The organism is Sorangium sp. So ce887, assembly GCF_051521455.1.
In the GTDB taxonomy this organism is placed as follows: domain Bacteria; phylum Myxococcota_A; class Polyangia; order Polyangiales; family Polyangiaceae; genus Sorangium.
Map to the genome: position 1 here is coordinate 2,905,001 of NZ_CP150354.1, position 57,671 is coordinate 2,962,671.

General features: G+C 70.4%; 37 protein-coding genes and 1 rRNA gene (2 of these 38 running past the window's edge). 20 read left to right on the plus strand and 18 right to left on the minus strand.

Features of this window, described 5'->3' with window-relative positions:
* From WMF36_RS11045 to WMF36_RS11060, 4 genes are all read left to right on the plus strand, one after another.
* Window positions 1-581, plus strand: a 23S ribosomal RNA gene (locus tag WMF36_RS11045) (it extends 2,427 nt beyond the left edge of the window).
* A gap of 1,023 nt (window positions 582-1,604) precedes the next feature.
* Window positions 1,605-3,392 carry a hypothetical protein gene (locus WMF36_RS11050; RefSeq protein WP_437579566.1) on the plus strand — a complete coding sequence of 596 codons (1,788 nt, stop codon included), beginning with the start codon at window positions 1,605-1,607 and terminating at the stop codon, window positions 3,390-3,392.
* A gap of 227 nt (window positions 3,393-3,619) precedes the next feature.
* Entirely contained in the window at window positions 3,620-4,456 is an 837-nt protein-coding gene (locus WMF36_RS11055; RefSeq protein ID WP_437579567.1) for a DUF1206 domain-containing protein, read from the plus strand.
* 119 nt (window positions 4,457-4,575) lie between these two features.
* Window positions 4,576-4,950, plus strand: coding sequence for a zf-TFIIB domain-containing protein (locus WMF36_RS11060; RefSeq protein WP_437579568.1), 375 nt, complete (start codon window positions 4,576-4,578; stop codon window positions 4,948-4,950).
* 51 nt (window positions 4,951-5,001) lie between these two features.
* On the opposite strand, the gene WMF36_RS11065 is transcribed toward WMF36_RS11060, so the two are convergent.
* The 7 genes from WMF36_RS11065 to WMF36_RS11095 form a co-directional block, all read right to left on the minus strand.
* Window positions 5,002-5,856, minus strand: coding sequence for a class II glutamine amidotransferase (locus WMF36_RS11065; RefSeq protein WP_437579569.1), 855 nt, complete (start codon window positions 5,854-5,856; stop codon window positions 5,002-5,004).
* On the minus strand, window positions 5,849-7,234 hold the full coding sequence (locus WMF36_RS11070; protein WP_437579570.1) for a hypothetical protein: 1,386 nt from the start codon (window positions 7,232-7,234) through the stop codon (window positions 5,849-5,851). Before WMF36_RS11070 ends, WMF36_RS11065 begins: the two co-directional genes overlap by 8 nt.
* A gap of 7 nt (window positions 7,235-7,241) precedes the next feature.
* Window positions 7,242-8,747, minus strand: a complete 1,506-nt coding sequence (locus tag WMF36_RS11075) for a hypothetical protein (RefSeq protein ID WP_437579571.1) — start codon at window positions 8,745-8,747, stop codon at window positions 7,242-7,244.
* A 297-nt stretch (window positions 8,748-9,044) separates the two neighbouring features.
* Window positions 9,045-9,491: a hypothetical protein gene (locus WMF36_RS11080; RefSeq protein WP_437579572.1), complete on the minus strand. Its 447-nt coding sequence runs from the start codon at window positions 9,489-9,491 to the stop codon at window positions 9,045-9,047.
* A 175-nt stretch (window positions 9,492-9,666) separates the two neighbouring features.
* Window positions 9,667-10,986 (minus strand): ATP-dependent 6-phosphofructokinase, encoded by a 1,320-nt coding sequence (locus WMF36_RS11085; protein ID WP_437579573.1) that lies wholly within the window; start codon window positions 10,984-10,986, stop codon window positions 9,667-9,669.
* 156 nt (window positions 10,987-11,142) lie between these two features.
* On the minus strand, window positions 11,143-11,637 hold the full coding sequence (locus tag WMF36_RS11090; RefSeq protein WP_437579574.1) for an N-acetyltransferase family protein: 495 nt from the start codon (window positions 11,635-11,637) through the stop codon (window positions 11,143-11,145).
* Between the two features lie 272 nt (window positions 11,638-11,909).
* A complete protein-coding gene (locus tag WMF36_RS11095) occupies window positions 11,910-12,746 on the minus strand; it encodes a hypothetical protein (RefSeq protein WP_437579575.1) in 837 nt (278 codons plus the stop codon).
* Between the two features lie 149 nt (window positions 12,747-12,895).
* On the opposite strand from WMF36_RS11095, the gene WMF36_RS11100 reads away from it, so the two are divergent.
* The 10 genes from WMF36_RS11100 (at window position 12,896) to WMF36_RS11145 (ending at window position 26,492) form a co-directional block, all read left to right on the plus strand.
* On the plus strand, window positions 12,896-14,137 hold the full coding sequence (locus WMF36_RS11100; RefSeq protein WP_437579576.1) for a methyltransferase: 1,242 nt from the start codon (window positions 12,896-12,898) through the stop codon (window positions 14,135-14,137).
* 324 nt (window positions 14,138-14,461) lie between these two features.
* Entirely contained in the window at window positions 14,462-15,412 is a 951-nt protein-coding gene (locus tag WMF36_RS11105; RefSeq protein WP_437579577.1) for an ABC transporter substrate-binding protein, read from the plus strand.
* Between the two features lie 164 nt (window positions 15,413-15,576).
* Window positions 15,577-16,692, plus strand: coding sequence for a 3,4-dihydroxy-2-butanone-4-phosphate synthase (gene ribB, locus WMF36_RS11110; protein ID WP_437579578.1), 1,116 nt, complete (start codon window positions 15,577-15,579; stop codon window positions 16,690-16,692).
* Window positions 16,693-16,712: 20 nt separating this feature from the next.
* Window positions 16,713-17,579 (plus strand): fumarylacetoacetate hydrolase family protein, encoded by an 867-nt coding sequence (locus WMF36_RS11115; RefSeq protein ID WP_437579579.1) that lies wholly within the window; start codon window positions 16,713-16,715, stop codon window positions 17,577-17,579.
* 153 nt (window positions 17,580-17,732) lie between these two features.
* Window positions 17,733-19,238, plus strand: a complete 1,506-nt coding sequence (locus WMF36_RS11120) for an aldehyde dehydrogenase (NADP(+)) (RefSeq protein ID WP_437579580.1) — start codon at window positions 17,733-17,735, stop codon at window positions 19,236-19,238.
* Complete coding sequence (locus WMF36_RS11125; RefSeq protein WP_437579581.1) at window positions 19,235-21,184, plus strand: YjhG/YagF family D-xylonate dehydratase; 1,950 nt, start codon at window positions 19,235-19,237, stop codon at window positions 21,182-21,184. The genes WMF36_RS11120 and WMF36_RS11125 overlap by 4 nt, the downstream gene beginning before the upstream one ends.
* Before the next feature lie 441 nt (window positions 21,185-21,625).
* Complete coding sequence (locus WMF36_RS11130) at window positions 21,626-22,852, plus strand: sugar ABC transporter substrate-binding protein (protein WP_437579582.1); 1,227 nt, start codon at window positions 21,626-21,628, stop codon at window positions 22,850-22,852.
* Between the two features lie 45 nt (window positions 22,853-22,897).
* Entirely contained in the window at window positions 22,898-24,466 is a 1,569-nt protein-coding gene (locus WMF36_RS11135) for a sugar ABC transporter ATP-binding protein (protein WP_437579583.1), read from the plus strand.
* On the plus strand, window positions 24,463-25,518 hold the full coding sequence (locus WMF36_RS11140; protein WP_437579584.1) for an ABC transporter permease: 1,056 nt from the start codon (window positions 24,463-24,465) through the stop codon (window positions 25,516-25,518). Before WMF36_RS11135 ends, WMF36_RS11140 begins: the two co-directional genes overlap by 4 nt.
* A gap of 5 nt (window positions 25,519-25,523) precedes the next feature.
* A complete protein-coding gene (locus WMF36_RS11145; RefSeq protein WP_437581891.1) occupies window positions 25,524-26,492 on the plus strand; it encodes an ABC transporter permease in 969 nt (322 codons plus the stop codon).
* 7 nt (window positions 26,493-26,499) lie between these two features.
* On the opposite strand, the gene WMF36_RS11150 is transcribed toward WMF36_RS11145, so the two are convergent.
* From WMF36_RS11150 to WMF36_RS11160, 3 genes are read right to left on the minus strand one after another with little or no spacing between them, the layout of a single operon-like run.
* Window positions 26,500-27,420: an SMP-30/gluconolactonase/LRE family protein gene (locus WMF36_RS11150; RefSeq protein WP_437579585.1), complete on the minus strand. Its 921-nt coding sequence runs from the start codon at window positions 27,418-27,420 to the stop codon at window positions 26,500-26,502.
* 49 nt (window positions 27,421-27,469) lie between these two features.
* Window positions 27,470-30,388: a TonB-dependent receptor domain-containing protein gene (locus tag WMF36_RS11155; RefSeq protein WP_437579586.1), complete on the minus strand. Its 2,919-nt coding sequence runs from the start codon at window positions 30,386-30,388 to the stop codon at window positions 27,470-27,472.
* Window positions 30,389-30,392: 4 nt separating this feature from the next.
* Window positions 30,393-32,192 carry a protein kinase domain-containing protein gene (locus WMF36_RS11160; RefSeq protein WP_437579587.1) on the minus strand — a complete coding sequence of 600 codons (1,800 nt, stop codon included), beginning with the start codon at window positions 32,190-32,192 and terminating at the stop codon, window positions 30,393-30,395.
* A 312-nt stretch (window positions 32,193-32,504) separates the two neighbouring features.
* Here WMF36_RS11160 and WMF36_RS11165 point away from each other — a divergent pair, with 312 nt between their 5' ends.
* From WMF36_RS11165 to WMF36_RS11175, 3 genes are all read left to right on the plus strand, one after another.
* Window positions 32,505-32,936, plus strand: a complete 432-nt coding sequence (locus tag WMF36_RS11165; RefSeq protein ID WP_437579588.1) for a YeeE/YedE family protein — start codon at window positions 32,505-32,507, stop codon at window positions 32,934-32,936.
* Complete coding sequence (locus WMF36_RS11170; protein ID WP_437579589.1) at window positions 32,933-33,412, plus strand: DUF6691 family protein; 480 nt, start codon at window positions 32,933-32,935, stop codon at window positions 33,410-33,412. Before WMF36_RS11165 ends, WMF36_RS11170 begins: the two co-directional genes overlap by 4 nt.
* Before the next feature lie 216 nt (window positions 33,413-33,628).
* Complete coding sequence (locus WMF36_RS11175) at window positions 33,629-34,516, plus strand: LysR family transcriptional regulator (protein WP_437581892.1); 888 nt, start codon at window positions 33,629-33,631, stop codon at window positions 34,514-34,516.
* Here the strand turns inward: WMF36_RS11175 and WMF36_RS11180 are convergent, their stop codons facing one another.
* On the minus strand, window positions 34,517-34,879 hold the full coding sequence (locus WMF36_RS11180; protein WP_437579590.1) for a hypothetical protein: 363 nt from the start codon (window positions 34,877-34,879) through the stop codon (window positions 34,517-34,519).
* 999 nt (window positions 34,880-35,878) lie between these two features.
* Window positions 35,879-39,205 (minus strand): beta-propeller domain-containing protein, encoded by a 3,327-nt coding sequence (locus WMF36_RS11185; protein WP_437579591.1) that lies wholly within the window; start codon window positions 39,203-39,205, stop codon window positions 35,879-35,881.
* A 670-nt stretch (window positions 39,206-39,875) separates the two neighbouring features.
* Between WMF36_RS11185 and WMF36_RS11190 the strand changes: the two genes are divergently transcribed.
* Entirely contained in the window at window positions 39,876-41,477 is a 1,602-nt protein-coding gene (locus WMF36_RS11190) for a glycoside hydrolase family 43 protein (protein ID WP_437579592.1), read from the plus strand.
* A gap of 79 nt (window positions 41,478-41,556) precedes the next feature.
* On the opposite strand, the gene WMF36_RS11195 is transcribed toward WMF36_RS11190, so the two are convergent.
* From WMF36_RS11195 to WMF36_RS11210, 4 genes are all read right to left on the minus strand, one after another.
* Entirely contained in the window at window positions 41,557-42,807 is a 1,251-nt protein-coding gene (locus WMF36_RS11195; protein WP_437579593.1) for an ATP-binding protein, read from the minus strand.
* Window positions 42,808-42,916: 109 nt separating this feature from the next.
* Window positions 42,917-44,419, minus strand: coding sequence for a protein kinase domain-containing protein (locus WMF36_RS11200; RefSeq protein WP_437579594.1), 1,503 nt, complete (start codon window positions 44,417-44,419; stop codon window positions 42,917-42,919).
* Window positions 44,420-44,641: 222 nt separating this feature from the next.
* On the minus strand, window positions 44,642-45,922 hold the full coding sequence (locus WMF36_RS11205) for a flavin-containing monooxygenase (RefSeq protein WP_437579595.1): 1,281 nt from the start codon (window positions 45,920-45,922) through the stop codon (window positions 44,642-44,644).
* A 16-nt stretch (window positions 45,923-45,938) separates the two neighbouring features.
* Complete coding sequence (locus tag WMF36_RS11210) at window positions 45,939-46,781, minus strand: metal-dependent hydrolase (RefSeq protein ID WP_437579596.1); 843 nt, start codon at window positions 46,779-46,781, stop codon at window positions 45,939-45,941.
* A 1,047-nt stretch (window positions 46,782-47,828) separates the two neighbouring features.
* On the opposite strand from WMF36_RS11210, the gene WMF36_RS11215 reads away from it, so the two are divergent.
* Window positions 47,829-48,200, plus strand: a complete 372-nt coding sequence (locus tag WMF36_RS11215) for a response regulator (protein WP_437579597.1) — start codon at window positions 47,829-47,831, stop codon at window positions 48,198-48,200.
* On the opposite strand, the gene WMF36_RS11220 is transcribed toward WMF36_RS11215, so the two are convergent.
* Window positions 48,169-53,634 carry an AAA family ATPase gene (locus WMF36_RS11220; RefSeq protein WP_437579598.1) on the minus strand — a complete coding sequence of 1,822 codons (5,466 nt, stop codon included), beginning with the start codon at window positions 53,632-53,634 and terminating at the stop codon, window positions 48,169-48,171. The genes WMF36_RS11215 and WMF36_RS11220 overlap by 32 nt on opposite strands.
* A 1,087-nt stretch (window positions 53,635-54,721) precedes the next feature.
* Between WMF36_RS11220 and WMF36_RS11225 the strand changes: the two genes are divergently transcribed.
* Window positions 54,722-55,300: a transposase gene (locus WMF36_RS11225; protein WP_437579599.1), complete on the plus strand. Its 579-nt coding sequence runs from the start codon at window positions 54,722-54,724 to the stop codon at window positions 55,298-55,300.
* 1,099 nt (window positions 55,301-56,399) lie between these two features.
* Here the strand turns inward: WMF36_RS11225 and WMF36_RS11230 are convergent.
* Window positions 56,400-57,671, minus strand: partial view of an nSTAND1 domain-containing NTPase gene (locus tag WMF36_RS11230; RefSeq protein ID WP_437579600.1) — the final stretch only. The gene runs 4,530 nt beyond the window's last position; 1,272 of the gene's 5,802 nt are visible here — the last part of the coding sequence; its start codon lies beyond the right edge, outside the window; its stop codon occupies window positions 56,400-56,402.

The window sequence follows — 57,671 nt, forward strand, 5'->3', positions numbered from 1 at the left end:
AGTGCAAACGCACAAGGGAGCTTAACTGTGAGACCGACAGGTCGAACAGGTGCGAAAGCAGGCGTTAGTGATCCGGTGGTTCTGTATGGAAGGGCCATCGCTCATCGGATAAAAGGTACTCTGGGGATAACAGGCTGATCGCGCCTGAGAGTTCATATCGGCGGCGCGGTTTGGCACCTCGATGTCGGCCCATCGCATCCTGGGGCTGGAGCAGGTCCCAAGGGTTCGGCTGTTCGCCGATTAAAGCGGTACGCGAGCTGGGTTTAAAACGTCGTGAGACAGTTTGGTCCCTATCTGCCGTGGGCGTAGGACACTTGAGAGGAGCTGCCCATAGTACGAGAGGACCTGGGTGGACGTACCTCTGGTGTTCCGGTTGTCCTGCCAAGGGCATAGCCGGGTAGCCATGTACGGAACGGATAACCGCTGAAAGCATCTAAGCGGGAAGCCGGCCTCAAGACTAGGTGTCCCGGACCGCAAGGTCCCTAAAGACCCCTCGTAGACCACGAGGTTGATAGGCCGGGTGTGGAAGCCGAGCAATCGGCGGAGCTAACCGGTACTAATAGGTCGTGCGGCTTGACCATACTCCATGGAACGTGACGAGCATCGCGCCCGGAGCTCGGGTGATGAGCGGCGCGTCGCAGCGAGCGAGAGACGCTTCAGAATGAAACGAGAACAGAGAGCCTGCATGGCGGACGTCATGCGGGCTTTTTTGCTTTTGTTCGCGCCTCGCGGAGCTGGGCCTCGCGGAGCTGGGCCTCGCGGGACCGCCCGGCCCGAGGAGACCCTGTTCTTCGCGCGGCGCGGGGGCCCCGCCGGACTCGCCTGAGACCTCGCTCGCCAGGCTGCGCCTGACGAGCGAGGTCAAATGGGCTCAGACATCGGCCCTCCCCGCGCCGCGCGAAGAACAGGGTCTCCTCGGGCCTACGGCTGGGCCGTTTCGGTACCCGCGAAGCGTCGGCCCTCGCCCGCGCCGCGGGGTGCCCTCGCCCGCGCCGCGGAGGACAGGGTCTCCTCGGGACTGCGGCTGGGCCGTTTCGATACCCGCCAGCCGAGGGGGCCCGCGCAGCGTGGCGCGCGAGCACGAGGCCACCCTCGCTGAGGCGGCGACGGCTGAGCTCCTCGACGCGTCCGGTCGCGTAACCACGGTCGGCAAGCGCCGAAACCAGCACGGTCGACCCTGCCGAGACACCGTGTTCCCAGGAGGCCTCCGCCCACCGGGAGCCTTTCGCTGCGCAGCTTTACGACGTCGGTTCCAGATGTACGGCGCGCCGAGGCCGTGGCTATGCTCGCCGGATGCGGCCTCTGAGGGCGAGCCAGCACAGAGAGGTGCCGAGGGCGCGGCGGGGGGCCGCACCTGGCGAGAGCGCGCCCCGGAGCCGGAGAGCGGCCCCTGGATGGACAGCGCCCCCGAGCCGGAGATCGCGGCTTCGTGACGCGCCCGCGCCGGCGCTGGAGCGCCCTCGGAGAGCGGCCCAGTGCCTCGGCGGCTGCGTCGGGAGACCGCTTCCGGCTGGCTCGGGCATCGGATACTGCGCCTGCAACCGCGAGGCCGCACAGGACCGAGACTTCACGAATTCGAGAGCACCAGCAGGATGACAACGCACATGGAGACCCCGTTGCCCGGGGAGGAGCGAGCCGAGCTGTCCGCTGACGCCCCGGTAGGGCAGGGCGCAGCCGAGGTCGCGGCGGAGCGCCAACCCTCTCTGCCGCGTGAGGCGGTGCGCAGGCTGGCCTCGGCCTGCTTCTGGATCACCATGGCGCTCTGCCTCGCGCTGATGGCGTGCAAGACGGCGGCGGCCTTCGGCGTGGCCACGCTCTGGGACGACGCATATATGTTCCAGCGCTACGCGCGCAACGTCGTCGCCGGGCACGGTGTCTCTTGGAACCCGCACGGGCCGCCGACCTACGGGCTCACCTCGCTCGCCTTCCTCGCCGCCGCCGTGCCGCTCCACCTCATCACCGGCGGCAACACGAGCCTCGCCGCGATGCTTCAGAGCCTCGTCTGCGGCCCAGTGCTGCTCGTCCTGCTCGTCCTGCTCGTCCTGCGCGCGGCCGGCGACGGCAAGGTCGCGCGCCTGTCGTGCGCCGCCCTCGTCGCGTTCTGCGTCGCCCGTTCCACGCTGACCGACCACTTCGTGAGCGGCATGGATACGTCGTTCGGCCTCTGCTTCCTCACCGCGTACCTGCTCCTCGCGCTGCGGCTGCTCGGCGCGGCCCGGGTCGCCGGCGGGGCGGCGCTCGGCGCCTTCGGCGGGCTCGCCTTCTCGGTGCGGCCGGAGCTCACCGCCTACGCCGTCCTCGTCCCGCTCGCGCTCGTCGTGCTCGAGCGCGACCGCACCCGCCGGCGCTTCGGGCTCGCTGCCCTCGCCGCGACGGCGGGCGTCCTCGCCCTTCATCTCGGGGTCGCCAAGCTGTACTTCGGCTCGCCCCTCCCGCTCCCGTTCTATGCCAAGTCGACGAACCTCTACGGAACAGGGATCCTCCGCGCCTACCGCGGCCGGCCGACCATCGATCTCGTCGACTGGCTCGATTTCTTCTGGCCCCTCTTCGCCGTCCTCGCGCTCGACGTGCTCGTGGGCCTCGGCGCGCGCCAGGCAGCCCCCGGCGCGCCGGCAGGTGAGGGGCAGAGGACCGGTCCCCGGGCGTGGTGGTCGGCGTCCTCGGCGTTCGACAAAGGGGTCCTCGCCGCGACGCTCCTGTGCCTCGCCTACTCGTGGTTGTTCGTCGTCCCGATCATGGGGTTCTCGCAGCGGTTCTATTACGCGCCGCTGCCAGGCCTCATCTACCTCGCTTGCCGGAGCGCTGCCCGGCTCGCGCGGACGCTCTCCGACTCCCTCGGGCAGCCCGCGCCGGCCTTCATGCCCGTGGCCGCCGTCGCCGCGCTGGCGAGCCTCTGGCTTCACCTCTCGGCGCCGCTCACCACGGCAGGCAAGGACCTCGCTGGCGCCGTCGCGGCGAACCGGCTCGGACACTTCAACGTCGCCAAGCATGGCAGCACCTCGGGGCCGCAGAAATACTGGTTCGCGATCGATCGCGTCTCGACGCTCCCCGACGACCTCGTCATCGCCACGACCGAGGTCGGGATGCTCGGCGCGATGAACCTCAAGAAGACGATCGTCGACCTGGCCGGCCTCAACGACCGGCGCTTCGCGCTCGAGCCGTTCTCCGCGGACAGGCTCTTCAAGGCCTACAAACCCGATCTCATCTACATGCCACACCCTCATTACGTGAAGATGATCGATGACCTGGAGGCCCACCCGGAGATGTCCCGTTATGTCGTCTACTCGCAGAAGAAGCTCGGGACAGCGCAGTTCGGCATCGCCGTCCGGCGCGAGAGCCCCTACTTCGAGCGATTGCAGCAGATCGTGAAGGAGAAGCTGGGCTCGAAATGACGCCCCGCGGCGCGAGGTCGACGGCAACCTGTTCCTGGGGCCGTCGGACGCGCTCGCCTCCGACTCGGCACGTTACCGACGCTCGACGAGGGGCGTGAGGCACTCTGGGCCCGAGGCGTGGCGGCGCGCCCCACACCGCATGACGCGCCCCGCGCCGGGAGCACGATGCGCCCCGCTCGCCCGGTGGCATACCCGCTGCACCAGGCTCGCTCAGGAGAGCTGAAGCCATGGAAATTCCGGTGCGGCCGAATATGTTCACTCAACCTGAAAATAACGGCTGGGTGCGCACCCTCGCCAGGTTCGGGTTCGCGGCCAAGGGGCTCGTCTATGTGCTGATCGGTGCGCTCTCGCTCCAGGCGGCCTTCAGCGGCGGCGGGAGAGCCGCCGGTGAGCACGAGGCGGTCGGGGTCCTCGGCGAACAGCCGTTCGGGCAAGCGCTGCTGATCGTCGTGGGGATTGGGCTCCTCGGGTATGCGCTGTGGCGAGAGGTCCTCGCCCTCAAGGACCCGGGCCACGTCGGCCACGACGCGAAGGGTACGGCCGAGCGCGTGGGCTGGGCCGTGAGCGGCGTCATCTCGGCGGGCCTCGCGATCACGGCCTTCCAGCTCGCGCTCGGCCGCGGCAGCGGTGGGGGCGACGGGTCGCGCACCTGGGTTGGCAAGGTGATGGAGCAGCCGTTCGGGGGCGTGGTGGTCGGCATCGCGGGGCTCGCGGTGATCGCCGTCGCCGTGCAGCAGCTCCGCAAGGCGATGAGGTCTCGTTTCGCGCGGGACCTCAGCACGCAGCGCATGAGCCCTCCCGAGCGCACGTGGGTGTTCCGCATGGCCCGGGTCGGGCTCGTCTCCCGCGGCGTCGTCCTGGGCATCATCGGCGCGGCGCTGATCCAGGCCGCGCTCGCCCACGATCCGGGGCAGTCGAAGGGCGTCGGCGAGGCCCTCTCGGCCGTGGCCGCGTCGCCCTTCGGGTCGGTGCTGCTCGTGCTCGTGGCCGCCGGCCTGTGCGCGTACGGCGTATACATGCTCTTTTGCACGAAGTACTCGAAGCTGGCACACCCCGCCGCATAGCGCCGCGGGAGCGCTGCGGCTCGCGCCGGACTGCTGCACGTGACGCCGGCTCTTCACGCGATCCGGCCCGTCTGATAGCATCGATCCAGACCGCGGCGCCCGCCGCACTGGAGCGCGACTTGAACTGTCCGAAATGCACGGCCTCGATGGATGTCATCACCTTCGGCGGGGTCGATGTCGACCGATGCTCCGCGTGCGGAGGGATCTGGTTCGACAGCCGTGAGAAGGAGTCGCTCAAGGCCATGGAGGGCTCGCAGCAGATCGACACCGGCGATCCCGCGGTGGGGCGGAAGAACAACGAGATCCGGCGGGTGCCGTGCGCCCGCTGCTCGACGCCGATGGTGCGCATGGTCGACCCGCAGCAGCCGCACATCTGGTACGAGAGCTGCAGCGTCTGCGGCGGCGTCTACTTCGATGCCGGCGAGTTCCGCGATTACAAGGAACACACGCTGGGCGACCTCTTCCGGGGCCTGTTCGCGCGCCCGCGCGGCTGACCGCGATCCGCCGTCCGGCGCCGCGGACCGAAGCCACCTCAGCCGTGCAGCTCAGCCGTGAGGAGCCTGCCCGGCGCTCCCGGGGAGCTTGCTCGACACGGGGACCTCGGGGCCGGAGGCCTCGGGGAACGACGCCAGGAGCTCGCCGGCGCGGAACACCCAGAGGGTGCCGGGCGTCGCCTTGCGCCAGAGCTCGTCGCGCGTGAGCGGCTCGGTGGCCACGACCGCCATGCGCGCGTCGGGGCCCAGGCCCTGGACGTCGTTGAAATTCACCTTGAGGTCGGCGTCGACGAGCGTGGCCTCGCCGAACGGGGCGTGGCGGAGGATGCAGGACAGGTTGTCGCCGCAGCGGGCGAACAGGTGCTCTCCGTCCGCGAACAGGAAGTTGAACACGCCGTCGCTGCCGAGCTCGTTTCCGAGCTCGTAGAGCGTTCTCCCCAGCTCCCGCGCGTCGCTCGGGTACTGCGAGCCGTAGGCGGTCCGGAGCGCCTCGAGGAGGACGCAGAAGGCATGCTCGCTGTCGGTGTCCCCGACTGGCGTCTCGACGTGGAGCTTTCGATCCCTGACCGTGGGCAGGGTGCCGTTGTGCGCGAACACGATGTGCCGCCGGTGGAGCACCCGCATGAAAGGGTGCGTGTTCTTCAGGGCCGCTTTCCCGCGCGTCATCTTGCGCACGTGCGCGATGGCGAGCGCCGTGTGGATCGGGTTCTCGCGGATGAACCGCGCGAGCGGGCTGGAGAACGCTGGGTGAGGCTCGAGGAACGTCCGCGCGAAGAGCCCATCGTACAGCGATACGCCCCAGCCGTCCGCGTGCGGCCCCGTCTGCCCGCCGCGGAGCGCGAGCCCGGTGAACGAGAACACGATGTCCGTCGCCACGTTCGACACCATGCCGAGGAGCTCACACATGACGCATATCCTCCCGTGGCGCGCGCGCATCGTCAACGATCAAGAGCCCGGTGACCCCGCCGCCCGCAGAGACGTTGCTCACCGCCGAGGCCGATAGCCGCACCATGGCGCCCTCCATGCGACCGGCGAACACGAAGGGGCAAAGGTCGAAGTGGACCTCCTCCTCCACGACGCCGCCGCCTTGGAACGTCGGCATGCGCGCCGTGGGCGCCCGGCTGCGCTCCTGCACGATCGCGCGCTGATCCGCGGCGCCGCGGACAGCCTCCCTCCACGCGTCGGGAGGCGTCTGCCACCCGAGCAGCACGCCTTTGCCGCCGTACTCGTCGTTCGGCTTCAGCACGAAGCTCTCCTGCTCGCCGAGGACGAGCTCGACGAGATCCACCTCGCGGCCTCGCCACTCGGTCCGGCCCGCCCTCACCCGGCGCGTCCAGGGGATGTGCTCCGCGATGGCCGCGCGCTGCTCGGGCGAGAACAGGCCCGAGAACACGGGGGTGCTCAGGACCGCGAACGCCGCCTTCTTGTTGAGTGGCATGGTCCGGAACGAGTTCGCGACGTACGCCGCGCGATCGCGGTAGGCGCGGATCAGCGGGTGATCGAGGCCGCGCCGCTCGATGAGCTCGTGCGTGATGACGCGCCGGCAGACGAGATCGATCCGCTCCCCGCCGGCGGAGAGGCGGTCGCCGTCGATCTCGAGCTGGTCCGGCTCGAGGATCAGCGTCCGGTGCCCCTCGGCCGAGAACAGCTCGGAGAGCACCTTGAACTCGGCCGAGGTGTCGACAGCGGCCCAGTCGACGATGGCTATCGTCGGCCTCGCCTCGCGCCCGCCCCACGCGGCGTACCCCTCGCGCAGGGCGCGCAGGAGCCCCCGGTGCGGCGCCGGCGTGCGCACGCCCGGCCCGCCCCGGAGCGGCGCCAGGTGGGGGAGCGCCATCAGCGTCTGATCGACGAGGAGCTGGTCGGTGATGCCAGCGGGGGAGTCGGCGTTGTACTCGATGAAGGAAAAGCCGCCCTCGGTGACCAGCATGTCGAGCCGCCCGACCGTGAGGAACGGCCCCTCGCCGGGATCGAGGGCGGCGAGGGCGCGCTCGTCCGCGGAGAGCCCCAGCTCCTCGGCGAGCGCGGCGTCCACGAGCGCGCGCCGCGCGACGCGCTCGAGCGCGGCGGCGATCCGCTCGGCGGCGCGCGCGACCGCGGCGTAGTCCTGCGCCGCGATGAGGTAGGGCCGCAGGTGGCGGCACAGCGCGCGCGCGCCGTGCACCAGCCCGAGCCTCCGCTGGCCGTCGAGGAACGACGCGAACCGCGCCGCGTCCATCGCCCCGGGCGCGGCCAGCCGAGCGTCGATCTGCTCCGCGAGCGATCTCGTGGCGTCCCAGATCATGGCGACCTCATGTCGCGCCGGCGCCCGGGATCGCCCAGGCGTGCACGGGGTTGCCGGAGTCGACCTCGGCCATGTACCGCTCGAGCATCCGCCGGAGCGCCTCCTCGCGCGACGCGGCCCGCGGCTCCAGCGCCTCCAGCGCGCGGAGCTGCCACGCGGCCCCGGTGACGCCCTTCTCGACGCGCGCCTCGAAGATCTGCAGGAAGCGCCGGGCCTCCGCCGCGTCGACCCCCGCGGTCACGAGGCCCTCCTCGACCCGCGGCAGGAGCGAGAGGAGGAGATCGCGCGCGCGGATGCCCCTCGGCGCGGCCCCCGGCCCCTCCGGCCAGACCAGCTCGGCGTCGAGGCCGTACTGCGCCGCATGGTAGAAGTTCCGCGCGGCGAGGCCGAAGGGGAACGACGGGAGGAGCTCTCCGACGGAGGGCGCGAGGGCGAGGATGCCCCCGAGCAGGAAGCTCGCGTTCGCGAGCATGTCGTCGAGGGTGGGCCCGGACGGCAGGGCGCGCAGCTCGATCCGCAGGTGGCCGCCGCCGGCCGGGTCGTACACCGGTCGATTCCAGTTCCAGACGGTGCCGTGGTGCAGGCGGAGCTCGTGGAGCTCTGGCACGCCCCCGGCCCGCGCGCACGCGATGACGTCCTCGTCGCTGCACACGGGGAGGATGGGCTCGTGCAGCGCGACGCTCTCCATGAAGAGCTCCGCCGCGCCGTCGCGCACCCAGCCGGTGCCGAAGCCGATGCGGGCCGGCTTCTTCCAGTCGGTGTCGCGCTCCGGCGGGCGGTCGTCGCCGGCCTGCTTGAACACCGCCACCCGCGTCTCGCGCCACAGCCGGTGCCCGAGGAAGGTGGGAGAGTTGCCCGAGGCCGCGAGCACGGGCGCGGTCATCATCATGGCCGCGTTGAACAGCCGCGCGAACGCGTCGGGCGTCACCCGGAGGTGGACCTGAAAGGCGGTGTTCGCCGCCTCCATCGCGGGATCGTCCGACATCAGCTCGAGCGGCTCGGCCCCGTCGATCTGGATGTGGAACGGCGCCTTGCGCAGCCGGCAGAGCCCCGCGGCGAGGGCGCGATACCGGGGCAGGTTCGTGATCGTCGCAGGGCTGAAGTCCTGCCGCCGGAAGGTCGGCAGGATGCTGACCGGCACCACGCGCGCGCCCCGCGCGGCCGCGCGCTGGCGGATCGCCTCGACGGTCGCGCGCATCTGCTCGCGCAGGGCGGACAGCGGCCGGCCGGCGAGCGGCACCGCCTGCGTGCTGAGCTCGATGTCGAACGCGCCCATCTCCGGCGTGATCATCGGGCTCGCCGCGGCGCGCGCGATCTCCGGCCCGATGGGCACGGGGCGCGCCTCGCGGTCGACGAGGAACATCTCGAGCTCGGCGCCGATCGTCACGTCGCCCAGGCCGAACCCCGGCCGGCTGAGCACCATCTCCAGCGCGGTGAGGTGCTGCTGGAGGCGCGCTTTGAACCGCCCGTAATCGACGGTCTTGAACTGATCTTGCTGGATCTCGATGCCCAAGGGACCTCCCGCTGCGATCTCGGCGAGAGCTGATTCACTGTTCTTCACGGCGAGAGCCGCGGGTTGGAGGGTCGTCCGCCGCCGGGATCGTGATATTTCCGGCTCTGCGCAATGCAAACGCAGGGCCAGGACCGGCGGCCTCGGCACGAAGGACGCCGGAGATGGCTGCCCGGCGGCGTTGAGCTCGATCGGTGTGGCGCAGGTGCGGCCTGTGGCGAAACGCACCGTGGTCAGCTGCTCGGCGGCGCCGTTCACCGGCCGGCCGCGCAACGGCAGGTCACTGCGCGCAACGGCAGGTCACTGCTCGACGTGCGGGACGCGCTCGACGACGCACTGCCCCGCCTTGCAGCGGGCGACCGAGTCCTCCTTGGGCGCCATGCACTTGGCGACCGGGCAGCTCTCGGCGGCGCAGCTCGCGGCGCGCCACTGCTGGAGCGCCGCGAGCGCGTCGCGGTGGAACGCCTGGTCGCACGGCGGGCACAGCTGGTCGCAGCACTGCCCGGCCCGCGCACAGGACGCGACACAGTCGGCGTCCGCCTCGCACCGAGGCTCGTTCGCCGCGCCGCTGCCGTCGGCCGGCGCGCCGCTGCCGTCGCCCGGCGGGGCGCCGGTCGTGGCGGGGTCCTGCGTCCGGGGCATCGCGTCGATCGCCGGCGGGGCCTGCGCCGGGGCTTCCTTGTGACAGCCGGCGAGACCGGCGAGACCGACGAGCACGAGGGACTGCGAGAGCGACAAGGTCTTCATGCCGGCCATGATGGCACGGGAGGAGATCGTCCTGGGGTCCGTGGGGCAGGGGACCGCTGCCCGCGCAGCCGGGCAGGGCTCCCGGACGGGCGTTCCTCGGCGCCGCTGCTCCCATCGACGCGGTCGATGCGAGCCACTCGATCGCTCCGGGGGCGCGCCGGGGGCGCGCCGGCGGTCACGAGAACGAGAGCGGCTGCCCCGTGGCCTCCACGACGGCCATCCACAGGTCGTCCGTCGGCTCCACCTGCTTGCGCATGCGGACGGCCAGGGACATCGGCACGTGCACGAAGCGGCCGTGCCAGCGGCCGATGAGCATCTCGGTGTTGCCCGCCATGGCGGCATGGACCGCGTTCCTGGCCATGTTCCAGCAAAACACGCTGTCCGAGGGGGACGCGGGGACGCTGCGGATATGATAGCTCGGGTCCAGGTACTTCAGCGTCGCCTCGACGCCGCGCGCCCGGAAATGCGCGTTGATGCGATCGCGCAGCACGAGGCCGATGTCCTTCAGCCTGATGTTGCCGCTGAGATCGGTCGCCATCGGCTCGGCGCTCGAGGCGCAGTGCTCCTGCAGCGCCCCCTCGGCCACGACGACCACGGCGTTGCCGTGGCTCTCGAGCCGGCGCTCGAGGTGCGCGAGCAGCCCGCACGGGCCATCGAGCTCGGCGTGGACCTCGGGGATGAGCACCACGTCCACGTCCGCCGACGCGAGCGCCGCCGAGCACGCGATGAAGCCCGAGTGCCGGCCCATCAGCTTGACCAGGCCGATGCCGTTCTTCGCCCCCGAGGCCTCCACGTGCGCGCTGCGGATGACGTCCACGGCGGCGGCAAAGGCGCTCTCGAAGCCGAAGCTGCGGTCGATGAACTGGATGTCGTTGTCGATGGTCTTCGGCACGCCGATGACCCCGATGGGCAGGCGGCGCTCCTCGATGGCCCGGACGATCGACATGGCGCCGCGGAGGGTGCCGTCTCCGCCGACGACGAAGAGCACGTTGATGCCGAGGGCCACGAGCGTGTCGACCATCTGGTGCGGATCCTGGTTGCCGCGGGAGGTGCCGAGGACGGTGCCGCCCATGCGGTGGATCTCCTCGACATTGCGCGGTTCCAGGCGCATCGGGGCGTGCCCGAAGCGGGCCGCGAGCCCCTCGTAGCCGTAGCGGAAGCCGAAGATCTCCTGCACGCCGTAGCTGTGCGCCATCGTGAGCACGAGCCCGCGGATGACGTTGTTCACGCCGGGGCACAGCCCGCCGCACGTCACGATGCCGGCGCGCATCTCCCTCGGATCCCAGAAGACGCGGTTGCGCGGCCCGGCCAGCTCGAACGCCGGCGGCCGCGGGCCGGAGGCGCCCGCGAGCACGGCGGACAGGCGATCGTCGAACAGCACCTTGTCGGCCTCACCGACGTACACCGTGGCCTTCTCGCCGAGCTTCTCGGCGACGGGCGAGGGGTACCGGCAGGGGCCGAGATCCTTGATGGCCAGATCGGCAGAGGTCACCACGTGGAAGGCCTCCTGGGGAGGGGAACACCGCCCCCTCGGCGAGCGCCGCCGCGGGGACGCCGTCATGGTCGCCCGGCGGCTGTTTCGGCAGCGTTTCCGGGGCGATGCGCTATCGTAACGCCGCGCGGCCCCCCGCGCGGGGGCGTCCCGCTCTAGCTAGAGCGATCGCATCATGAGCTCTTCGTCGATGTACCGGTCGCCGTCCTTCATCGCGCGGGGGAGGAGGCCTGTCACCTTGAAGCCCGCGCGCAGGTAGAGCTCGCGCGCGGCCTCGCTCGTCGCGGAGACGCCGAGGTGGACCTGCTCCACGCCCGGGATCGCGGCGATCCGGGCGAGCGCCGCGTCGAGCAGCGCGCGGCCGTGCCCGCGCCCGCGCGCCTCGGGCGCGACGTACATGCCCCAGAGGTCGACGCGGTGCCGCGCCTTGCGGTGCCCATCGCGGTAGAATCCGAGCATCCCGACCAGCGCCTCGCCCTCGAACGCGCCGAGCACCGCGCTGTCCGAGGTCTCGCTCTGCTGCCGGAGCCGCGCGATGAGGTCCTCGATCGGCCGCGCCTGCTCCTCCTCGAACGTGCTCAGGAACGGATCGGGCTCCTCGCGAAGCGCGCGGAGCCTGAGCGCACGGAGCCGGGCAGCGTCTGCGTCAGTCAATCGGCGAACACTCATCGTCTCTCTCCCCGGAGGCGCGCTGCGATGGTGCTCAGGCCGATCCCTGGTTCATGAGAGAAGGAACCCCGGAGAGGCACAGAGCGCCGCCTAGAGCGACAAACGGGTTGAAACCACGAGAAAAAGCAGGAATTTCACAGGGAGGATGGGAGGCGGGGAGCGAGAGACGGCAAGAGGGAGAAATTCATTTTTTTTTCTTCCTCCCCGCCTCCCCGCCTCCCTGTGAAAATTCTCCGGGTTTCAACGTGATCGGTGTTCTAGAATTCGACCATCAGCCCCACCGCAGGGTAGATGATGAAGCTGTCGAGATCCACCGCGACTGCCCGCTCCCCGAGCACGGAGAGCTCGCCGCCTGTGAAGATCTCGGCGAGCGTGAGCTCGACGCCCAAGAACACGTGCTTGTAGCCGAACGCGACGCCGGCCTGGCCGCCCACGTAGAGCCCGGTGCCGGAGAACGAGGCGATCTCGAGCTCGCCCGGGTAGCCGGTGAAGGCGGGCAGGTCGACGGTGAGGCCGGCGTCGAACGTCGTGAACATGAGGCGAGGGCCGCCCCAGACCCGGTACCACGTGCCCGCCGTCCCGATCTGGATCGGCAGATCGATCTGCCATCGCGTGAAGTCCTCGAGCTCGACGATGCCAAGGATGCTCCCGACAGGAAACCCCACCACGTAGCGCCCGACGCCGACGCCGGCCGTCAGGTCGACGCCGTCCTTGTCGCGCTTCAGGAGCTGGTAGCGGGTGCCCAGGCGAAACGCGCTGCCGGTGTAGCGGAGGTTGAGCTCCCAGCGGTCGAGCGCGGTATAGCCGATCCCGAGGTGCGGCGTGACCGAGGGCGGGTTCAGCGCGAGCGCGCCGCCCGCCTCGAAGAGTGTCTGCCGCTCGCGCTCGGACAGCTCCCGGGACTCCGCGACATCCGCCAGCACGACGCCGGCGTCGATGACCGAGACGATGGTGCCGGTCGGAATCGAGACGTCGACCCCGAGCTCGGCCTGGACATGGCCCTTGTCGGCCACGTGGGCCGGCTGGAACGTGGAGAGGGCTGGAGCGCAGCCGCACATCCAGAGGCAGAGGAACGCGAGGGCGAGCAGGCGCATGGCGCCCCCACGCTACCATGCGCCGCCGGGCGGAATGGCGCGGGGGTCCCCTGCCGCAAGCCCCCCGCCGGCCCAGCGGCGCCAGCGATCGAGGCGCCTTCCTGGCGCCGCGCGGATCCGGTAGTCATCGCCCTGCTCCGGTTCCCCGCATGCTCCCGTCGAACACGCCTCTCCCCGTCGCCCAGCGCCTCGCGCGCGCCCTCGAGGTGCTGACGCCGGCGCTCGACATCGTCGAGGCGCGCGTCGACGAGGGCGCGCCGCCGGCCTGGTGCGAGGCGCGGGGCTGGACGGGCTTCCTCCTCTCGCTCACGGACGGCGAGCTCGCCTGCTGTGAGGCCGACGGGCTCGCGGCGTGCATCGACGGCCTCGACGGCGCGCCCCCGGGCCTCGTGGCCCTGGCGCGCGCCGCGGACGAGGCCGCGAGGCTGCCGCGGCGACCGGTCCAGCCGCTCCCGCCGGCGTCGCTGGACGAGCTCCGGGCGGTGCCGGCGCGCAAGCGGCTCCAGCTGGAGGCCCTGCTCGGCGCCGTGGCCCCCATGGCCGTCCGCGCCCGCCGCCTGGTCGACGTGGGCGCGGGGCACGGGCACTTCACCCGCCTGGCCGCCGCGCGCTTCGATCGCGACGCGATCGGCCTCGAGCGCGAGCCCGACCGCGTCGCGACGGCCTCCGCGCTGGCCGCCGGGGGCCGGGCGCGCTTCGTGGCGTTCGACGCCTTCCAGCAGGCGCTTGTGTTCGCGCCGGACGACCTGCCGGTCGGCCTGCACGCCTGCGGCGAGCTCGGGGATCGCATGGTGACGGCGGCGGCGGCGGCGCGCTGCGATCTCGCGCTCGTCTCGTGCTGCTTGCAGAAGATCGGCGCCCCGGCCCGCGCCCCCCTCTCGGCGGCGGCCAGGGCGGCGGGGCTCGTCCTCCGGCGCGAGGCGCTGGGCCTCACCAACCTCACGGCGCGCCGCGCGGGGGTCGAGGCCAGCCTGGACGAGGAGCTCGCGGCGCGCGAGCGGCGGCACGCGCTGCTCTCGCTGCTCCGCGGCCGCGGGCTCGACGTCGCCCTGGGCGAGGAGATGCGCGGGATCAACCGGCGGCGCGCGCACGGCGGCCTGCGCGAGCTCGCGGCGCGGGCGCTCGAGCTGCGGGGTCTCTCGCCGGCGACCGACGTCGAGCTCCGCGAGCGCGAGCGCGCGGCGCGCGCGGCGTTCGGCCGGATGCGCCGGCTCACGCTGCCGCGCTCTCTCCTGGCCCGCCTCACGGAGGTCGCCGTCGCGCTCGACCGCGCGATGGCGCTCGGCGAGCAGGGCCACGAGGTCGAGGCGGCGATCGTCTTCGACCCCGAGGTGACGCCGAGGAACGTCGCGATCTTCGCGAGCGCGCGGCCGGGAGGGCTCGGCGGCTGAGGCTGAGCCGCCCCGGCCGCGCGCGCCCGGCCCGGGGCGAGCCGCGCAGGGGCGCGCTCCGCCGCGCGCGGCTCCCCGCCTGGCCTTCACGGTGTCCCCCCGCCAGCATCGTTGCGGATCGAGTGCTCCCCTGGAAGCAGCACGACGCGCCGAACCGCTGATTTCAGGGCTCCAGCGGGTGGCATGTCCGGTGCACATGGCCGCACCATGGATAGACGTCAGTTCTTGGGAGGCGCTGCGGCGGCGGTGTCCGGAGCGCTCCTGGCAGGCAGAGCCCAGGCCGCTGGGCCCAGTGTGATCCGCGTTGGCGTGCCGGGCGTTGGCGTGGGCAATCGCCCCGTCACCGGGGGCAGCTACTTCAGTCTCCTGCACCTCCAGGGGAGCCTGGCCGAGGAGTTCAAGAAGGACGGCATCGAGGTCAAGTGGAGCTTCTTCCGCGGCGCCGGTCCGGCCGTGAACGAGGCGGTCGCGAACAACCTGCTCGACATCTGGACTCACGGTCACCTGCCCTCGGTGGTCGGCCGGGCCAGCGGCCTCAAGACGCGGCTCCTGGCCAGCGCCAGCCGGCGCGGCCACGCCTATCTGGTGGTGCCCGCGGACTCGCAGATCAACGGGGTCCGTGATCTGCGCGGCAAGAAGGTGGCGTACCAGAAGGGCACGGCCACCCAGCTCTCCGCGAACCGCGTCCTCGAGGGCCACGGCCTGACCGAGAAGGACATCCGATCCATCAGCATGGACACGGCGACGGCGACGGCGGCGCTGGCCACGAAGGACGTCGACGCGGTGTTCGGCGGCACGAGCTTCCTCTCCCTGCGCGATCAGGGGATCGCTAAGATCGTCTATTCGACGAAGGGCGATTCTCCGACCTACCCGAGCAATTCAGGCGTCGTCGCGCGGGAGGACTTCATCAACGAGCACCCCGACATCGTGCAGCGCATCATCACCACCGCGGTGAAGTCCGCGGCGTGGGCCTCGGACGAGAAGAACCGCACGCAGGCCTTCCAGCTGTGGTCGAAGTCGGGCACGCCCTTCTCGAACTTCAAGGAAGCGCAGCAGGGCGAGGACATGAAGCAGAACGCCAGCCCGCTGCTCGACGAGTACATCATCGCCCGGTACAGGTCGGCGGTCGCCGATTCGAAGAAGTTCGGCCTGATCAGGAGCACCTTCGACGTCGAGTCCTGGACCGATCGGCGCTTCCTCAACCGGGCGCTGAAGGACCTCGGCCACGAGCGCTTCTGGGTGGAGTGGGACGCGAACGGCAAGCCGAAGGGGTGACGGCGCGGCCCGCGCGCTGCGGCTCGCCCCCGCGCAGCTCCTCGGCGCACGCGTCGAGCCGCCGTCGCGAGGAGCCATCGAGCGCTCCCTTGCGCCTCGATGGCCTCTCGCAGCGGGAAAGCAGGATTCAACGCAAAGGCGCAAAGAGGCAAGGGAGAGGGTGCATGGCAGTTTCGTCATCAGCGGTGCGTGTGCAGGCTGCCGTCGAGCAGCTCCGGTCCGGCGGCATGGTGATCCTCGTCGACGACGAGGCGCGCGAGGACGAGGGAGATCTCGTCGTCCTGGCGGAGCACGCGACGCCGGCCTCCATCAATTTCATGGCGACCCACGGCCGGGGGCTGATCTGCCTCGCGCTCACGGAAGAGCAGGTGGACCGCCTCGGGCTGCCGCTCATGGCGATCCGGGCCGGCGCCCGCCGGACGACGGCGTTCACGGTGAGCATCGAGGCGCGCGAGGGCGTCACGACCGGCATCAGCGCCCGCGACCGGGCGCGCACCGTCGCGGCCGCCATCGCCCGGGACGCGGCGCCGCGCGACGTCGTGTCGCCGGGGCACGTCTTCCCGCTCCGGGCGCGCCGCGACGGGGTGCTCGAGCGCGAAGGGCACACCGAGGGCGCGGTCGACCTGGCGCGGCTCGCCGGGGCGACTCCGGCCGCCGTCATCTGCGAAATCATGAACGATGACGGGACGATGGCGCGCAGGCGGGACCTCTCGCGCTTCGCGGCGCGCCACGGGGTGCCGTCCGTCGCCATCGGGGACGTCCTCCGCCACCGGGTGCAGCGCGAGGACGTCGCCACGCGCGTCCGGACCACCCCGTTCCGGCCCGCGGGCCTGAGCGGCGAGTGGCGGGCGCACACGTACAGGCTGCGTCGCGAGCGGCAGCTGCTCCTCCTGACGCACGGCGCGCCGGCGCTCGCTGACACCCGCGCCATCGTGTACACCCACCGCGCGGCGCTCGTCTCGGACCTCCTCGGCGACGCCGACCTGTTCGGCGCCCTGCGGGACATCGAGGCCGCCGGCCCCGGCGCGGTGGTCTACATTCCCCCGTCGGCCGATCCGGACGCCGACGACTCCGCGGGCCTCGAGCTCGCCGTCGCCGCGCGCGAGCTCGAGGCGCTCGGGTACCGCCGGGTGACGCTGCTCGACTCGAGGGCGCCCCGGCCCCCCGGGCCAAGGCGAGAGATCGACCTCGAGACCGGCGATCCGCCGGGCGCGGGCTGGGTCGGCGCGCACGAGAGGCGCAGCGGCGAGAGCGAAAAAGTGGCTTTACATACCGTGTAAGTGGTGGATCATGCGGTGACATGAAGGTGTTCCGGTTTGCAGGTGGCGGCGGGCCGCGCCTCGGGCTCGAGGACGAGCGGGGAGCGCGCCAGGACCTCACGGCGGCGTCCCCGGAGGCGTTCGCGTCCGTCGCCTCGTGGCTCGCCTTACCCGATCCCCTCGGCGCCGTGCGCGACGCGCGCGCGCGCGCCGCAGCCCACCCCCTCCCGCCCGACGTCCCGCTGCTCGCCCCGATCGACGGGCAGGAGGTCTGGGCGGCGGGCGTCACCTACGAGCGCTCGCGCAACGCGCGCAAAGAAGAGAGCGCCGGCGGCGGCGACTTCTATGACCGCGTGTACGACGCCGAGCGCCCGGAGCTGTTCTTCAAGGCGATGCCCCGCCTGGTCGCCGGCCCGGGCGCACCGGTGCGCGTCCGGCGCGACTCGATCTGGAACGTGCCCGAGCCGGAGCTCTCGCTCGTCGTGTCCGCGGCGGGCCGCATCGTCGGCTACACGGCCGGCAACGACGTCTCGTCGCGGTCCATCGAGGGCGACAACCCCCTCTACCTGCCGCAGGCGAAGGTCTACGACGGCTGCTGCGCGCTCGGCCCCGTCATCGCGCTCGCGGACGAGCCCGGGCTGGATCTGCGCGCGCTCCCCATCGAGCTCGCGATCCGGCGCGGGGGCGAGGCGGTGTTCACGGGGGAGACCTCGACCGCGAGGATGCGGCGCACGCCCGAGGAGCTCGTCGCCTACCTCACGCGCGAGCTGAGCTTCCCCGCGGGCGTCATCCTGATGACCGGGACCGGCATCGTGCCGCCCGACTCGTTCACCCTGGAGCCTGGCGACCTCGTGGAGATCACGATCCGCGGCGTCGGCACGCTGGCGAATCCGATATCTCAGGGTTGACGAGGCGCATCTTGCGAAGATCACGAGGCTCGAGACGTTCCTCCTCGGTTCCGCCTGTGCCCGCGAGACCGTTCACGCTCCAGGAGAAGAATGAAGTGCTGAGTTCGATCGATCCGGTTGACACGCTCGTGAGCTTCGCTTCCGGCTGAACCCATGGAATTCTTCGCCCACAACGCCGCCACCGGGGAAAAACTCGGCGCCTACCGCGACGCCACCGCCGCCGAGATCGACGCCGCCGCCCGCGCCGCCGTCGCGGCGGCGCCGGCCTTCGCCGACCTCGCGCCGGAGATGCGCGCCCGATTCCTGGAGACCGCCGCCGACGAGATCCTGGCGCTCGGCGAGCTCCTGATCCAGACCGCGCACCGGGAAACCGGGCTGCCCGTCGCCCGCCTCGAAGGCGAACGCGGCCGCACCACCGGCCAGCTGCGCCTCTTCGCCGCCGTCGTGCGCGAGGGCTCCTGGGTCGATGCCCGGATCGATCCCGCGCTGCCGGACCGCAAGCCGCTCCCGCGCCCCGACGTGCGCCGCATGCTGCGGCCGATCGGTCCGGTCGCCGTCTTCGGCGCGAGCAATTTCCCCCTCGCGTTCTCCGTTGCCGGCGGCGACACCGCCTCCGCACTCGCCGCGGGCAACCCGGTCGTGGTCAAGGCCCACCCGGCGCATCCCGGTACCTCCGACCTCGTGGCCTCGGCCCTGCGCTCCGCCGTTCAGAAGGCGAGCCTGCCCGCGGGCGTGTTCGGCATGGTGCACGGCGCCTCGCCCGAGGTCTCGCTCGCGCTGGTGCGCCACGAGGCCATCCAGGCGGTGGCCTTCACCGGGTCCACCCGCGCCGGCCGCGCCCTCTGGGACGCCGCCGCCGCCCGCCCGCGACCCATCCCCGTCTTTGCCGAGATGAGCAGCATCAACCCGCTTGTCGTGCTGCCCGGCGCGCTGCGCGAGCGCCGCGACGCGCTCGCCGAAGAGCTGGCCGGCTCGTGCACGCTCGGCGTCGGCCAGTTCTGCACCAAGCCGGGCCTTGTCCTGGGGTTGGCCTCCCCTGCATGGGATGCGTTTGCGCAGTCGGTCGCCAGCCGGGCCCGCGCCATCACCCCCGGTGTGATGCTGCACGCCGGTATCCAGGAGTCGTTCGACCGCTCCGTGCGGGAGCTGAAAGGAGTGGAGTGGCTGACCGACACCGGCGCGCGCGTCGCTCGCGTCTCCGCCGCCGACTTCGCGCGGCAGCCGCACCTCGCGCACGAGATCTTCGGACCGTACACGCTGCTCGTCACCGCTTCGAGCCGCGGAGAGTTACTTCAGCTCCTCGGCGCGCTCGAAGGCCAGCTTACCGCCACCCTTCACGGGACCGCCGACGATCTCGCCGCCGCCCAGGACCTTGTCGATGTCCTCAGCCGGGTCGCGGGCCGCCTTGTCTTCAACGGCTACCCGACGGGCGTGGAGGTGTCGCACGCCATGCACCACGGCGGGCCGTATCCCGCGAGCAGCGACGTGCGCTTCACCTCGGTTGGAACCGCGGCCATCCTCCGCTTCGCATGTCCCGTTTGCTACCAGTCGTGTCCGCCCGCGCTGCTCCCGTGGGCGCTGCGCGATGAGAATCCGCTCGGGATATCACGTCTCGTCGATGGCCGGGCCACCCGCGACCCCATCGCGCCCCGCGCATGAACCACGACCCGGTGTTCGAGTCCGGCAGCGAGGCGATCTACACCCTGCGCACCACCGCGCCCGGACCGTCGGGGCGCCTCCCGCTCGGGGCCGAGCAGCTGCGCGCCATGTCCAGCGGCGAGCTGTTCGGCTGGACTCAGAATGCCGGGATGGGGTGGGATCCTGCGCGCCTGAACGGGAAGCAGTTCCTCGTGCTCAGCACGCAGGGGGGGATCCGCGCGCCCGACGGCACGCCGATCGCGCTCGGGTATCACACGGGGCACTGGGAGGTGGGGCTCCTCATGGAGGAGGCCGCCCGCACGTTTACTGCCAGCGGAGCCATTCCGTTCGCCGGCTACGTCAGCGATCCGTGCGACGGGCGGACCAATGGCACCGTCGGCATGCTCGACAGCCTCGCTTACCGCAATGACGCTGCCATTGTATTCAGAAGACTGATACGCTCGCTGCCCACCCGCCGAGGCGTGCTCGGCGTCGCCACCTGCGACAAGGGCTTGCCGGCCATGTTGATGGCGCTCGCCGGCTCCCTCGACCTCCCCACGGTGCTCGTGCCGGGAGGCGTCACGCTCCTCGCGGAGGAGGCGGAGGATACCGCCAAGGTCCAGACCCTCGCGGCGCGCTATGCGCGCGGGGAGGTGAGCCTCGACCACGCCGCCGAGATGGGCTGCCGCGCCTGCGGTTCCCCCGGCGGCGGCTGCCAGTTCATGGGGACGGCCGCGACGAGCCAGGTGGTGGCGGAGGCGCTCGGCCTCGCCCTCCCGCACGGCGCGCTCAGCCCGTCGGGCGCCGAGATCTGGCGCGACCTCGCCCGCCGTTCCGCGCACGCGCTCATGGCCCTCGAGCGACGTGGCGTGACCACGCGGGACATCGTCACCGACGATTCCATCCACAACGCCATGGTGCTGCATGCCGCCGTCGGCGGGTCGACGAATCTCGTGCTCCATGTGCCGGCCATCGCCCATGCGGCCGGACTTCGACGCCCCACCGTGGACGACTGGGCGCGCATCAACGCCCTCGTTCCGCGCCTGGTGGACGTGTTGCCCAACGGGCCGCGACACTATGCCACGGTGCAGGTCTTCCTCGCGGGGGGCGTCCCGGAGGTCATGCTCCATCTGCGCGAGCTTGGCCTGCTGCGGCTCGGTGCGCGCACCGTCAGCGGCCTCACCCTGGGCGAGAACCTCGAGTGGTGGGAACGCAGCGAACGGCGCCGGCGCCTGCGCGACAAGCTACAGCAGCTGGACGGCATCAATCCGGACGACGTGATCATGTCCGCCGGGACGGCGCGCGAGCGCGGCCTCACCAGCACGGTGACCTTTTTGCGCGGCAACCTCGCGCCCGAGGGAGCGCTCGTGAAGAGCACCGCGATGGCTCCCCAGGGGATCGGACCGGACGGCGTTTATCTGCACGAAGGACCTGCGCGCGTGTTCGGCAGCGAGCACGCGGCGATCGAGGCGATCAAGACCGGTGCCGTGCAACCGGGTGACGTGATGGTGTTGATCGGCATCGGTCCCGGTATCGGAATGCCGGAGACGTACCAGATCACCTCCGCCCTCAAGCACGTGAAGGATGGGCACCGTATCGCCCTGGTCACGGACGGTCGTTTTTCGGGCGTCTCCACCGGGGCGTGCATCGGCCACGTCAGCCCGGAGGCGTGGGCGGGTGGACCCATCGGCCGCGTGCGCGACGGCGATCGCGTCAGGCTTCGCATCGACACGCGCAGGTTGGAGGGGACGGTGGACGTCGTGGGCGTGGAGGCCGGCGGTCTTGCCGCCCGCTTGCCCAATCCAGCCCTTCAACCCGACGGCCGAGTGAACGCGGATACGCGATTGTGGGCCGCGCTCCAGGATGCCAGCGGCGGCAGCTGGGGTGGGTGCGTCTATGATGCGGAGCGCATCATCGGGCTCCTCGGTCGCGCCATCGCGGCCGAGCGGAGCTCCTTTGATGCATAAGTTGTTGATATCGCGTCACTTTCCAGGAGGAAGGCGGATAGCGTAAGGTTTCATGGTTCAACCAGAGCGTGCAGCGTGGCTGTACGATGGGACGGCCACCACGAGGAGCTTGACTTTCGGATCGCGTTTGGATGTCCTAGGCCCCCGAGGTCAGAAGCTCTCTCGTGGTAGACGCCACGAGCCCCGCCGATCACGTCATTGAATTTCGAGGGCGCTCGTAAAATCCGCGTGGTGCCCCGGAAATGACGCGCGACACCGTCGCTCGCCAGATGCTGATAATTTGCGCCCCAGCGCTTTTGCCGTGAGCATTGCGGCGGCACGCGGACGTTGCCCTCGACGTTCGTGAGGGCGAGAATGTGACGACGTGGGATGGGCCGTAGAGGTCTCTATCCGACCACGTCTCTTTGCTCGAAAGGTAGCGGCACGATGTCGATTGGCCAGTTGAAGTCTCGTGGACCGGCGCGGCGCGCAGCGGCGGTGTTGAGCTGCGCGCTCGGGCTCTGGGGCCTCTCTGCCTGCAAAGGTAAGCCCGACAGCACTCAGGCCGCAGATGGCGCCGCCAGCGCCGCCAGCGCCGCCAGCGCCGCGGCCGAGCAGGCGCCGAGCGGGCAGGGGCCCAAGAGCGTGCCAGGGCCCGGCTTCAACCCCGAGTGCTTCGCGCCGTGGAAGAAGGACACAAAGTATTTGCAGTGGACGGCGCGAAAGCCGCCGTTCCGCCTCGCGCTCGTCAACGGCTACGTCGGTAACGCCTGGCGCATCCAGATGGTCAAGACGGCCAAGGCCTTCGCCAAGGACCCGGCCATCGCGCCGCTGCTCAAGGAGTTCAAGGTGGTGTCGACCGGCACCGACGTCGCGGCCCAGCTCGGTGCGATCGAGGACTTCATCAATCAGGGCTTCGACGGCATCGCCACGCTCGCCGTCAGCCCCGACGGCTTCGAGCGCGTGATCCGTCTCGCTGACAAGAAGGACGTCATCCTGGTTCCGTTCGACAACGTGCTCGACACGGACAAGGTGCTGCAGGTCAACGAGGACCAGCTGGCGATGGGGCGCCAGTGGGGCGAGTTCCTCGACAAGCAGCTCGGTGGGAAGGGCAAGGTGCTCGAGGTCCGCGGCCTTCAGGGCAACTCCGTCGATCGCGACCGCCACGTCGGCTTCCGCCAGGTCATGGAAGCGCCGGGGAAGAGCTACACCATCGTGGAGGTGGTCGGCAGCTGGGACGACGGCAAGGCGCAGAAGGCGGTGGCCGACGCGCTGGCCGTGCACCGCCAGTTCGACGCGCTCTTCGCGCAGGGCGGCTCGACGGGCGCCGTCCGCGCGCTGCTCGACGCCGGCCACAAGCCGATCCCGGTCGCCACCGAGGCCGAGAACGGCGTGCGCAAGCTGATCGCGAAGCACCACGAACAGGGCATGAAGGGCCTGTCGCTCGGCCAGTCGCCGGGGCTCGCAGCCATCGCGATGAAGGCGGCGCTCGAGGGCCTGCAAGGCAAGGTGCTGCCGCAGATGATCTCCGTGCCGATCCCCGCCGCCGATCACACCACGCTGAAGGACGGCGAGAACTTCTTCTCCCAGCTCTCCGACAACTTCTTCACGCCCAACGAGTTTCCGCCCTGCGGGGTCAACATCTCGGGCGTGAAGATCATGAACGAGTCGGAAGCCGACGTAAAGTAGACGTGAAGTAGACGTGAAGTAGCGTCCCGCGGGCGCCCCAGCATCATGACCGAACCGGTGAGCCCTCCGCTTCTCCAGCTCCGGGCCGTCTCCAAGCACTACGGCGGCGTCACCGCCCTGAGCGGCGTCGACTTCGCCTGCGAGGCGGGGAAGGTGCATGCGATCCTCGGCGAGAACGGCGCGGGCAAGAGCACCCTGATCAAGATCATCGGCGGCGTGGTCGAGCCGAGCGCCGGGGAGCTCTTGCTCCGCGGCGAGCCGGTCCGGTTCGACCACCCGATCGAGGCGAACGCCGCCGGCATCGTCTGCGTCTTTCAGGAGCTGTCCCTGATGCCGACGCTGACCGTGGCCGAGAACATCGGTATCACCATGCCGACCAACCGCCTGGGGCTCTTCGATCGCAAGGCGCAGGTCCGCAGGGCCGAGGAGCTCTTGGCGCGCGTCGGCTGCGAGGGCGTGAACCCGAACGCCTGGGTGAGCGACCTGCCGCTCTCGCGCCGCCAGATGGTCGAGATCGCGAAGGCGCTCGGCAAGGACCCGCGGCTGCTCATCCTGGACGAGGCCACCTCCGCGCTGACCAGCAGCGACGTCAAGAAGGTCTACGCGCTCCTGGCCGAGCTCAAGGCTCAGGGCGTCGGCATGCTCTACATCTCGCACCGCATGCACGAGATCAAGGAGCTCGCGGACGTGATGTCGGTCTTCCGCAACGGTCGGCACATCGAGACCTTCGCCAAGGGCCAGCACAGCGACGACCAGATCGTGGAGCTCATGATCGGCCGTGACATGGGTCACGTCTTCCCGCCGAAGCCGGCGGCGCGCAGCTTCCCGGCGACGCTCCTCGAGGTGCGCGACCTGAGCTGGGAGCGGCAGCTCGAGAACGTGTCGTTCAAGCTCGGCAAGGGCGAGATCCTCGGCATCGGCGGGCTCGACGGCCAGGGCCAGCGCGAGCTGTTGCTCAGCTTGTTCGGTGTGCTCAAGGATCTGCGCGGCGAGATCAAGATCGACGGCAAGCCGGTCAAGCTGACGAGCCCGCGCCAGGCCAAGGACCGTGCGCACGGCATCGCCCTCGTGCCCGAAGACCGAAAGACCGAAGGCCTGATGCTGCCGATGGCCATCGCCGCGAACATGTCGCTGGCCTCGCTCGACAGGTTCACGAGCGGCGGGGTGCTCGACCGCCAGCGCGAGGCCGCGCGCATCGACGAGATGGTGCGCCGCATCCAGATCAAGATCGGCTCGCTCAACGACCCGGTGTCGTCGTTGTCCGGGGGCAACCAGCAGAAGGTCGTGCTGGCCAAGTGGCTGATGACGGAGCCGCGGCTGCTGATGCTCAACGACCCCACCCGCGGCATCGACGTCGGCACGAAGCAGGAGCTCTACCAGCTGCTCCGCGAGCTGGCGGACGCCGGCACGTCCATCCTCTTCTACACAACGGACTACGACGAGCTGATCGGCTGCTGTGACCGCGTGCTCGTCCTCTACCAGAACCGCGTGCAGGGCGAGCTCGTGGGGCCCGACATCACCGAAAAGAACATCCTGGACCTGGCCCTCGGTCTGCGCGGCGGGCCTGAGCGCGCGAAGCCCGAAGCCGAGCGCGCGCAATCAGAGGCACGATGAAGGACTGGAAGCTCCGCCTACGCCAGAACCAGGGCCTGCTCGTGGCCGTCTGTCTTTGCATCTTCTTCTACGGGCTCTACTCGCTGTCCCATCCCAAGGGCTTCAGCGCGTCGCTGCTGGGGCAGAACGCCAACGAGTCGTTCGTGCTGGTGGCTGCGGCCATGGCCCAGACGATCCCCGTGCTGACCGGCGGCCTGGATCTGTCCGTGGGTGCGGTGATCACGCTCGTCAACTGCCTGGCCTCGCACGTCCTTGCCGGCGGCGCGCTCGAGAACTTCCTGGGCATCCTGCTGTGCCTGGCCGTGGGCATGGCGGCAGGCCTGCTCAACGGCTGCCTCGTCGTGTACGGCCGCCTGCAACCGATCATCGCCACCCTGGCCTCGGGCACGATCTTCATCGGCATCGCGCTGTTCCTGAGGCCGACGCCCGGCGGCCAGGTCGATGGCGATCTGGCGTTCGCGGTGACCTTCGATCTCAACGAGCTGCTGCAGGCCGCGGGCGCCGCCCCCCTCGGCGGCGCGCTGGGCTTCGTCGGCAAGATCCCGTCGCCCGCGATCTGGATGGCGCTGCTCGCGCTGCTCTGGACCTACTACCGCCGCACCCGCTACGGCCTCGGCGCTTACGCCGTCGGCGCGTCGCAGGAGGCGGCGTACATGTCGGGCGTCCGCATCAAGCGCGTCAAGCTGGCCGCGTACACGCTGTCGGGGTTCTTCGCCAGCGTCGGCGGCCTCTACCTCGCGCTGCAGACGACGTCGGGCAACGCCGACATCCCACAAGCCGGCTCCTACACGTTGAACTCCATCGCCTGCGTCGTGATCGGGGGCTCCTCGCTGTACGGAGGTATCGGCGGCGCCATAGGATCGCTCTTTGGCGCGCTGGTGCTCCGCTCCGTCTCCTTCAACTTCCGCGTCCTCAACGAGGGCTCGGCGTTGGGCTTCCTCGCCAACCCCCTCTACCAGCCGCTGTTCGAGGGCCTCATCCTGCTCGCGGCCGTCTGCCTCGGCGCGCTCTGGGTCGTCCGCGTCAAGAACCGGCTGCAGGTCTTCAGGTGAGCTCGATGCAACACCTCCCCTCCCTCAAGAGCCGTCTCGGCGAGATCGACAAGCCGACCTGGTACGCGCTGCTGTCGATCGGCGTCGTCCTCGTGATCGGCTCGATCGGCACGCTGGTCACCCAGGGCACGCTGAGCTTCCTGAGCCCGTACTACATCCTGCAACAGCTGCAGATCGCCGCCTTCCTGGGCGTGGCCGCCACGGGCATGATGATCGTGATCCTGCTCGGTCACATCGATCTCTCGCTGCCGTGGGTGCTCACCTCGAGCGCCATGCTGGCCGCAGGGCTCGGCGGCTGGGCCGCGTTGCCCTGCGGCCTGGCCATCGGCGCCGCCGCGGGTCTGGTGAACGGGCTCGGCGTCGCCTACCTTCGCGTGCCCTCGATGATCTTCACGCTGGGCACGAACACCGTGCTTCAGGGGCTGATGGTTGTCTACACAGGCGGCTTCGCTCCGCGCAGCGAGGCGCCAGAGTGGATGGAGGTCCTGGCCGTGGGCAAGACGCTCTCCATCCCGAACTCGCTGTTCGTCTGGATCTTGGTCGGCGGCGTCGGCACCTTCATGCTGAAGAAGACCGCGCTCGGCCGCTACATCTATGCCGTGGGCAACCAGGAGCAGGCCGTCTATCTTTCGGGCGTCAGGACGCACCTTGTGCTGATCGGCGCCTTCGTGATGTGCGGCGTGTGCTCCGCCATCACCGGCATGCTGCTGGCGGGCTTTTCGCACAAGGCCTACCAGTCCATGGGCAACGACTACCTCATGCCGGCCATCGCCGCGGTGGTGATCGGCGGAACCAACATCATGGGCGGACGCGGGACGTACCTCGGCACCGTCCTCGGCACGATCCTGATCGTGCTGCTCCAGAGCATGCTCAGCGTGCTGCAGATGCCCGAGGCCGGCCGCCAGATCATCTACGGCGCCGTGATCATCGCCATGCTGCTGGTCTATGGCCGACAACATCAGGAGGGACGCTGACCCGCAGCTAGCGCCCGGCGCCGCGGGTGTTCAGATAGACCGCGTACAGCGAGGTCGTGCCGCAGATGAACAGGCGGTTGCGCTTGGCGCCGCCGAAGCAGACGTTGGCCACCACCTCGGGGATCAGCACCTTGCCGAGCAGCGCGCCGTCGCTCGCGTGGCAGTGCACGCCGTCGCCGGCCGACAGCCACAGGTTGCCGTGCACGTCGACGCGGAAGCCGTCGTACACGCCCACCGGGCAGGTCGCGAACACCTCGCCGCCGGTCAGCGTGCCATTCGCGTCGACGCGGAACTTGCGCACGTGGTGCGGGCCGTCCGTCACGTGCGTCGCGCCGGTGTCGGCGATGTACAGCAGCGACTCGTCCGGCGAGAAGGCGAGGCCGTTGGGCTGCACGAAGTCGTTCGCGACGACCGTCAGCGCAAAGGAGACCGGGTCGACGCGGTAGACGCGCTGCGCGCCCTGCTCGTTGGGCGACGCGTCGCCCTCGTAGTCGCTGTCGATGCCGTAGCTCGGGTCGGTGAACCAGAGGCTGCCGTCGGACTTCATGACCACGTCGTTCGGCGAGTTCAGCCGCTTGCCGTCGAAGTGCGATGCGAGCACCGTGCGCGAGCCGTCGTGCTCGGTGCGCGAGACGCAGCGGCCGCGGTGCTCGCAGGAGACGAGGCGGCCCTGCAGGTCGACCGTGTGGCCGTTTGTGTTCATCGCGGGCTGGCGGAACACCGAGACCGAGCCGTCGGTCTCGTCCCAGCGCAGCATGCGGTCGTTCGGGAGGTCCGACCAGACGAGGTAGCGCCCCGCTGCGAACCACGCCGGCCCCTCCGCCCAGCGGCAGCCCGTGTACAGCTTCTCGACGTGCACGTGCGGGAGCGCGAGCTTGCGGAAGCGCGGGTCGATCACCTCGAAGCTCGGGGTCAGCTCGATGACCATCGGGTTCTCCTCCTTCTAGCGAAACGTGCTGGATCTCTGACGCGCCGAGCTAGGGATAGCTGACGGTGATCTCGGCGAGGAACGTCCTGCCGTTCTGCCGGCTCGTGGACGAGAGGTAGGTCTCCGCAGCCGGGTAGTCGTACCGCGTGCCCATGGCGTTGTAGAGGCCGATCACATAGCGCGTGTGGAAGCGCTGGAGCTCCCCCGACACCGTGAGATCCGCGACGATGGCGGCCTCGGTCGCGCCGCCCGCGCTGCGCGAGATCCGACGCGGCGCCTCCAGGTTGATCCGCAGCGCGGCGGCGGCGAGCCGCTTCACCACCGGGACGACGCCGCGGAACGACGCGAGGTGCTCCGGGGCGTTGATCAGCCGCTCTCCGCCCTCGCGCTGGGCGCGCTGGTAGCCGTACGTCGCCGCGAGCATCCAGCCTTGCCGCCACTCGCGGCGGAGCTCGACGTCGCCCCCCACGACGAACGCGTCATGCTTGCTGTTCGCGTAGCGCAGCAGCCCGCCGCTCTCCTCGATGGAGATCCCCTCCGAGAGCCTGCTCGCGTGGACGGCGCCGAGCGCGATCCAGGCGTCACCGACGCGCTGCGTGTACTCGATCTCGGCGGAATGGATGGACTCCGGCCGCAGCACGAGGCCTTCCTCGGGGTCGACGGCGGGCACCTGCGTCTTGCCGTCCTCGTAGTACTGCTCGGAGACGCTCGGCGTGCGGAAGGCGGTCCCGCCCATGATCTTCAGCACGCCGCCGGGCGCGGGACGGAAGATGACCGCGGCGCGCGGCACGACGATGGGATCGAACGTGCTGTAGACGTCCAGGCGCGCGCCCGCCGAGAAGCGTATCCACGGCGCGGGCGAGCCGTCGACGATGACGTACCCGGCGCCGAAGCCGAACGGCTCGCGCTTCGTGCTGACGCGCCCGTCCGCGAAGACGCCGCGCAGCGTCGCCTCGGGGTGCCCCTGCATCTCGCCGCCCGCGGTGACCCGGAGCTCGGGGAGCGGCGTCCACGCCGCCCTGATCTCGGAGCCCAGCCAGGTGCCGTGCTGCTGCTCGAAGATCGTCTCCTCGTCGAACCTGTAGACCCCGTGCCAGACGAAGCGGTTCACGTGGACGCGCGCCATGAACTGCAGGTCGGGCGCGGGCCGCGGCTCGAAGCGCACCTCGGCCATCATGTGCGCGTCCTCGTAGCTCGTTCCGAGATCGTGGAGCCGCGTGCCCACGTAGCCGGTCGGGATCCGCTGCTCGCGCGTGTGATACATCCACTGCGCCGTGAACGGCCCGTACCAGGCGCGCCCGGTGGTGCCGCCGGCCCGGAACATCTCGGCGCGCTCGGCGATCTGCACGCGCGGCCCGGCGCCGGGCGTCCTCAGCGCCACCGGGACGTCGAACCCGTCGGAGCGGGCCCCGGTGACGCTCGCCCGCACGCCCGCGTCCTTGCCGGCGTTGTAGTGGAACCCGGCGCGCGCGTGGCCCACGCCGTCGTAGTAGGTGCCGGCCGTCACGTGCGCGCCCGTGGGCTCGTCGCGGCCGCGCGGCACGAGGTTGACGATGCCGGAGAGGGCGCCCGTGCCGTAGAGCAGCGAGCCCGGCCCGCGGACGACCTCGATGTGGTCCACGTCGTGGAGGTCGTCCCGCGCGTCCGAGCCCACGAACGAGGCGTTCAGGATGTTGTCGTTCGTCGAGTGCCCGTCCGAGAGGACGAGGAGCCGGTTGCCGTAGTCGAGCGGCTCGCCGAGCCCGCGGATCCCGGCCGAGTAGACGACGTGGTCGTTCGACAGGTAGACGCCGCGCGTGCCGCGCAGCGCCTCCGCGATGGTCGGGTACCCGAAGGCGCGCAGCTCCTGCTGCTCGATGACGCTGATGGAGGCGGGCGCGTCCTCCACGCGCTCGAGGACGCGCGAGGCGGCCGAGACCTCCCGGAGCGGCTCCAGCGCGAGGTCGCGCAGCTCCGCCTGCTGGCCGGCCGAGACCTCGATCGTCCGCTCGATCGGCGCGAAGCCCCGCAGGCTGACGCGGACCCGGCGCCGGCCCACGGCGACGCCCTGGATCACCGACGGCGTGAAGCCCATCGGCCGGCCGTCGATCTCGACGAGGGCGTCGGGCTCGCCGGCGCGCACGAGGATCGAGCCCGTGAGCGGGCTGAGCGCCGCCGTGATCGACATCGTCTCGTGCGCGGCGACGGTCAGCGGCTGCGGCGCCGCCTGGTAGCCGGCGCGCGAGAAATAGAGCACGTGGCGGCCCGGCGGCAGGTCGAGATCGCAGGGCGCGGTGCAGGCGGGCGGCGCGCCCTCGCTGTCGACGTGCACCGTGGCCTCGCTCGCGCCGCGCACGTCCACCCGGACCGAGCCCACGATGCGGCGGAGCACGATGAGCACGTCCTTTGTCTGCCCGAGCCTCACCGCGATGTCCTCCACCGCCAGGGGCTCGTAGCCGGCGAGCTCGACGAGGATCCGGTGGCGCCCCTCGGCCAGGGCGAGCCGGCGCGGCGCCGTGCCGCGCGCGCCGAGGTTCCTGCGATCGACGTAGATCGTGGCGCCCGGCGGCGACGTGACGATCTGCAGCACGGCCACGCGCGGCGCGATCCGCGCGAGCGCGGCCTGCACCTCGGCGACGATCTCCGCGTCGGTCTCGCCCTCGAGCGCGTCGTCGTAGTACCGGTGCGCGTCGGCGAAGCGGCCCAGCTCCTCGTAGGTGAGCGCGATGTTGAAGACCACGTTGCGGTTCGGCACGAGCCGGTTGGACGCGAGGAAATGCTCGAGGGCCGCGGGGAACTGCCCCTTCTTGTAGCTGTCGCGGCCCAGCTCGAAGTGGAGGTCGGCCTCGTCGGCCTGGCCCTCGCCGTCGGCGCGGGCGGCGGGGGCCTGGAGCAGCAGCGCGCCCGCGAGGAGGGGCAGGGCGGCGAGGCTCCACGGGCGAGCGCGCTTCCACCGGCGAGCGCGCGTGCTCGAGGGCGCTGGATGCATGCTGCTAGCGGTGCTCGCGCAGGCGCACCGGCCTCGTCGTCGTCGGCTCGCCGCTGGCCGCCGGCTCGGTGCCCGCCGGCGGCGGGAGCACGGCGCGCGGGCGCGCGGGCCTCGTCGAGCTCGACGGCGCGAGCGCGGCGCCGGCCGCGGCGAACCCGCTCGCCGCGGCGTCGACGGCCGCCGCGGGGGGCGTGAGGAGGGCGGACGGCGCGAGGGGCGAAGCGCCGGGCGCCTCGTCCGCGAGCGCCGCCGCCGGCTCGTCCTGCGCCGGTGCGGCCCGCGAGGCCCCCTCGCCGGCAGGCGGCGCGCCCGCGACCGGCGCGGCCCCGCGTCCGAGCCACGCGAGCGCCGCCGCACCCCCGAGGAGCACGACGAGCGCCGCCGCCGCCACGGGCGCGACCGCGCTCCGCCGGCCACGGGCGTCCCCTGCGGGGCTGCTCTCGCGCGGCTCGGACGGCGCCGCCGCCGGCGCCAGCTCGTCCGGGCGCGACGCCCTCGCGGCCGGCGTGGCTCCAGCGAAGGCCTGCGGGGGCGGCACGGAGGTCACGGTCGCCGCGGACCAAGGCGCGGCAGCGGGCGGCACGGAGGCCTGGGGCGGCACGGAGGCCGCGGTCGCCGCGGGCCACGAGCCGGCCGCAGGCGGCACGGAGGCCGCGGTCGCCGCGGGCCACGAGCCGGCCGCAGGCGGCACGGAGGCCGCGGTCGCCGCCGCGGACGGCTGCGTGGACGGCGCGGACGTCGCCCACCCCTGCGCCCTTCCGAGCGCGGTGATGCGCGGTCCGGTCAAGGTCTGGGCGTCCTCCTCGACCTCCCTCGGGCGGCCCGGCGCCGGCGGCGCGTCCACGGTCTCGTTCCCCATGGCCCTGCGCAGGATGCGCGCCGCCGTCAGGCGCGCGGGCTCCGACCCCAGCGGCTCGAGCAGCGACACAAGCTCGGCGACCGTCTGCGGGCGGCGCGCCGGGTTCTTCTCCAGGCACATCAGGAGGATGAACTCGAGCTCGAGCGGGATCTCGGGCCGGTGCACGCGCGGCGGCACGGGTGGATCTGTAACAATGCTTACAAACAATGCCGAGATGGCCTCGTTCTCGAACGGCAGCCGGCCTGTCAGGAGCTGATACAGCGTCATGCCGAGCGCCCAGATGTCGCTGCGGGCGTCCACGGTCCGGGTATTGCGGATGTGCTCCGGCGACATGTAACGGGGCGAGCCGAGCACCACGGACGATGTGGTCAGCTTGGCGTTCGAGCCGAGCACGCTCGCCTCCGACGCCTTCGAGATGCCGAAGTCGAGCACCTTGATCAGGGACGAGCCGTCGGCGCGGCTCGCCAGGAAGAGGTTGCCCGGCTTGAGGTCGCGGTGGACGATCCCGAGCGCGTGCGCCTCGGCGAGCGCCTCGCAGGCCTCGATCACGTAGCTCACCGCCTGCTCGACCGGCAGCGGGCCTCGTGTCTCCACGAGCGCCTCCAGATCGATGCCATTCAGGTACTCCATCACGAAGTAGGGCAGCTCCTCGTCGGTCTGCCCCACATCGATGACGCGCGCGATGTGCTCGCTGGCGATCGCCGCCGCGGCCTGCGCCTCCCGGAGGAATCGCTCGATGGCGCCCGGCGTGGTGTGCCCCTCGGGGAGCAGGAACTTCAGCGCGACGCGGTGGCGGAGCGAGATGTGGTGCGCCGAGACGACGAGCCCCATGCCGCCGCGCCCGAGCACCCGCTCCACGCGGTACTTCCCGCCGATGATGTCCCCGACCCGCGGAATCTTGCGCCACGAAGCCGGTTCCACCGCTTCCCAGCTTGCTTGGGCCATCGGCCGATCACTATACACCAGCGCTCATCGGCCTCCGGCAGAATCTCGCCCCTGCCCACCTCCGCGCCAGCGTCGTGTGCGACACGCCCCGCTCCCGGCCCCACCTGCGCTGTCCGGAGGCGATCGGCGGTCGGTGGTCCGGCCCGGCCCGGCGATGATCCAGGCGGGTCGTCGCGCTGCGCGCTCACTGTAGCGCGGGCGCGGCGAGCTCGGCGCTGCTCGCCTGACCCCGGCCGTGCCCTGGAGGATCCGCGGCGCGCGTTGCTATGCTGTCGCTCGAATCACCCCACGAGCACCCCACGAGGTCTCATCGTGCATGAATTCACCGTGACAGGCCCGCTCGTCGGCGGGGCCCTCATCGGCCTCAGCGCATCCCTGCTCCTGCTGTTCAACGGGCGGGTCGCCGGCATCAGCGGCATCTTCGGCGGGCTCCTCTTTCGCGAGCCCGGCGAAACCGCCTGGCGCGCGGCGTTCGTCGCGGGCCTCCTCCTCGGCGGCCTCGCGCTCGCCGCCGCGCATCCCGGCGCCTTTCCGCCGGCGGGCGGCGGCTCGCTCGGCCTCGTGGTCGCCGCGGGGCTGCTCGTCGGCCTCGGCGCGCGGCTCGGCAACGGGTGTACGAGCGGCCATGGCGTCTGCGGCCTCAGCCGTCTCTCGGCCCGCTCGCTCGCCGCCACGATGACGTTCATGGCGACCGCGGCCATCACCGTTTACGTCAGCCATCATCTGCTCGGAGCGGCGCGATGAAGCAGAGCGCGCTCGCGCTCCTCACCGGCGCGCTGTTCGCCGTGGGGCTCGGCGTCTCCGGCATGACCCAGCCGTCCAGGGTCATCGGCTTCCTCGACATCGCCGGCGACTGGGACCCGAGCCTCGCGTTCGTGATGGTGGGCGCGATCTCGGTGCATTTCCTCGCCTACCGTGTCCTTCGCTGGCAGCAGCGCGCCGCCGCCCGCGCGCCGCGCTTCCCCCTCCTGGCCGATCGCGTGTCCCTCCCGACCCGCACCGGCGTCGACGCGCGCCTCCTCGGCGGTGCCGCGCTGTTCGGCGCCGGCTGGGGGCTGGCCGGTTACTGCCCCGGGCCGGCGCTCGTCTCGCTCGCGACCGGCTCCGGCGTCGTCCTCGCCTTCGTCCTGGCGATGGCCGCCGGGATGGCGATCGAGCACCTCGCCACCGTCACGACGAATCGGCGTCATCCACGTGACGCCGGCCGGGCAGGGCGGTAAGCTCGATCGCATCGCGCCGCTCGCCAACAAGGACGTTGACGGCGTGGAGCGGGCCGACCCGCACGCGGTTCAGGTGCGCCTGCTCTGAGCGAGCCGGCCGCGCCCTCCACGGCGTGCTCCGCTCTTACCAGGCGGGGACGGCAGGTTGCGACGCTGCCCGTGGCGGCGCCAGATGGCGTCATGGAACGGCCGCGTTCGAGGAGTGGAATATTGAAAGTGCTCGATGATCTGTCCGGTTTATCGATGTTCGTGCGCATCGTCGAGGAAGGTTCGCTCAGCGCGGCCGGCAGGGCGCTCGGCCTGCCGAAGGCGACGATCAGCCGTAACCTCGCGCTGCTGGAGAAGCGGCTCGGCGCACCGCTGTTGATCCGCTCCACGCGCGCGCTCAGCCTGACGGATGCTGGAAGGCGCTTCTTCGACAGGGTAAGGCCCATTGTTCGGGACGCGCAGCAAGCGACCGCCGAGGTCAAGAGCCACAACGCGGCTCCCGCGGGGCTGCTGCGCATCGCCGCGTCCGTCGCCTATGGCCAGGCGGCGATCGCGCCCCGCCTGCTGGCGTTCATGGGGCGTTATCCTGCGGTTCGCATCGACCTGCATCTCCATGATCGGCGCGTCAACCTGGTCAGCGACGGCTACGACCTGGCCATCCGCATGGGCGCGATCGGAGACAGCGATCTGGTCAGCCACAAGCTGGCCGATATCCATATGGTCATCGTCGCTTCGCCCGGCTGGCTGGAGCAGCACGGCGCGCCCCGGAGACCCGGCGACCTCGCCCGGCATGTCGCCATCGTCACGCGGCCCGACATCGTCCGCTGGCAAGTCGGCGGGGAGACCGTTCGTGTCCCCTGGCGCATGAGCACCGGCAACATGATCGTCACGCGGGACGCCGCGAGGGCCGGGCTAGGGATCGCTCTCGTACCCGAGTTCCTCGCGTTGCGTGACCTGGAAGGCGGCTCGCTGGTTCGCCTGCTCCCCGACCTGGAGCTGCCGGTCATTCAAGCGACCGCCCTGTATACCCGGGGCGCCAATCGATCGGTGGCGCTGCGCGCCTTGATGGACGACCTCCTGGCCAGCCGACCCATCGAGGTCGACGCCGCGCCGTGACTAGCCGGATCGCCGGAACAGGTTCATCAGCCGCCGGAGCAGCCCGGGCTTCTTGGCCGGCGCCTCCGCCGCGGCCTCCTCCTTGTCGCGGCGCACCGAGCTGGGCGCGGCGTCGCGGGGCTTCGCTGCGCCGCCATCGCGGGATCTTGCTGCGCCGCTATTGCGGGGCTTCGCCGCGGCGGACGCCCTGAGCTCGTCGCGGGCGGCATCCGTGGCCTGGGCCGTCGTGCGCTCCGCCGCCTGGCTCGGCGCGGGGTTCGCTGCCTTCTTGCCGGCTCGCGCCTGCATCTTGGCTTTCATCGCCTCCTTGGCGGTGAGCGCCGGCTTCTTCTTCCGCGGGAACGCGGGGCTGGGAGGAGGCACCCACGCGGCCTCCCGGCGCGGCTCGGAGGGCGCCGCCGTTTCCGGTGCCGGCGGCGGAGCCGGGGCCGCCTTGTGGGGCGCGGCGTGCTGCGGCGGCCGGGCCGCATTGCGAGGAGCCTCGGGCTCCCCGCCGGCAGCGGCGCGCTTCGGCGCGGCGAGCGCATCCGTCCGCGCTGCGTCGCCCTGCGCAGGCTCCCCTGCGGCGGCCGCGCGGCGCTCTCGCGTGGCGGCGCCCGGCGCGGTTCGGGGTGCGGGCGCACGGGTCGGGGGAGCGCCGCCGGCGCGGTCGACGCCTGCCCGCCCGCGGTGGGGCGCCCCATCTCGCGGCGCCCTCGTCCTGTCCGCCGGGCCGCGCTCTACCGCGCCGCCGTCGCGAGGGCCGCGCTCTGCCGGCCCGCGCTCGCGTGGTCCACGCTCGTCCGATCCGCGTTCTCCTGGGCGTGCCGGGAGCCGCGGCGACGGCTCCTGCGCGGGCGCCGGCGTGCGCGGCCGGCGCATGTCGATGACCCGCGGAGGCCGCGTGCGAGCGGGCGCTGCGGTGGCTGGCGCTGCGGCAACGGGCGCTGTGTCCGCCACACCCGCTCCGGCTGCTGCGCCTGTCGTCGCGGGTGCCGCCGCGCCGTCGGGGGACGTCGCCGCGCTGCCCTCCGCCGCCCCTCCGGCGGTCTCGGTCGCCCTCTGGTCCGGCGCGCGTTCCTCGACGGGCTCCGCGTGTTCCGGCTGCCCCGCCCCGTTTTCCGCTGTGTTTTGCTCGGCCATGGGGCTCCTCCATAGCGTTGTCCGGCGCTCCGCGAAACCGGATCCCACCGCCTCCTCCGCCGTCGGCGTGGGCGCGCAGCGCTTCCTCCGCCTGGACCGGGGCGATCTGTGCGGGCCGCTGAGGGTGAATCGGGAAGGTGGAGGACGCGGCCGCGGTGGATGACGGGGCTGCAGCGCCGCGACGACGTCGCGGCAAGCCGGCCCGGCGGGCTCGCCCGGGCCGGCCGTCACGTTGCCCGGCTACTCGCCCAGGTAGGGGACGAGGTTGACGGTCTCGCGGTCGAGCTGGTGAATCCCGAAGCGGCCGGCGGCGAAGAGGACCTCCTCACCGCTGGTCACGAATTTCTCGGGCCAGCCCCAGGTCTGGAAGAACGCCTGCGCCTTCGGCGCCTCCGGCTGCTCCAGGGAGATCGCCAGCACGCCGCCGGGCACCTCGAAGAGCGCGCGCATGTCGGCGGTGTGGCGCAGCGACGCCCACGACGCGAGGCGGACCGTGGAGAGCTGGTTGAACTCGGGGGTCGTCGGGTTCTCGTTCTCCGGCGGCGGAGGCGGCGTCTCCCCCGCGGGCACCGGCGAGAGCGTCGTCAGCTTCTGGTTGGGATCCCAGCCGTTGTACCACCCGTAGCCCGGACGCCAGATCAGGCTGTGGCTCAAGACGGGCAGCCCGCGGCCGTCGATGGAGATCGCGTTGACCTGGCGGTTCGGGAACTGCTGGTACTCCTGGAGGTACGCGAGCCCCTGGTGCAGCTCGAGCCGGGCGATCGCCGTCTCGATGAACTGCTGGCCCCACACCTTGTCCCTCGCGTAGATCGAGTCGCCCTGGATCGCGAGGATCTCGCCGGGCACGTTGATCCCCGGGTCGAGCGCGGGCTGCGACGGGTTGGACAGGTTGAGGTGCGTGAGGAAGTACTGCGTGTGCGGGCGCGGGTCGTCCGGCGCGCCGACCGAGCGCTTGATGTTGAAGTAGAGCTCGCCGTTGTCGTTGAGGACGTTCACGGTCTCGCTGTTGTCCGGCAGCGTCAGGGCGGGCCGTACGGTCGGGCTGTCCGGGTCGGAGAGGTCGAGCACGTTGATCTCGATCTGAGCCCAGGTGCGGCGCGGGACGTACTCGTAGCAGTAGGTCGAGGTGATCCCCGGAATGTCGTTCCGGTCGACCTCGACCGGCGTGCAGGTCGTGTCGGCGCCGACGTGGTCCGTGCACTCGGCGAACCCGCCGTTGCAGTACTCGTCGCTGCCGATCCTGCGGCACATCCGCTCTCCGGCCATGTACGTGCAGCCCTCCTGCCCGAAGCAGGTCGCGTTCTGGATGGAGTTCGTCCGGCACGCCCAGCCGACCCCGAGATCCTCGGTGTGGCCGATGACGCGCAGGAACGCGAGCGCATCGCGCCCCGGGTGCACGGTCGGGAACGAGCTCGCCCCGCCGTAGTAGCCGCCGATCGAGGGGAGGTCGCTCGTATCGAGCGTGCCGGCCTGCCGCGGCGTGGTCGGATCGGACAGATCGATCACCTGGATATGGGCCACCTTGCCCACCCAGTTCTCGAAGGTGGTGGTCAGCGACACGAGCAGGTCGCCCACCTGGTAGAGCTGCGCGCCGAGCGGCAGATCGAAGGCGGCCACCGGGGCCACGAGCTGGGTGAGCCCGGTGCTCGGGACGACCTCGGCCTTCATCTTCCGGTTCTCCTGGGGAGTCCAGTAGAGGTCGTACGGCAGCTTGATGCGCACGCGGTGGTCGCCGAACGCGAAGACCTTCGTGTAGTCCGGGGCGAGCTCGAGCTGGCCGAGCTGGGTCGTGACGTCGAGGTCGTCCTGAGCGTAGAGGGTGAGCTGCTCGTCGGACACGTTCGCCGTGGCGATCTCCTCGGCGCGGAACGTGCGGCGCACGGGCGTCCCGTGCTCCATCAGGCCGCGGCGGGTCAGCGTGGTGTCCGAGAAGGTGAAGATCTGCACGCCGGAGAACGGCCGCCGGTAGTTGTCCACGATCCTTGTCGCGGAGAACGGGAGCAGCACGAGGCCGGTCTCGGCCTCTCCGGTCGGCGCCACCGCCTCCACCGCGTCGTCGAGCACGGTGAACGCCCGGTGGTCCCAGTCGGCCTCCGACCAGCTCCAGCCATCGGCGGCGCTGTCGACCTCGGCGCGCGCCACGAGGGGGTTCGCGTTGGTCAGGTTGGTGATGTCGTAGAGGCTGGCGGCGAGCCGGCGGCCGTTCGTGTCGTTCACGCCGATGCCGATCAGGCGGGTCGCGCCGAGGACGGGGCGGAAGAAGTTGTTCCACCCGGACACGATGAACTCGCTCTCCTCGACGACGTTCCCGCTCGGATCGATGGAGAAGGCGTGGAACGGATCCTCGCGCCGGTAGGTGACCGCGAACGCCCTGTCGTCCATGAAGATGGCCCCGAAGAGCGACTGCTGGGCGCCGAAGTCCTCGCTGTCGATCGGCGCGATGTTGTCGCGATCGGCCGCGTCGAACGTCTCCAGGTGGCTGGGCGTCCCGTCGGCCCACCTCGGACCCGAGAAGACGCGCAGCATGTCGTCGCGGAAGTCCATGTGGAACTGGGAGCGCACGTAGCCCGCCGTGTTGACGCTGCCGCGCAGGTCCATGGATCCGTCGGTGTTCGAGATATCGATGACCGAGATCTCGCTGATCTCCTCCGACCAGCTGAGACTGTTGCGCGCCACGAGGAGCACGTCCGCCTCGGCGTGGATGGCGGTCACGGCGTCGCCGAGCTCGATCCCGGGGCGCTCGACGAGCGCGTCGACGCCGACATCGAAGCTCCTGACCAGGGTCTTGTTGACCCACTGGAACTGGCCCGGGGTGATCTCCGCGAGCTCCGACCCGTTCGAGGCGATGTAGAGCGAGGTCGCGCTCGTGCCGCGCGCGAGGCGGCTCGTCATGATGGAGCCCGTGACCGGGTACTGCGACAGGAGCTTGGGCGCGGTGCGGTCGGCGATGTCGATGAACAGGACGGTGCCGCCGGCCCGCCGCTCGACGGTGAGGCCATCGGCCTTGAGCTGGTAGCCGGCCCAGTCGTTCAGGAGCACGACCGCGCGATCGCCGACGGCGTACATCTCGACCGGGGTGCCGGCGATCTGCAGCTGGCCGAGGAATTTCGGGCTCGACGGGTCCTGGATGTCGATGACCTGCAGGCCGCGGTAGGGGTTGAGGTTGAGGAGCTGCCCGCCGCCGAGGACGCGGTAGATGTCGCCTTCCTCGATCTCGCGGCCGGCCTCTTCTTCTTCCTCCTCCTCTTCTTCCTCTTCTTCTTCCTCCTCTTCCTCCTCGCCGAGGTTCCCCTCGGTGAAGGGGTCGTCGGCCGACGTGAACTCGCTGGGCCCCTCCGGGGTCTCTGGCTCCTCCTCCTCGGGCTCCTCCTCCTCGGGAGGTTGGGGCTCGGGCTCCTCCTCCTCGGGCGGTGGGTTCTCGTTCTCTTCTTCTTCCGGAGGGGTTTGCTCCTGGGGCTCGGGTTGCTTCTCGTCGCCCCCGCATCCCTGTCCTAACAGCAAGAGAAGCGCGGCCATCACGCTGGCCTGCGCCGATAGCACGCCTCTGAACAAAGCTCTCTTCGCCACTGCCTACTCCTCCTCAGCACCTCGCGCGAGGTGCTGAGCCTGCGCACATCGATGTGTCCTACACGGGTGACCCGCGGTCTGAACGTCCCGGTCGACGGACGACGACGCCTCGAGTTCCCGGCGAGTGGTCGAGGGCGCGTCCGGCACGGCGCAGCCCGCGATCGCCCTGGTCCTCGCGGCCTCGCGCTACCCTGGACCGTGAAGTTGCATCGCGCAGATTATCCACGTTCTGGAGGGCGCGCTCAACGCGGATTGCGGTGACAGGACGGAGGCGAACGCGGATCTTCGCGTGACGCAGGACGGCGTCGGGGCGGACGTCCGGCGGCTCTGGGCGGAGCGCAGCGCCGCGGTGCTCACACGGGAGCCGCGTGCCCACACCCAAGGCGGGGCGGCCCTGACTTGAGTCCGCGGCGCAGCGTCGATGGCCCGCGGGTCGACGCGACATCGCAGGGTCACCGCTTGTCTCTGGGAGAACGATCCCCTCGTCGCCCAACGAGGAGGCAGCCCCGGGCTCAACGAATCTGCCTCACACTTCCCTCGGCCCGCCGTGTTCCGTTGCGCTGGACAGCCAGCCCGCTGCAAGATGGCCGCGCGCACGACACCCCGCGCCCCCCGGCGTGACCGTGTCGAACCGTCCCCGACTTCACTCCCGAGCACCACGGCCAAAGCGATGACCAAAGAACCGAGATTCATCGAGAACCCCGTCCTCCGGGGCTTCCATCCCGATCCCTCCATCGTCCGGGTGGGCGAGGACTACTACCTTGCGACCTCCACCTTCGAGTGGTTCCCGGGCGTGCGGCTCCACCACAGCCGCGATCTCCGCCACTGGAACCCCATCGGCTATGCCCTGGACCGCCGCTCCCAGCTCGACCTGCTCGGCAACCCTCGCTCTGGGGGTATCTGGGCGCCTTGCCTCTCCCACGCAGGCGGCGTGTTCTATCTCGTCTACACCGACGTCAAGTCCTGGGGCCACGGCTTCGTGGACGCGCACAACTACTACGTCACCGCGAGCCGCATCGAGGGGCCGTGGTCCGAGCCCGTCGCGCTGAACCGCGGCGGCTTCGACCCGTCGATGTTCCACGACGAGGACGGCCGCGCGTGGCTCACGAACATGGTGTGGGACCATCGCCCCGGCAACAACCAGTTCCCCGGCATCGTGCTGCAGGAGCTCGATCTGCAGCAGCGCCGGCTCGTCGGCGAGCCCCGCTGGATCTTCACCGGCAGCGGCCGCGGCCTCACCGAGGGGCCGCACCTCTACCGGCGCGGGGGCCACTACTACCTCCTCGTCGCCGAGGGCGGCACAAGCTACGAGCACGCCGCGGTCATGGCGCGCTCCCGCCGCATCGAGGGGCCGTACGAAATCGACCCGAGCGCCCCGCTCCTGACCTCTCATCACGACCCGGGCCTCGAGCTGCAGAAGGCCGGCCACGCTTCCCTCGTCGAGACCACGACGGGCGAGTGGTACCTCGCCCACCTGTGCGGGCGGCCGCTCCCCGGCGAGCGCCGCTGCATCCTCGGCCGCGAGACGGCGCTGCAGCGGGTGCGCTGGACCGAAGACGGATGGCTCACGCTCGACGCGGAGCGCCCGGCCGCGCCCGCCGTCCGCGTGCCGGCGCCCCGGCTGCCGGACCACCCCTTCGAGGAGGCCCCGGCGCGCGACCACTTCGACCGGGGAGCGCTGGGGGTCGCGTACCAGGCGCTGCGCGACGTGCCCGACGAGAGCTGGGTGTCGCTGCGCGAGCGCCCCGGCCACCTGCGCGTCCGCGGCCGCGAGTCGCCGCAGTCGCTGCACCGGCAGAGCGTCGTCGGCCGCCGCATCCAGTCGCTCCGCTGCCGCGTCGAGACCTGCCTCGAGTTCGAGCCGGCCTCGTTCCAGCAGATGGCGGGGCTCATGGCCCTGTACGACGACGAGAACTTCTTCTACGCGCTGCTCAGCCACGACGAGAGCGCCGGGCGCTCGATCGCGCTCCTCGGCAGCGAGCACGGAAAGCTGACCTGGCTCGCGCGCCCGGTCGCCTTCTCCGCCCCTCGCCTCCACCTCCGCTTCGAGCTCTCCGGCAAAAAGCTGCAGTTCTCGTCCTCGGAGGACGGCGAGCGCTTCGACGCGCTCGGGCCGGTGCTGGACGCGTCGCTCCTGTCCGACGAGCGCACCTCGCTCGGCATGGGCTTCACCGGCGCCTTCGCGGCGCTGTGCGCCCATGATCTCACGGGAAAGAGCCTCCCCGCCGATTTCGATTACCTCGATTACGCCGAGCTCCCGCGGGAGCCCTGAGCGCGGCCGGTGTCCTGAGCGGAGCGGACCCCGCGGATCTCGCTCCCCGATCCCGGCCGAGCGCTCCGGCCGTCTCCCGTCAGGCCGCCGCCTCGCCCCCGACCGACGCCGCCATCGGCAGCGCCACGAAGAACGTCGCCCCCTTCGAGAGCACGCTCTCCACCCAGATGCGCCCCCCGTGCCCCTCGACGATGCGCTGCGCGATGGCGAGCCCGAGCCCCGTCGAGCGCTCTCCGCCGGTGCTGACCGTCCTGGCCCGGCCGAACGGGCGGAACAGCTTGCCGATGTCCTCCGGCGCGATCCCGGGCCCCTCGTCCTGGACCGACAGGATCACCTCGGTCGCGGCCCCGTTCGGCCCCGCGGCGGCCGAAGCGCCCTCGACCCGGACCCGGATGGCCTTGCCCTGAGGGGAGTAGTGAATGGCGTTGCTGATCAGGTTGTTGAGCACCTGCTCCAGCTTGTGGACGTCCACCTCGACCCGCGGGACCTTCTCGTCGCTCTCGACGACGAGCCTCATGTTCTTCTGCCCCGCCAGCACCATGTTGAGCGCCACGTTCGCCTCGACGAGCTGGACGATATCCGTGCTCTTCCGGTCGAGGTTCAGCTTGCCTAGCTCGATCATCGACACGTCGAGCAGATCGTTGATGAGCGAGAGCATGAACTTGCTCGAGCTCCTGATCATCTCGATGATCTCGACCCCGCCCTCCCGGAGCAGGGACGACGGCTCCCCGCGGCGGTGGGTCATCAGCATGAAGTCGCTGTAACCCAGGATGACGCCGAGCGGGTTCCTGAGGTCGTGGGCCGCCATGCCGACGAAGCGGTTCTTCTCCTCGTTCAGCCGGACGAGCTCCGCGTTCTTGGCCGCGAGCTCCTCGTGCATCTGGAGGAGCTGCCGGTTGCTCTCCTCCAGCGTGTCGGCGTACTGCTTGAGCTTGAGCTGGCTCCGCTTGTGCTCGATGGCGTAGCGGATCGTGCGCTCGAGGATCTGCGCGTCGAACTTCCCCTTCATGAGGTAATCCGCCGCGCCCGCGCTCATCGCGGCCATGTCGATCGCCTCGTCGCCGACCCCCGTCAGCATGATGATGGGGATCGCGCAGCCGAGGTGGTTCGCCTCGTGCACGACCTCGAGGCCGGTGCGGGCGTCGAGCCGGAAATCGAGGAGGCAGACGTCGTAGCCGCCTGCGAGCAGCGCCTCGAGCGCCTCGTCCGAGGTGCTCACCCACGTCACGTCGTAGCGGGTCCGGGAGACCTCGCGGAGGAGCCTGCGCGTGACGAGATGATCGACCTCGTCGTCATCCACCAGAAGGATCTTGATCTCGCTGTCGTTCATCCGGAGCCTCGACGCCGCCGACCCCGCGGGCCATCGGCGATCTCGCGCCGACAGGCGCCGCGCCACGGCGCCCGCGCTGGCGCCGTGGTCATGGTCCTCGTTCTGAACCTCATTGCCGGCGCTTCTGCTCGTCGGCGACGCCCACGAGCGCGCGCGCCAGGGTGATGAGCTGCCCGGCGTCGAACGGCTTGACCAGGAACGCCGAGGCGCCGAGGCGCGACAGGCACTGCCAGTCGGCCGCGCCCCCCGTCCCGGTCGCCACGACGATCGGGAAGTCCCCCCGCGGGAGCTTTCGCACCGCCGCCGTGAGCGAGATGCCGTCCAGGCCGGGCATGTCCAGATCGAACACGCCGAGCGACGGGGGGTTCGCCTCGATCGCGGCGAGCGCCGTCGTGCCGTCGGGCGCGGTCTCGATGACGGCGCCGGGCAGCGCCTGCGCGAGGACGCTGACGAGGAAGCTGCGGAACGACGGGCTGTCGTCGGCCACGACGACGCGCGTCGCGTGGGTGTACGCCGGCATGGCGCCGCGGGCGTCGAGGAGCGCCTCGCGCAGCGCCTCCGCGCTCGCCGTGCGCTCTTCAGGCTCCTTGGCCAGCGCCCCGAGCACCGGCGCGTCGAACGACGCGGGGATGTCGAGGCAGAGCTCGCTCGGCGGGATCGGCGGCTGATACGCGTGCTGCATCACCAGATCGACGGTGCTCGTGCTCTGGAAAGGCAGGCGGCCGGCGAGCAGGTAGTAAGCGACCACCCCGAGCGCGTAGACGTCGATCCGCGGCAGCAGCGCGGGGTCGAGGTGCCGGCCCAGCGCCACCTCGGGCGCCAGGTACGCCGGGGTGCCGGAGAAGGCGAGCTCGATCCGATCGCCGCGCGGGATGCGCTTCGCGAGGCCGAGATCGGCGACCACCACGCGCAGGGCCTGGCCGACGAGGATATTGCTCGGCTTGATGTCGCGGTGGGCGATGCCCGAGGCGTGGATCGCCGAGACGCCGAGGCAGACCTGGTCGAGCAGGCTCAGCGCCTCGTCGAGGACGAGCCGGCCGCCCTTGCTGTGGACGTAGGTGTCGAGTGTGACCCCGGGCACGTACTGCATCACGAAATACGGGGCGTTGGCGTACTCCCCGAACGCATAGATCTCGACGACGTTCGGGTGGTGGACGCGCGCCATCGCCCGCGCCTCCGCGAGCAGCCGGGCCTGCATCTGCGCGTTGTCGAGCTGCTCCGGCCGGAGCAGCTTGATGGCGACGTCCCGCTGGAGCTGCTCGTCGCGCGCCAGGAGGATGACCCCCATCGCCCCCTCGCCGAGGCGGCCGCGAATGCGATAGACGCCTCCAAGTAAAGCGCCATCGGGCGGCACCTGAACGTGGCCTCCGCCCTCGTGCATGCTCGAGCGCGTGGCGGCCAGCGCCAGGTCCTCGTCGCTGAGCGTCGAGCTGTCGACGGGCGGCTCGACGGGCGGCTCGACCCGCACGGGAGACCGGTCGCGCACGACGGTATCGACGCCCGGCAGCGTATCCGCGACGTCGGGCACGAGCGGCGCCGGGGGATCGCCGCCGTTCTCGCTTCCGGCACTGAAGCCAGGCGGGCCGTCCGCCGCGTCTGTCATAGAGCGCATGATACGTGCCCTGCTCATGCCTATCAACGAAGAGCGACACGTGCTGCAGCTGCGAAGCGGCGTGCACGCGACTGCCGGTGGACGTGTCGCAGGCGCGTCATGACGGCCGCGATCGCTGTGCACGCGTCCGCGCGGCGTCAAGCACGATGTCGAGGGTGTGTCGTAATGCCACGCTGCTCAGCGCGGCTGGCCCCTCGCGCGGAGCGGCGCGCGCCAGCACGGCTAGGCGCCCCGCATGAGGAGCGGCTCCAGCCGGGGCAGCCTCGGCAGTAGCTGCTTGCGGATGCGGACTGCGCGGAGCACCTGGAAAGGGTCCTGGAGGAGCGTGCGGGGGGGCCTGCAGTGCATCCGCGCGAGCAGCGCCCCGAGCGGGTGCTTGAGCTGCTGCTGCGTCGCCACCATGGTGCAGAGCAGATCGGCGCCCGCCGTGATCAGCGGCCCGGCGCCGTAGCGCGGCTGGCCGAGCCCGAGGACGTAAAGGTTCTTGTGGCTCGGCGGGACGATCCCGTCGATGAGCTGGGGCAGGCCGTCCTTCCAGGCGATCACGCCGTCCGCGAGGAAGGGGAAGCTCACGCGATAGCCGGTGGCCGCGACGATGAGGTCGAATCGCTCGCGCGCCCCGTCGACGAACTCCACGGTGTCGCCGTCGAGGCGCCGGACGTCGGGGTGGGGCGTGATCCTGCCGTGCCGGAGGTGATAGAGCAGCTCCGAGTTGAGGGTCGGGTGCCGCTCGAACGGCTCGTGATCGGGGTGGGGGAGCCCGTAGCGCTCGTAGCGGCCGACGGTGAGCCGGACCAGGCTCTTGACGAAACGTCGCTGGAACCAGGGTGGCATCCAGGGTTTGAGCAGCTCGACGGTGGGGACGCCGAGCATCATCTTCGGCAAGAACCAGTAGCCCCGGCGCAGGCTGATGTGCGAGGAGGCGCCGAACCGCGACGCCTCGACCGCGATGTCGCACGCGGAGTTGCCGCCGCCGAGCACGAGCACCCGCTTGCCGGCGAGCTCCTCCGGGCGCCTGTAGTGCTTGGCGTGGATGAGCTGGCCGCTGAAGGTGCCCGGGAGGTCGGGCATGCGCGGGTCCCAGTGGTGGCCATTGCAGACGACGGCGCCGCCGTAGATGCGCGTCTCGCCGCCCGACGGGCCGCTCAGGGTCACCTCCCAGCGGCCGTCGCCCCGCGGGGCGACGCGGGTGACCCGCGTGCGGAAGGCGATGTGCTCCCGGAGCCCGAAATGCTCGGCATAGCCGCGCAGGTAGTCGAGCATCTGCGCGGCGCTCGGGAAATCGGGGTAGTCCGCGGGCATCGGGAAGTCGGGGTACTCGGTGGTCCTCCTCGACGAGATGATGTGCACCGTCTCGTAGACGCCGTGGTACCAGTTGCCGCCCACGTCGTCGTCCGCCTCGAAGACGTCGAACGGGATGCCGCTCCGCTTGAAGGCCCGAGCGACGCCGAGCCCGCAGAACCCTGCGCCGATGATCGCGTGCTTGTGCTCGTAACCGCTCATGGCGTCCGTCCGGCGCTCAGGAGAAGCCGATCCCGGCGAGGTAGGCCCTCGCGAGGTGGAGGTTGTCGTTCTGGGAAGGGTGGAAGTCGCGGCGCAGGTACTCGCGGATGCCGCGGAGGAACACGCCTTTCAGGACGGACCTGTGCCTCGTGAGCGGGAGTCGCTCTGTCGACGATCCGCACGACCCGCACGATCCGCGGTCGCCGCGGTCGCCGCGGCGGGGGAGCTCCTGGGCGAGCAGCACGAGCAGGGCGGCGAGCCAGAACATCGAGAGCGTGACGGTGGCGAGCGCGAAGCCCACGATGCGCAGGGCGTAGCTCGGGTTGACCAGCTTCAGCACGTCGAAGGCGACGGTCTTGTGCTCGATCTCCTCGGCGGCGTGCCAGAGCAGGAGCGCCCTGGCGGTCGGGTGGGCGAGGTCGAGCGTCCCTGCCTGGAGCGCGTCCTCCGCCATGATGGCTGTGTAGTGCTCGAGGGCCGCGGTGACCGAGAGCCGCAGCGCGGGCGAGCAGACGCGCTCGATGCCGTCGTAGGCGACCCGCTCGTAGGCGCGGAGGAACCGGTCGATCTCGTAGCCCTGCCCGCGGAGCAGGTCGAAGAACCGCTCGTGCGCCTTGGCGTGGTGGCCCTCCTGCCCGAAGAACGCCCTCACCTGGGCGCGCAGCGCCGGGTCCTCGACGCGGTCGGCGTAGCGCGCGACGCTGCGGATGAAGAAGCGCTCGCCGGCCGGGAACAGCAGGTTGATGGCGTTGGCGACGTGGGTCGGCAGCGCCTGGCCCCCGAGCCAGTGCCGGGTGAGGCCCTGCTCGAACGCCACGGGCGGCTTGCGCGGCGTGAGGGACGACGGGTCGGTGATCATCGAGCTCTCCTTCCTCCGCATTCCTCTCCTCCCGAGGTGCCCTCCAGCGCCCGTCGAGGCGCCGGCGGAGCCCGTGCCGGGCGCGCCGCACCGCAGCGCAGCTCAGGGTACGGGCGCCGGTCCGTGTTGATATCAGCTATTGAACGGGAGTCAATAGCGTCGCGGGCGACGCACGTCGCCGGGCGAGGGGGCCGGGCGGGCGGGATCAGGGGTTGCAGCGACGGCCGCTGCGGCAGCTCGCGATGGCGAGTCCACCGCGGGGCGCTCTCCAGCACAGTGGGCGGCTGGCTCACGCTGCTCGGGGCATGCCGAAGAAGCGATGGCCTTGATGCGTGTCGCCGGCCTCGATTGTTTCAGCCGTCCAGCAGCGATCGCTCTCGTCATCCATGGCGACTCCGCTGCAAGAGATCCTGACCGTGGCTCCGAGCTACCCGCTCAGTCGCATCCTCGCCCTGAGTCCCAAGCACTGGGTCGCGACGCGCCAACGCCTCATCGCCGAGGGGCGGCTCAAGTACCTGGACCTGGCTCGGTCTGTGAGGGCCCCGGAGTAGTCGGCCGGGGCTGCTCGACAGGAACCTCCTGTCACCTGAGGTGAGCGCGGCGATTCGCCCTCGACGTCCTCGAATCGTTTTGCTTCGCCTTGTCCCCCGCCGAGCATAGCGACTGGCGAGCCAGCACGGCGGCAGGGTCGTCACGATCACGTCGGTCGTGGTCTTGCAGGCAGAGCCAGGCCGCATGCCTGCCGTCGGACCTGCCTGTCGGCGGAAGGCGGTCGCCGAGGAGTAACCGTCCGGCGATGACAGGCTTTTCTGAAGGCCGACGTGAATCGGAATGGCTATACTTAAATGGCCATGAGGACGCTCTCGGCTGAGTCCGCCTGTGCTGGCGCGCCAGGAGGGAGGAATGGCTGTACATACAGCATAGGAAATGAGTGTTGATGGCTAACGGCTAGCGGATCGATATTGAAGAGAGCTCGACGGAGTCATCGGGCTCCCGCGCTGAGTGAACGGAAGGGTGGCCTGAGCCCTATCGGTCACTCTGGGGGCCATGGAGAACAAGGTGACGATGAATATTCTCGTTGCGGAAGATGACGACGACCTACGCGAGCTCGTGGCAATGATGCTCTCGGTCGAGGGATTCCATGTGCAGACGGCGCGGCACGGACAAGAGGCTCTGGAGAGGATAGGTGAACACATGCCCGACCTCATCCTGCTCGACATGAAGATGCCGGTCATGGACGGCCGGACCTTCGCGCGGGAGTTTCAGATCCGATACGGCCGGTCGGTGCCCATCATGGTCCTGACCGCGGCCGAGCACGCCGCCCTTCGAGCCGAGGAGATCGGCGCCGCAGGGTGGATCGCGAAGCCCTTTCACTGCGACCAGCTGGTCAGGATGGTACGGTCGCACCTTCGCATGTAAGGGGCAGGCGGACGTGGAAAGTGCTGCCACGGCCTTCCTCACTTTCGAACCACATCTCGCCTCCGTGGCGCACCACGATCGCGCGCGACAGGTACAGCCCCGTCCCCATCCCTCCGTAATCGTGGGGCGTATCGGTGTGGGCGCGATGGAAGCGCTCGAAGATCCGCGCCCGCTTCTCCACGGGGATCCCCACCCCCTGATCGCGCACGGACACCAGGGCGTCGAGCGCGTCCGCCATCCGCACGTCCAGCTCCACCTCGCCGCCATCCGGTGAGTACCGCAGGGCGTTGTCGAGCAGGTGCGCCACGACCCGCTCCAAGAGCTCGCGGTCCCCTTGGAGCACCACGGGCTCGGCGCACGTGACCCGGATGCGGCGCGACCGCGCCCCCTGCTCCTGGCGCGCCGCCATGCGGTCGACCAGCTCCCCGAGATCCACGCGCTCGAGCACCAGATTCAGCCGGCCGAGCTGGACTTGCGAAAGGAACAGCAGATCGGCCACGATCCGCTCGATTCGGTCGGCGCCCCGCAAGAGCCCGTCCAGGATCCGGCGCTGACTCGGCGGCAGCTCCGTCGCCGTGCGCAAGAGCATCTCGGCATAGCCCATGATCACCGTCACGGGCGTCTTGAGCTCGTGCGCGGCCACGCGGAGAAACTGGTCCTTGAGCCGGTCGAGCTCCACGAGCTCGGTGACGTCCCGCACGACCGCCACCGCGCCCACCACCTGCCCCCCCGCATCGCGCATGGGCGACGCGCTCGTGTGCACGTAGCGGGTCCGCTCCGCGCCGGGGAGCGAGATCGTCCCCTCATCCAGGGCCACCGTCTCGCCGCCGAGCGCGCGCACGAGCGGCATTTGCTCCGCTTCGTAGGGCGTCCCGTTCGGGCGGTCGAAGCCGAGCCGCCGCGCCAGCTCCACGATGGGCCCGCGCGCCTCGTCCGGGCTCGCGAGCCCTGCGAGGCGCGCCGCCGCATGGTTGGCCAGGGTGACGCGCCCGGTCCGGTCGACGACGAGGACGCTGTCGACCATGTTGTCGAGCACCGCTTTGATCTCCATCTGGCTCCGTTCGAGGTCGGCGTAGAGCATGGCATTGTCGAGCGAGATGGCCGTCTGGGCGCCGAGCAGCTCGAGCACCCGGATCGTGCCGGCCGTGAACGCCCCCGTCGCGACGTTGTTTTCCACGTATACAAGGCCGCTCAGGCGCGCCTGCCGTACGATGGGGAGGCACAGCAGCGAGTGCGGCCGTCTCCGGGTGAGGTGCTCGTCCGAAGCGAACCGCGTCGCCACGGCGGCCTCGTCCAGGATGACGGGCTCACGCGTCCGCGCGACGTAGTGGAGGATCGACATCGGGAACGCCGCCGCCGAGGCCGGGACGCCCTTGTGGCTCGCGACGCGGATCTCCGTCCCGTCGGTCGTGGCCTCGGCGTAGACGGCGAGCTCGCCGTCGCGGACCAGGATCAGCGCCCCTCTCTGCCCGCCCGCCTGCTGGAGCACGATCTGCAGCAGCGTCTCGCTGAGCTTCGGCAAGAGGATCTCGGACGAGATGCTCTGCAAGGCTTTGACCACCGAGAACAGGTCGAGCTGCTCGGGCGCGGCCACGAACGTGGCGGTGAGCGCGACCGATGGTCGCTCGACGAGCTCGGGGTAGCATCGGTCGAGGCTCTGGACTTTGCCGTCGGCGCCCCAGCGGACGTAGCAGGAGCGGGCCTCGCGCAAGTAGGTATCGGCGAAGCGCACGAACCCTCGCGCCCGGTAAAACCGAGATGCGAGCTCGTAGGCAAGCGCTTCAACGTGGACCAAGCCGCTGTCGCGCGCCGAGTGGACGGCCTCTTCATAGAAGCGCATGGCGTCGAGGTCCCGGCCCTCGGTGCGGGCGATCTCGGCTGATACCAGGGCGTAGCGGGCCCGGAAGTTCTCGGGGCAGTTGTCGGCCCAGAGCTCCAGCTTCTGCAATTGCTTCTCGAGCGTCTGCGCGAACTGCCGCTGCTGCTCGGCAGGGGCCTGCGCATAGAGCGCCGTCAGCGTGAGCGCGTGGTAGAAGTGATGCGTCGCCTCGATCGCCATAGACGCCACCTGGCGCAGCATCGACGTGGCGCTGGTCGCGGACTCCAGCGCTTCGGCATATCGTTCATGGGTAAATGTCGCGATCTGCTTCATGATATGGTAGTATGTAATTCCAAGGCCGAAGCCCGCCTTCTTGAGGGCCGCGACACAGCTCTCCTCGTCGAAGGTGCCGTCGCTGAAGCTCGTGGGCGCCTGCGTCGCTCCCTTCAGGCTCGCTGCAAACTGCTCTTCGAGCCGGAGGATATGGTACACCACGTCATTGTGGGTATGCCGGGCGAACGCGATGTGCTTCCGCGCGACATCGATGACATGAACGAGCGGCTCTCCGCTCTCCAGGACAAGCCATGTCATGTTGTAGGTCAAGTAGCCGGCAAAGACGAGATCTCCGATGTCGAGGCAAGCGAGAAAGGCCTGCTCCATGAGCGGGAGGCTGGCTGCGAAGCGCCCGCACCAGACCTTGATGACGCTTGCATACTGGAAGAGCAGCTTCCCTTTCAGTGTTGCCGTGGCACTCTTGAATTTTTCATTCAACCTGAGCGCCATCTCGGAGAACTGAAGCGCGCGCGGGATGTCGCGGTAGATCGAGACCAGCACCATGCCGTAATTACTATAGATGAAAGAGGACTCTTCGGCGTGCCCGCACTCTAGGGACACGTTCACCCCCTTGGCGGTGAGCAGGACCCAGAGCGCTGGTCGCGAGGTGTATACGATGGGGCACGATTCGGCGATCAGGCCGATGAGCGCCCGCACGCTCTCGTCGGTGGCTACAGGCGCATCGACGAGGTCGGCGATGGGGCGCCCGCGCAGGTTGATCGAGACCTGCCGGATCTCGGCCTCCGCGGCCACCTCGATCTCCTCGTCGGACTCCGGGAGCATCACCCGGTAGAGCTGCAGGGCCTGGATCATGACCGCCGCGGCATCGCGGTGCCGTCCGGCGATCTGGTAGAGCCGCAGGCGCAATCGGTACGCCCTGGATCGGTCGGGCTTGGAGCGGGCGTTCTGGAGAATCAGGTCGAACAGCTCGTCGGCCCGCTGGAAGCGGCCGACGAGGTACTCGCATTCGGCGAGCTCCAGGTGGAGCGTGAATGCATCCTCGTACCGTGCGGTCCAGGCGTCCGGTGGCAGCAGGGAGGTCGCCTGGGCCAGGTAGCTGCGAGCCGACGCGTAGGCCACCGAGGCCTTTGCCTTGGTCCCCGCCAGGAAGTTGAGCCGGCAGAGCGCCTCCTTCTCGCGCGGGTCGGTGAGGAGGTGGGCACCGTGATTGAGCTGGTTTGCGACATCGAAGACCCGCTCTGCGATCCCCTGCTCTGGCAACCGAGACAAAAGGAGCCGGCCGAGCTGAAGATGCATCTCGGCGCGCAGCTCCGCCGGGATGAGCGAATAGGCCGCTTCCTGGATGCGATCGTGGAGGAACTTGTATGTGCTGTCCACGCGGATGACGAGGCCCGCGCGGACGGCCTCCCAGAGGTCCGCGTGTACGTCGTGCTCCACGCTGCCGCGAACCATCGCCAGGAGGGCGACCTCGGCGGTATTTCCCAGACAGGCGAGCTGCTTCAGCGCTTCCTGGGTCTTCGCGGGCAGCCGCCTGAGCTTGCCGACCATCAGGTCGACCACGTTGTCGGTGTAGCTCTTTTCGCGGATCTTCGCGACGTCCCACCGAAAGGCTTCCGTGCGCTCGTCGAACTCGATCAGGCGCTCATCATGGAGCGAAAGGAGGAACTGAATGGCGAAGAAGGGGTTGCCGGCCGTCTTCTCGTAGACGAGATCGGAGAGCGGTGCGGCGTCTTCGAGGCGGCAGCGAAGCGCCTCGCCGACGAATGCGGCGAGGTGCTCCTGCCGTATCGGACCGAGCACGATGTTCGAGACGCGCGCGCCGTCTTTCCGCACCTCGTCCAACGTCAGCAGGAGCGGGTGGGTGGGGGACACCTCGTTGTCGCGGTAGGCGCCGATGATGAGGAGATAGCGCATCTCAGGGTGGGCCAAGAGGTCCTTGAGCAGCCCGAGGCTGGCCGCATCGACCCACTGGAGATCGTCGAGAAAGAGCGCGAGGGGGTGCTCCTTCTGGGCGAACACCCCGATGAAGTGCCGGAACACCATGCGGAAGCGGTTCTGCGCCTCGGTCGGCCGCAGCTCGGGGACCGGCGGTTGCCGTCCGATGACCAGCTCGACCTGCGGAATCACCTCCACGATGAGCTGGGCGTTGACCCCGAGGACGTCGAGCAGCTGCCGTCTCCAGGCCGCGATCCGCTCCTCGCTCTCGGCGAGGAGCTCTATCACGAGCTCCTGGAAGGCCTGGACGAGCGTGGCGTAGGGGATGTCGCGCTTGTATTGATCGAACTTGCCCAAAAGGAAGAAGGCCCGCTCCCGGATGACTGGCTTATGCAGCTCATGGACGAGCGCGCTCTTGCCGATCCCGGAGTATCCGGAGACGAGCAGGAGCTCCGGCGTCCCCGTGGCGACCACGCGGCCGAAGGCCTGGAGCAAGAGGGCGACCTCCGCCTCTCTGCCATAGAGCTTCTGCGGGATCTGGAGCCGGCCTGTCGTGTCTCGCTCGCCCAGCGCAAACGGCTCCACCCGCCCGCTCGCGCTCCACTCTGCGAGGTACCTCTCCAGGTCGCGCTGGAGGCCGCGAGCGCTCTGGTAGCGATCCTCGGGCATCTTGGAGAGGAGCTTCAGGATGATGCGCGAGATCGTCTCGGGCACCTCGGGGACGAGCTCCGACGGCGACGTGGGAACGCGGGCCACGTGGCAATGGACCCATTCGACCGGATCGCGCGCCTCGAAGGGGAGCCTGCCGGCGAGCATTTGATAGAACGTCACGCCGAGCGAGTAGAGATCGGTGCGGTTGTCGATGGCCCGGCTCGTCCGCCCTGTCTGCTCCGGCGATAGGTAGGGCAAGGAGCCCTCGATGAGCCGGGGGGGCTGCGCGCGCTGCTGCTCGCGGGGGAGGCGGGACGCGACCCCGAAGCCGGCGATCCTGACCTCGCCGGAGGCGGGGTTGACGAGGATGTTGTCGGGTTTCAGGTCCTTGTGGATGATGTCCTGCTGGTGAACGTCCGCGACCGCCGCCGCGATGCGGATCGCGAGGGGGAGGAAGCGCTCGATCCCCATGGGCGTCCCGAGCAGGCGATCGAGGGACTTGCCGCCGAAGTCCTCCAGGATGAGGGCCGGCATGCCGTGGTACATCTCGAGGGCGAGCGGCTTGATGACGGCCCGGGAGTCGAGCAGCTGTCCGATCTCATACTCGTGCTTCAGCCGCTCGCGGTCCTTCGGGCGGCTGCGCCGCGGATCGAGCACCTTGAGGATTACCGGGCAGCGATCGGCGCTCCTGACCGCACGATAGACGACGGCTGTGCCATCGAGGGAGAGAGGCATGGTGATCGTGTACCGGGAGGCGAGGGGCATGGAGAGGGTTCCTGATGCGCGACACGCTCGGCGAGGACGATGAGGCCGCGTGCGCGGTGCTCCACAGGGCTCGGGCATCGTCGGCCGGGCCGCCGAGCCGGAGCGCAAGCGTGGTTGAGCTCTCACGCGGGCTCGAATCCCTGCCGACCGGGCTCGGCGCCATGTGCCGGCAGGATGGGTCCTGTGAAGACCTCGCGGACCGTGATGCTACGCTCTGTCGACATGAGCGCAAATCTTGTGCCTCACGTCGCATGCGTCATGGGCCTGCGTTCTATAAAGGAAACTCAGCGCAAGTAGTTCCGCCCGCCAGAAGTCCGGCCAGAGATCCGGAGAGAGATTTCAACGCAAAGGCGCAAAGGCGCAAAGGCGCAAAAAAAAGAACACTTTCATGCATTTCTGCGTCTTTGCGATCCTGGCGTCTTTGCGTTGAACTCTCTCTCCTCTCGCGAGGCAGATTCCTGGCGGGACTGTTCCGCGGCGCCGAACCGTCGCGATCCGTCGGATGCCCCGGGATCTTGGGAGAGCGTGACGACGGATCGCCCCCCTAGATGGGATGAGGCAGCCCACGGGGCGCCTGGACCCATGATGCCAACTGCACCGACCCGAGCCTCTACTCGACGCGTTCGCGCGGCGGGGCCTGCGAAGACAGCCCGCAGCACCGCGGAGGTCGGCCCATCGGCAGCCGAGGGTGCTGGAGTGCTCGGAGGCGTCACGGGTTCGCGAGCGGAGCTCGCCGGCACCGCCGCCCTTGACTCCCCCTGCGCGCTCCAGCCGGATACAGCTGCGGGCGATGGGCGGACGGAGGCCTCCGGCGGGGGCTCCAGGCTCCGGAGAGGAGCGCGCAAGAAAGAGCCGCTCGGAGCAGCAAGCAACATGGCTGACCTCTCGCCTGCAGGGTTGCCTGCGGGCCCCCCCACGCGTTCGAAGACGCAGAAGACGGGGGCCCAGGAGAGGTCAGCCATGCGAAGTGTAGCGCTAGGTGGCAGCGCTGGAGATGCTCACCCCTCAGATCGCGCTGGTCGATGCCGCGCTCGAGCAGCTGTGAACCCACGAGCCGGTGATCGCGCGGCTGACCACGGCCCCCGGCGTGGGGCTGGTCATCGCCGCCGCGTTCGTCTCGGTGGTGGACGAAGCCAAGCGCTTTCACCACGCCTACCAGCTCGCCTCCTACCTGGGCCTCGTTCCGTTGGAGGACACCACCGGCGGGCGCGACAAGCGGCGGCTGGGCTCGATCACCAAGCAAGGCAACGCCTATCTGCGCGCGCTGCTGACGCAGGCTGCGCACACGATCCTGCGGCACAAGAGCAGCGGCGACCCGCTCGGTCGATGGGCAAAGGCCATCGCCGAGCGCCGGGGTCACCACATCGCGGTCGTGGCGCTGGCGCGGCGGCTGTCGGGGGTGCTGTGGGCCATGTGGCGCGACGGCACAGTCTACGATGCGCAGATCGCAGCGACCGCTTCGGCCAAGGGCCTGCGGCTGCAGGCCCAATCGGTCGAGCAGCAGGCGCAAAGCATGAAGGAGGCCGCGGTCAAGGCGCGCCGCCGGCAGCGCTCGATCGACAAGGGACTCGGCGCCGCTGCAGCAACGGCTCGGTCGAGGCCGGTCTCGACCTCAAGGAGGGCCTCAATGCACTGACTTTCCCCCTACGGGAATGTGCGCCACGAGCGCGTCACGCTGGGAGCGTGAAAGAGGGCCACGTGGATGAGCGCGGAAGCATCGAGGGTGCTCGGCCTGTGGGTCGAACATGCCGTCCCTTAGAATGCGCCTCCACGGTCCCGTTTCGGACCCCAGTGTGCATCCAGGCCACCAGGGCGACCGCCGGCCTGTGAATGCGGATCGTCGATCGAGCCACAGCTCGCTCCTGCGGACGCGAAGAGGCGCTCAAGCACAAGCGGAACGACGCCCGACCAGGGCGAAGGGAGATGTCCAGGCCGAAACGAGCTGCACTGACGACGCCGAGCACCGCCGCTGCCGAGCCGAAGCCGGCCAGCCGCGCAAAGAGAGCGCTCAAGCCCTTGACCTCAGGGCTGCCTCATCGTCGATGCATGGATAAGCTGCTGATACAGCGTCACTTTTCCAGGAGGGCCGGATCGCATAGAAGAAGGTTCTGTCAACCCAGGGCAGGTCCCGCAGTGGGGGCTTGACGTCTCCGAAACGTTTGGACTTCCTTCTCCCTCCTCCTCGGGATCATGCGCCTCATCGGACCGGACCCGCGATGACGACGTGGACCCGCGGGCGGACGGAGATCCGATGAGACGCGCTCAGAATAACGGAAGGCGGCTCGTATCGATTCCAGAAGCGGGAGGAGCTCCCGTGGAGGGACGGTGGTGGGCGCGTGCGGCAGCCGAGGAAGCGAGCGTCCCGGGAACCAGAGGCTCGCTACCGGGGTAGGTTCCTGGCTGCCGGCAACAACGCGGCGACCCGCGAAGCGGCACGAGACCGCATCGCGGTCTCGCGCGGCAGGAGCGCCGCTCCGCCGTCGCCCACGGTACCGTGCAGGCACCGCGCGCAGCGCGGATCCAGGCCGCCGCAGGCGCCCGCGCCGCGGGGCGAAGCGCCTTTCGGCGCGCGAGCACGGTGAGAGCTCGACGATGTGGCTGGCCCGGTGCTCAGGCGAGCCGACCTCGCTGCCCATCATCGTCGCTTCATAGAGCGTTCTCTGCTGATCGTCCGGCGCTGGCGCGCCGGAAAGCTCTCCGTGGATGCGGCCGGAGCCGACAGCGGTGCGCGCTCGTCATCGCCCGGCGGCGCCGCTCGGCCGATCAGATGCATCCGGCGAGCGCTCCCGGGCCGCTGCGCGGGCTTGCTCGACGCGGCGCAGGCAGGCCTCCCGGTTCGCCTGGGCCATGGCTTCGGGCACGCGGAGCAGGTCCATCCTCCGCTCCATGGGCATGCAGTAGCTGGTCGCGGTCCACAGCTTCGGATCGTCGACGCCGCGGAGCGGATCGATCTCGGTCCATACCCGCACGCGCTTGTCGTCGGACGCTGTGACGAGGCGCCTGCCATCCGGGCTGAAGACTACGCTGTTGATCGGGGAATCGGAGACGCGCAGGACCATGGGCTCGCCGACGTCGTCGGCATTCCACACCCGCACGGTATTGTCCTGCGACCCGGTGACGATGCGCTTGCCGTCCGGGCTGAACGACGCCGCCAACGCCCAATGCTCATGGCCACGAAGGACCATGGGCTCGCCCGTGCCGTCGGCGTTCCACACGCGCGCGGTCTTGTCGTACGAGGCGGTAACGATGCGCTTGCCGTCGGGGCTGAACGCCGCCGAACGGAGCCGACTATCGTGGCCACGGAGGACCACGGAGTCGCCCGTGCCGTCGGCGTTCCACACGCGCGCGGTCTTGTCGTACGAGGCGGTAACGATGCGCTTGCCGTCGGGGCTGAACGCCGTCGAGTAAACCTGTTGCTCGTGACCCCGGAGGATCAAGGGGAAGCCTGTGCCATCGGCGTTCCAGACGCGAGCGGTCTTGTCCCAGGACGCGGTGACGATGCGCTTGCCATCGGGGCTGAACGCCGCGGAAGAAACGTTCCCTTCGTGACCATGGAGGACCATGGGCGTGCCGGTGCCGTCGGCGTTCCAGACGCGAGCGGTCTTGTCCCAGGACGCGGTGACGATGCGCTTGCCGTCGGGGCTGAACGCCGCCGAGTGCACGTCGTCCTGGTGCCCGCGCAGGACCACAGGCACGCCTGTGCCATCGGCGTTCCAGACGCGGGCGGTCTTGTCGCTCGACGCCGACACGATGCGTCTGCCGTCGGGGCTGAACGCCGCCTCCATCACCGCAAGCCCGTGGCCATGGAGGACGATGGGCTCGCCGGTGCCGTCGGCGTTCCAGACACGCGCGCTTTGGTCCCAGGACGCGGTGACGATGCGCTTGCCATCGGGGCTGAACGCCGCAAAAGAGACGCCCTCGTCGTGACCACGGAGGACGGTGGGCACGCCGGCGCCGTCGGCCCTCCACACGCGCGCGGTCTTGTCATCCGAGGCCGTGACGATGCG

What these genes read in the sequence shown, in the direction of transcription:
- WMF36_RS11050 (WP_437579566.1), top strand. Translation starts at nt 1,605, where the DNA reads ATGGAGACCCCGTTGCCCGGGGAGGAGCGAGCCGAGCTGTCCGCTGAC.
- WMF36_RS11055 (WP_437579567.1), top strand. Translation starts at nt 3,620, where the DNA reads ATGGAAATTCCGGTGCGGCCGAATATGTTCACTCAACCTGAAAATAAC.
- WMF36_RS11065 (WP_437579569.1), bottom strand. Translation starts at nt 5,856, where the DNA reads ATGTGTGAGCTCCTCGGCATGGTGTCGAACGTGGCGACGGACATCGTG.
- WMF36_RS11070 (WP_437579570.1), bottom strand. Translation starts at nt 7,234, where the DNA reads ATGATCTGGGACGCCACGAGATCGCTCGCGGAGCAGATCGACGCTCGG.
- WMF36_RS11080 (WP_437579572.1), bottom strand. Translation starts at nt 9,491, where the DNA reads ATGAAGACCTTGTCGCTCTCGCAGTCCCTCGTGCTCGTCGGTCTCGCC.
- WMF36_RS11095 (WP_437579575.1), bottom strand. Translation starts at nt 12,746, where the DNA reads ATGCGCCTGCTCGCCCTCGCGTTCCTCTGCCTCTGGATGTGCGGCTGC.
- WMF36_RS11100 (WP_437579576.1), top strand. Translation starts at nt 12,896, where the DNA reads ATGCTCCCGTCGAACACGCCTCTCCCCGTCGCCCAGCGCCTCGCGCGC.
- ribB (WP_437579578.1), top strand. Translation starts at nt 15,577, where the DNA reads ATGGCAGTTTCGTCATCAGCGGTGCGTGTGCAGGCTGCCGTCGAGCAG.
- WMF36_RS11115 (WP_437579579.1), top strand. Translation starts at nt 16,713, where the DNA reads ATGAAGGTGTTCCGGTTTGCAGGTGGCGGCGGGCCGCGCCTCGGGCTC.
- WMF36_RS11120 (WP_437579580.1), top strand. Translation starts at nt 17,733, where the DNA reads ATGGAATTCTTCGCCCACAACGCCGCCACCGGGGAAAAACTCGGCGCC.
- WMF36_RS11125 (WP_437579581.1), top strand. Translation starts at nt 19,235, where the DNA reads ATGAACCACGACCCGGTGTTCGAGTCCGGCAGCGAGGCGATCTACACC.
- WMF36_RS11135 (WP_437579583.1), top strand. Translation starts at nt 22,898, where the DNA reads ATGACCGAACCGGTGAGCCCTCCGCTTCTCCAGCTCCGGGCCGTCTCC.
- WMF36_RS11140 (WP_437579584.1), top strand. Translation starts at nt 24,463, where the DNA reads ATGAAGGACTGGAAGCTCCGCCTACGCCAGAACCAGGGCCTGCTCGTG.
- WMF36_RS11145 (WP_437581891.1), top strand. Translation starts at nt 25,524, where the DNA reads ATGCAACACCTCCCCTCCCTCAAGAGCCGTCTCGGCGAGATCGACAAG.
- WMF36_RS11150 (WP_437579585.1), bottom strand. Translation starts at nt 27,420, where the DNA reads ATGGTCATCGAGCTGACCCCGAGCTTCGAGGTGATCGACCCGCGCTTC.
- WMF36_RS11155 (WP_437579586.1), bottom strand. Translation starts at nt 30,388, where the DNA reads ATGCATCCAGCGCCCTCGAGCACGCGCGCTCGCCGGTGGAAGCGCGCT.
- WMF36_RS11160 (WP_437579587.1), bottom strand. Translation starts at nt 32,192, where the DNA reads ATGGCCCAAGCAAGCTGGGAAGCGGTGGAACCGGCTTCGTGGCGCAAG.
- WMF36_RS11170 (WP_437579589.1), top strand. Translation starts at nt 32,933, where the DNA reads ATGAAGCAGAGCGCGCTCGCGCTCCTCACCGGCGCGCTGTTCGCCGTG.
- WMF36_RS11190 (WP_437579592.1), top strand. Translation starts at nt 39,876, where the DNA reads ATGACCAAAGAACCGAGATTCATCGAGAACCCCGTCCTCCGGGGCTTC.
- WMF36_RS11195 (WP_437579593.1), bottom strand. Translation starts at nt 42,807, where the DNA reads ATGAACGACAGCGAGATCAAGATCCTTCTGGTGGATGACGACGAGGTC.
- WMF36_RS11200 (WP_437579594.1), bottom strand. Translation starts at nt 44,419, where the DNA reads ATGCGCTCTATGACAGACGCGGCGGACGGCCCGCCTGGCTTCAGTGCC.
- WMF36_RS11205 (WP_437579595.1), bottom strand. Translation starts at nt 45,922, where the DNA reads ATGAGCGGTTACGAGCACAAGCACGCGATCATCGGCGCAGGGTTCTGC.
- WMF36_RS11210 (WP_437579596.1), bottom strand. Translation starts at nt 46,781, where the DNA reads ATGATCACCGACCCGTCGTCCCTCACGCCGCGCAAGCCGCCCGTGGCG.
- WMF36_RS11215 (WP_437579597.1), top strand. Translation starts at nt 47,829, where the DNA reads ATGGAGAACAAGGTGACGATGAATATTCTCGTTGCGGAAGATGACGAC.
- WMF36_RS11220 (WP_437579598.1), bottom strand. Translation starts at nt 53,634, where the DNA reads ATGCCTCTCTCCCTCGATGGCACAGCCGTCGTCTATCGTGCGGTCAGG.